The organism is Pseudoselenomonas ruminis (genome assembly GCF_008271295.1).
Lineage (GTDB): Bacteria > Bacillota > Negativicutes > Selenomonadales > Selenomonadaceae > Selenomonas_A > Selenomonas_A ruminis.
Window position 1 is genome coordinate 691,386 of sequence record NZ_VTOY01000001.1, and the last position, 57,106, is coordinate 748,491.

At 50.6% G+C, this 57,106-nt stretch carries 63 protein-coding genes and 1 riboswitch (2 of these 64 only partly in view); of the genes, 11 read left to right on the forward strand and 52 right to left on the reverse strand.

The genetic code is table 11. The annotated features are described in order from the left end of the window. The 18 genes from FZ040_RS03100 to FZ040_RS03185 all read right to left on the reverse strand — a co-directional run. Positions 1–947, reverse strand: the 5' portion of a protein-coding gene (locus tag FZ040_RS03100; protein ID WP_149170645.1) for an RluA family pseudouridine synthase. 7 nt of this gene lie to the left of the window's left edge; 947 of the gene's 954 nt are visible here — the first part of the coding sequence; the start codon lies at positions 945–947; the stop codon falls past the left edge of the window. A 1-nt stretch (position 948) separates the two neighbouring features. Further along, entirely contained in the window at positions 949–1,392 is a 444-nt protein-coding gene (gene lspA / locus FZ040_RS03105) for a signal peptidase II (protein ID WP_149170646.1), read from the reverse strand. 6 nt (positions 1,393–1,398) lie between these two features. Further along, the gene (locus tag FZ040_RS03110; RefSeq protein ID WP_149170647.1) at positions 1,399–1,995 is read right to left on the reverse strand and encodes a DivIVA domain-containing protein; all 597 of its coding nucleotides are present in this window, start codon (positions 1,993–1,995) and stop codon (positions 1,399–1,401) included. A gap of 34 nt (positions 1,996–2,029) precedes the next feature. After that, on the reverse strand, positions 2,030–2,824 hold the full coding sequence (locus FZ040_RS03115; RefSeq protein ID WP_149170648.1) for a YlmH family RNA-binding protein: 795 nt from the start codon (positions 2,822–2,824) through the stop codon (positions 2,030–2,032). A gap of 15 nt (positions 2,825–2,839) precedes the next feature. After that, entirely contained in the window at positions 2,840–3,334 is a 495-nt protein-coding gene (locus tag FZ040_RS03120) for a cell division protein SepF (RefSeq protein WP_149170649.1), read from the reverse strand. A gap of 12 nt (positions 3,335–3,346) precedes the next feature. Then, a complete protein-coding gene (locus FZ040_RS03125; RefSeq protein ID WP_149170650.1) occupies positions 3,347–4,039 on the reverse strand; it encodes a YggS family pyridoxal phosphate-dependent enzyme in 693 nt (230 codons plus the stop codon). 13 nt (positions 4,040–4,052) lie between these two features. After that, positions 4,053–4,874, reverse strand: a complete 822-nt coding sequence (gene pgeF, locus FZ040_RS03130; protein ID WP_149170651.1) for a peptidoglycan editing factor PgeF — start codon at positions 4,872–4,874, stop codon at positions 4,053–4,055. 31 nt (positions 4,875–4,905) lie between these two features. Beyond that, a complete protein-coding gene (locus tag FZ040_RS03135; RefSeq protein ID WP_149170652.1) occupies positions 4,906–6,633 on the reverse strand; it encodes a TIGR03960 family B12-binding radical SAM protein in 1,728 nt (575 codons plus the stop codon). A 20-nt stretch (positions 6,634–6,653) separates the two neighbouring features. Further along, positions 6,654–7,124 carry a transcriptional regulator NrdR gene (gene nrdR / locus FZ040_RS03140; RefSeq protein WP_149170653.1) on the reverse strand — a complete coding sequence of 157 codons (471 nt, stop codon included), beginning with the start codon at positions 7,122–7,124 and terminating at the stop codon, positions 6,654–6,656. Then, entirely contained in the window at positions 7,121–9,031 is a 1,911-nt protein-coding gene (locus tag FZ040_RS03145) for a YgiQ family radical SAM protein (RefSeq protein ID WP_149170654.1), read from the reverse strand. Before FZ040_RS03145 ends, nrdR begins: the two co-directional genes overlap by 4 nt. Next, positions 9,031–9,864 (reverse strand): helix-turn-helix domain-containing protein, encoded by an 834-nt coding sequence (locus FZ040_RS03150; protein ID WP_149170655.1) that lies wholly within the window; start codon positions 9,862–9,864, stop codon positions 9,031–9,033. The genes FZ040_RS03145 and FZ040_RS03150 overlap by 1 nt, the downstream gene beginning before the upstream one ends. A gap of 183 nt (positions 9,865–10,047) precedes the next feature. After that, positions 10,048–11,202: a cysteine desulfurase family protein gene (locus FZ040_RS03155; protein WP_149170656.1), complete on the reverse strand. Its 1,155-nt coding sequence runs from the start codon at positions 11,200–11,202 to the stop codon at positions 10,048–10,050. Then, positions 11,199–11,648: an RrF2 family transcriptional regulator gene (locus FZ040_RS03160; protein WP_149170657.1), complete on the reverse strand. Its 450-nt coding sequence runs from the start codon at positions 11,646–11,648 to the stop codon at positions 11,199–11,201. Before FZ040_RS03160 ends, FZ040_RS03155 begins: the two co-directional genes overlap by 4 nt. A gap of 93 nt (positions 11,649–11,741) precedes the next feature. Beyond that, entirely contained in the window at positions 11,742–13,070 is a 1,329-nt protein-coding gene (locus tag FZ040_RS03165; RefSeq protein ID WP_149170777.1) for a replication-associated recombination protein A, read from the reverse strand. 62 nt (positions 13,071–13,132) lie between these two features. Beyond that, positions 13,133–13,588 carry a dUTP diphosphatase gene (gene dut / locus FZ040_RS03170; RefSeq protein WP_149170658.1) on the reverse strand — a complete coding sequence of 152 codons (456 nt, stop codon included), beginning with the start codon at positions 13,586–13,588 and terminating at the stop codon, positions 13,133–13,135. 76 nt (positions 13,589–13,664) lie between these two features. Continuing rightward, a complete protein-coding gene (hfq, locus tag FZ040_RS03175) occupies positions 13,665–13,919 on the reverse strand; it encodes an RNA chaperone Hfq (protein ID WP_033169131.1) in 255 nt (84 codons plus the stop codon). Between the two features lie 37 nt (positions 13,920–13,956). After that, positions 13,957–14,898 carry a tRNA (adenosine(37)-N6)-dimethylallyltransferase MiaA gene (gene miaA, locus FZ040_RS03180; RefSeq protein WP_149170659.1) on the reverse strand — a complete coding sequence of 314 codons (942 nt, stop codon included), beginning with the start codon at positions 14,896–14,898 and terminating at the stop codon, positions 13,957–13,959. Further along, on the reverse strand, positions 14,898–15,572 hold the full coding sequence (locus FZ040_RS03185) for a metal-dependent hydrolase (RefSeq protein WP_149170660.1): 675 nt from the start codon (positions 15,570–15,572) through the stop codon (positions 14,898–14,900). The genes miaA and FZ040_RS03185 overlap by 1 nt, the downstream gene beginning before the upstream one ends. A 110-nt stretch (positions 15,573–15,682) precedes the next feature. Between FZ040_RS03185 and FZ040_RS14325 the strand changes: the two genes are divergently transcribed. Continuing rightward, a complete protein-coding gene (locus FZ040_RS14325; protein ID WP_149170661.1) occupies positions 15,683–16,378 on the forward strand; it encodes a thiamine diphosphokinase in 696 nt (231 codons plus the stop codon). Here the strand turns inward: FZ040_RS14325 and FZ040_RS03195 are convergent. From FZ040_RS03195 to FZ040_RS03320, 27 genes are all read right to left on the reverse strand, one after another. Further along, on the reverse strand, positions 16,375–17,178 hold the full coding sequence (locus FZ040_RS03195) for a TrmH family RNA methyltransferase (RefSeq protein ID WP_149170662.1): 804 nt from the start codon (positions 17,176–17,178) through the stop codon (positions 16,375–16,377). The genes FZ040_RS14325 and FZ040_RS03195 overlap by 4 nt on opposite strands. A gap of 79 nt (positions 17,179–17,257) precedes the next feature. Next, entirely contained in the window at positions 17,258–17,611 is a 354-nt protein-coding gene (gene rplT / locus FZ040_RS03200; RefSeq protein ID WP_149170663.1) for a 50S ribosomal protein L20, read from the reverse strand. Between the two features lie 49 nt (positions 17,612–17,660). Beyond that, positions 17,661–17,858: a 50S ribosomal protein L35 gene (rpmI, locus tag FZ040_RS03205; protein WP_033169125.1), complete on the reverse strand. Its 198-nt coding sequence runs from the start codon at positions 17,856–17,858 to the stop codon at positions 17,661–17,663. Continuing rightward, entirely contained in the window at positions 17,845–18,444 is a 600-nt protein-coding gene (gene infC / locus FZ040_RS03210; protein ID WP_051635109.1) for a translation initiation factor IF-3, read from the reverse strand. Before infC ends, rpmI begins: the two co-directional genes overlap by 14 nt. A 174-nt stretch (positions 18,445–18,618) precedes the next feature. Next, entirely contained in the window at positions 18,619–19,128 is a 510-nt protein-coding gene (locus FZ040_RS03215; protein ID WP_149170664.1) for a folate family ECF transporter S component, read from the reverse strand. A 65-nt stretch (positions 19,129–19,193) separates the two neighbouring features. Then, a riboswitch (THF riboswitch) is annotated at positions 19,194–19,292 on the reverse strand. Between the two features lie 73 nt (positions 19,293–19,365). After that, positions 19,366–20,823: a DASS family sodium-coupled anion symporter gene (locus FZ040_RS03220; RefSeq protein ID WP_149170665.1), complete on the reverse strand. Its 1,458-nt coding sequence runs from the start codon at positions 20,821–20,823 to the stop codon at positions 19,366–19,368. Positions 20,824–21,057: 234 nt separating this feature from the next. Further along, a complete protein-coding gene (gene nagB / locus FZ040_RS03225; RefSeq protein ID WP_149170666.1) occupies positions 21,058–21,819 on the reverse strand; it encodes a glucosamine-6-phosphate deaminase in 762 nt (253 codons plus the stop codon). A 117-nt stretch (positions 21,820–21,936) separates the two neighbouring features. Next, the gene (locus FZ040_RS03230; RefSeq protein WP_149170667.1) at positions 21,937–22,545 is read right to left on the reverse strand and encodes a histidine phosphatase family protein; all 609 of its coding nucleotides are present in this window, start codon (positions 22,543–22,545) and stop codon (positions 21,937–21,939) included. Continuing rightward, positions 22,532–23,290 carry an adenosylcobinamide-GDP ribazoletransferase gene (gene cobS / locus FZ040_RS03235; RefSeq protein WP_149170668.1) on the reverse strand — a complete coding sequence of 253 codons (759 nt, stop codon included), beginning with the start codon at positions 23,288–23,290 and terminating at the stop codon, positions 22,532–22,534. Before cobS ends, FZ040_RS03230 begins: the two co-directional genes overlap by 14 nt. After that, a complete protein-coding gene (locus tag FZ040_RS03240) occupies positions 23,287–24,300 on the reverse strand; it encodes a nicotinate-nucleotide--dimethylbenzimidazole phosphoribosyltransferase (protein ID WP_255448711.1) in 1,014 nt (337 codons plus the stop codon). The genes cobS and FZ040_RS03240 overlap by 4 nt, the downstream gene beginning before the upstream one ends. Then, positions 24,297–25,073, reverse strand: coding sequence for an ethanolamine ammonia-lyase subunit EutC (gene eutC / locus FZ040_RS03245; RefSeq protein ID WP_149170669.1), 777 nt, complete (start codon positions 25,071–25,073; stop codon positions 24,297–24,299). The genes FZ040_RS03240 and eutC overlap by 4 nt, the downstream gene beginning before the upstream one ends. Beyond that, a complete protein-coding gene (locus FZ040_RS03250; protein ID WP_149170670.1) occupies positions 25,070–26,467 on the reverse strand; it encodes an ethanolamine ammonia-lyase subunit EutB in 1,398 nt (465 codons plus the stop codon). The genes eutC and FZ040_RS03250 overlap by 4 nt, the downstream gene beginning before the upstream one ends. Positions 26,468–26,482: 15 nt before the next feature. Next, positions 26,483–27,883 (reverse strand): ethanolamine ammonia-lyase reactivating factor EutA, encoded by a 1,401-nt coding sequence (locus tag FZ040_RS03255; protein ID WP_149170671.1) that lies wholly within the window; start codon positions 27,881–27,883, stop codon positions 26,483–26,485. Positions 27,884–27,885: 2 nt separating this feature from the next. Then, positions 27,886–29,277, reverse strand: a complete 1,392-nt coding sequence (eat, locus tag FZ040_RS03260) for an ethanolamine permease (protein ID WP_222930932.1) — start codon at positions 29,275–29,277, stop codon at positions 27,886–27,888. Between the two features lie 257 nt (positions 29,278–29,534). Continuing rightward, positions 29,535–31,664 (reverse strand): PTS sugar transporter subunit IIABC, encoded by a 2,130-nt coding sequence (locus FZ040_RS03265; protein ID WP_149170672.1) that lies wholly within the window; start codon positions 31,662–31,664, stop codon positions 29,535–29,537. Positions 31,665–31,971: 307 nt separating this feature from the next. After that, positions 31,972–35,004, reverse strand: coding sequence for a type I restriction endonuclease subunit R (locus tag FZ040_RS03270; RefSeq protein WP_149170673.1), 3,033 nt, complete (start codon positions 35,002–35,004; stop codon positions 31,972–31,974). Between the two features lie 514 nt (positions 35,005–35,518). Then, positions 35,519–35,821 (reverse strand): hypothetical protein, encoded by a 303-nt coding sequence (locus FZ040_RS03275; RefSeq protein ID WP_149170674.1) that lies wholly within the window; start codon positions 35,819–35,821, stop codon positions 35,519–35,521. Continuing rightward, complete coding sequence (locus tag FZ040_RS03280) at positions 35,802–37,844, reverse strand: hypothetical protein (protein WP_187620217.1); 2,043 nt, start codon at positions 37,842–37,844, stop codon at positions 35,802–35,804. The genes FZ040_RS03275 and FZ040_RS03280 overlap by 20 nt, the downstream gene beginning before the upstream one ends. A 179-nt stretch (positions 37,845–38,023) precedes the next feature. Continuing rightward, complete coding sequence (locus FZ040_RS03285; protein WP_149170676.1) at positions 38,024–39,280, reverse strand: restriction endonuclease subunit S; 1,257 nt, start codon at positions 39,278–39,280, stop codon at positions 38,024–38,026. 2 nt (positions 39,281–39,282) lie between these two features. Further along, a complete protein-coding gene (locus FZ040_RS03290; protein ID WP_149170677.1) occupies positions 39,283–39,672 on the reverse strand; it encodes a hypothetical protein in 390 nt (129 codons plus the stop codon). A 6-nt stretch (positions 39,673–39,678) separates the two neighbouring features. Beyond that, complete coding sequence (locus FZ040_RS03295) at positions 39,679–41,292, reverse strand: type I restriction-modification system subunit M (RefSeq protein WP_149170678.1); 1,614 nt, start codon at positions 41,290–41,292, stop codon at positions 39,679–39,681. Positions 41,293–41,512: 220 nt separating this feature from the next. After that, positions 41,513–41,830: a TIGR04076 family protein gene (locus FZ040_RS03300; protein ID WP_149170679.1), complete on the reverse strand. Its 318-nt coding sequence runs from the start codon at positions 41,828–41,830 to the stop codon at positions 41,513–41,515. A gap of 103 nt (positions 41,831–41,933) precedes the next feature. Further along, positions 41,934–42,389: a nucleotidyl transferase AbiEii/AbiGii toxin family protein gene (locus tag FZ040_RS14330; protein WP_369407132.1), complete on the reverse strand. Its 456-nt coding sequence runs from the start codon at positions 42,387–42,389 to the stop codon at positions 41,934–41,936. Next, the gene (locus FZ040_RS14200; RefSeq protein WP_255448712.1) at positions 42,367–42,492 is read right to left on the reverse strand and encodes a hypothetical protein; all 126 of its coding nucleotides are present in this window, start codon (positions 42,490–42,492) and stop codon (positions 42,367–42,369) included. The genes FZ040_RS14330 and FZ040_RS14200 overlap by 23 nt, the downstream gene beginning before the upstream one ends. 104 nt (positions 42,493–42,596) lie before the next feature. After that, positions 42,597–43,178: a type IV toxin-antitoxin system AbiEi family antitoxin domain-containing protein gene (locus FZ040_RS03310; protein WP_149170680.1), complete on the reverse strand. Its 582-nt coding sequence runs from the start codon at positions 43,176–43,178 to the stop codon at positions 42,597–42,599. 171 nt (positions 43,179–43,349) lie between these two features. Then, complete coding sequence (gene thrS / locus FZ040_RS03315; protein ID WP_149170681.1) at positions 43,350–45,269, reverse strand: threonine--tRNA ligase; 1,920 nt, start codon at positions 45,267–45,269, stop codon at positions 43,350–43,352. A gap of 316 nt (positions 45,270–45,585) precedes the next feature. Further along, complete coding sequence (locus tag FZ040_RS03320) at positions 45,586–45,888, reverse strand: LysM peptidoglycan-binding domain-containing protein (protein WP_187620218.1); 303 nt, start codon at positions 45,886–45,888, stop codon at positions 45,586–45,588. A 241-nt stretch (positions 45,889–46,129) separates the two neighbouring features. Between FZ040_RS03320 and FZ040_RS03325 the strand changes: the two genes are divergently transcribed. The 7 genes from FZ040_RS03325 to FZ040_RS03355 all read left to right on the forward strand — a co-directional run bounded on the left by FZ040_RS03325 (position 46,130) and on the right by FZ040_RS03355 (position 50,943). Next, positions 46,130–46,390: a hypothetical protein gene (locus FZ040_RS03325; protein WP_033171075.1), complete on the forward strand. Its 261-nt coding sequence runs from the start codon at positions 46,130–46,132 to the stop codon at positions 46,388–46,390. 16 nt (positions 46,391–46,406) lie between these two features. Further along, complete coding sequence (locus FZ040_RS03330; protein WP_149170683.1) at positions 46,407–46,604, forward strand: hypothetical protein; 198 nt, start codon at positions 46,407–46,409, stop codon at positions 46,602–46,604. 159 nt (positions 46,605–46,763) lie between these two features. Continuing rightward, a complete protein-coding gene (locus FZ040_RS03335; RefSeq protein ID WP_149170684.1) occupies positions 46,764–47,063 on the forward strand; it encodes a PTS sugar transporter subunit IIB in 300 nt (99 codons plus the stop codon). Positions 47,064–47,073: 10 nt separating this feature from the next. Next, entirely contained in the window at positions 47,074–47,412 is a 339-nt protein-coding gene (locus FZ040_RS03340; protein ID WP_149170685.1) for a PTS lactose/cellobiose transporter subunit IIA, read from the forward strand. 13 nt (positions 47,413–47,425) lie between these two features. Continuing rightward, positions 47,426–48,862 carry a 6-phospho-beta-glucosidase gene (locus FZ040_RS03345; RefSeq protein WP_149170686.1) on the forward strand — a complete coding sequence of 479 codons (1,437 nt, stop codon included), beginning with the start codon at positions 47,426–47,428 and terminating at the stop codon, positions 48,860–48,862. Between the two features lie 189 nt (positions 48,863–49,051). Beyond that, positions 49,052–50,410 (forward strand): PTS sugar transporter subunit IIC, encoded by a 1,359-nt coding sequence (locus FZ040_RS03350; RefSeq protein ID WP_149170687.1) that lies wholly within the window; start codon positions 49,052–49,054, stop codon positions 50,408–50,410. 68 nt (positions 50,411–50,478) lie between these two features. Next, complete coding sequence (locus FZ040_RS03355; protein ID WP_149170688.1) at positions 50,479–50,943, forward strand: hypothetical protein; 465 nt, start codon at positions 50,479–50,481, stop codon at positions 50,941–50,943. A 63-nt stretch (positions 50,944–51,006) separates the two neighbouring features. On the opposite strand, the gene FZ040_RS03360 is transcribed toward FZ040_RS03355, so the two are convergent. The 7 genes from FZ040_RS03360 to FZ040_RS14210 all read right to left on the reverse strand — a co-directional run bounded on the left by FZ040_RS03360 (position 51,007) and on the right by FZ040_RS14210 (position 55,022). Continuing rightward, the gene (locus FZ040_RS03360) at positions 51,007–51,438 is read right to left on the reverse strand and encodes a flavodoxin (RefSeq protein WP_149170689.1); all 432 of its coding nucleotides are present in this window, start codon (positions 51,436–51,438) and stop codon (positions 51,007–51,009) included. A 29-nt stretch (positions 51,439–51,467) separates the two neighbouring features. Continuing rightward, entirely contained in the window at positions 51,468–52,034 is a 567-nt protein-coding gene (locus FZ040_RS03365; protein ID WP_149170690.1) for a DUF3793 family protein, read from the reverse strand. 144 nt (positions 52,035–52,178) lie between these two features. Next, positions 52,179–52,580 (reverse strand): pyridoxamine 5'-phosphate oxidase family protein, encoded by a 402-nt coding sequence (locus tag FZ040_RS03370; RefSeq protein WP_149170691.1) that lies wholly within the window; start codon positions 52,578–52,580, stop codon positions 52,179–52,181. 84 nt (positions 52,581–52,664) lie between these two features. Beyond that, entirely contained in the window at positions 52,665–53,453 is a 789-nt protein-coding gene (locus tag FZ040_RS03375; RefSeq protein WP_149170692.1) for an EFR1 family ferrodoxin, read from the reverse strand. A 58-nt stretch (positions 53,454–53,511) separates the two neighbouring features. Then, a complete protein-coding gene (locus FZ040_RS03380) occupies positions 53,512–53,634 on the reverse strand; it encodes an NAD(P)H-dependent oxidoreductase (RefSeq protein WP_222930934.1) in 123 nt (40 codons plus the stop codon). A gap of 25 nt (positions 53,635–53,659) precedes the next feature. After that, positions 53,660–54,265, reverse strand: coding sequence for a glycoside hydrolase family 127 protein (locus FZ040_RS14205; protein ID WP_187620219.1), 606 nt, complete (start codon positions 54,263–54,265; stop codon positions 53,660–53,662). Between the two features lie 34 nt (positions 54,266–54,299). Continuing rightward, positions 54,300–55,022, reverse strand: coding sequence for an MFS transporter (locus FZ040_RS14210; protein WP_187620220.1), 723 nt, complete (start codon positions 55,020–55,022; stop codon positions 54,300–54,302). A 283-nt stretch (positions 55,023–55,305) separates the two neighbouring features. Between FZ040_RS14210 and FZ040_RS03395 the strand changes: the two genes are divergently transcribed. The 3 genes from FZ040_RS03395 to FZ040_RS03405 all read left to right on the forward strand — a co-directional run. Beyond that, a complete protein-coding gene (locus FZ040_RS03395; RefSeq protein ID WP_369407133.1) occupies positions 55,306–56,040 on the forward strand; it encodes a helix-turn-helix transcriptional regulator in 735 nt (244 codons plus the stop codon). Positions 56,041–56,132: 92 nt separating this feature from the next. After that, positions 56,133–56,873: a DUF134 domain-containing protein gene (locus FZ040_RS03400; protein WP_149170696.1), complete on the forward strand. Its 741-nt coding sequence runs from the start codon at positions 56,133–56,135 to the stop codon at positions 56,871–56,873. A gap of 83 nt (positions 56,874–56,956) precedes the next feature. Then, positions 56,957–57,106: the 5' portion of a DUF1847 domain-containing protein gene (locus tag FZ040_RS03405; RefSeq protein WP_149170697.1), read on the forward strand. 456 nt of this gene lie beyond the right edge of the window; only the first 150 of its 606 coding nucleotides appear in the window; the start codon lies at positions 56,957–56,959; the stop codon falls past the right edge of the window.

A 57,106-nucleotide genomic window follows, 5' to 3' on the forward strand; every position in this document is an offset into this window, starting at 1 on the left:
TTCATTGCCGCGGCCTTTTTGCGGTCTTTGGCTAGTTTATCCCGAAGCCCCGTCAAAATGCGGTTCATGTCCTCCGGTACCGGGGCCGTAAAGGTCATTTCCTCACCGGTACTCGGATGGCGAAGCACCAAGCTCAGCGAATGAAGCGCCTGTCCCTCAATGGCAAACGGCGACTGCTTCTTCGGGCCGTACTTCGGGTCGTTGACGAGCGGATGGCCGATGCTCGTCATGTGCACGCGAATCTGATGCGTGCGGCCAGTCTCAAGGCGGCATTCAATCAGCGTGTAGTCGCCAAACCGCTCAAGCACTTTAAAATGCGTGACGGCTGGCTTGCCATTTTCGCGCACGATGGCCATCTTCTTGCGGTCCGTCGGATGACGGCCGATATCGCCCTTGATGATACCGGCCTCTTCCTTGATATTGCCATGGACAATAGCCCAGTAGACGCGGTGCGCCGACTTCGTGCGAATCTGCTCAGCCAAATCAATATGCGCTTTGTCATTTTTGGCACAGACCATAACGCCGGACGTATCCTTATCGAGGCGATGGACAATGCCCGGACGAATCTCACCATTGATGCCCGAAAGGTCGTGACAATGGAACAGCAGAGCATTGACGAGCGTTCCGCTGTTTACCCCCGAAGCCGGATGAACGACCATGCCACGCGCCTTATTGACGACGATAATGTCCTCATCTTCGTAGAGCACGTCGAGCGGGATGTCCTCGGCCTTTATTTCCACTGCTTCCGGTTCCGGTACGACGAGGCTTACCTCGTCGCCTTCACGCAGCTTGAAGTTTGCCTTGCGCACGGTACCATTTACGAGTGCCTTGCCGTCAGCAACGAGCTTTTGCACATGCGACCGCGAAAGCTCCGGCTGCTTTTTGGTCAAAAACACATCGAGCCGTTCGCCGGCAGCTTCTGCCTTATATACTATTGGTTCTGCCATATCAATCATCCATATCTTTCATTTTATACATCAGTGCATAAATCATGCTGGCAACACCGAGCACAATTGCAATATCCGCAATATTAAAGACCGGCCAGATACGGAAATCGAGATAGTCCACCACGAGCCCATCTTTAATGCGGTCTATGAGATTGCCTACTGCACCGGCCAGCAGTGCCACGCAGCCATAATGGAACCAAGCTACCTGTCGGCGGAGCCGCGGATAATAATACAGGAATGCGGCAATAATTGCCATCCCCGCCAAGATAAAAAACCAGCGCTGGTTTTCAAGCATTCCAAAAGCCGCTCCGGGATTCAGGATATACGTGAAATGGAAAACTCCCGGAATCACCGGGATGCTCTCCCCCAATACCATGGTTGCACTGACATAGCTTTTGACTGCCTGGTCCAGCACCAGCAGGACAACAAACAAACAAAATGCCATAGTTTCTTACTCTTTCGTTTCTTCAGCCTGCTTACCGTCTTTTTCCGCAGCCTTATCTTCCTGAACCTTCACAATTTCTTCCTGCTTTGCCTTGGCAGCCTGTTCCTCAGCCTCCGGATTTGGCAGCTGGCCAAGCGTCTCGTTGATGACAGCGAGCTCAGACTCCATCGTCACTTTGACTTTGCGCAGGAACTGGTTTTTCTCGCGGACCAGGCGGTCGTATTCCGCTACGATGCTGCGAACCTTGGCCGTCGCGTCTTCCATCTGCTTCTTGACAGCCATTTCCGTCTCATGACGCATGTTCTCGCACTCTTTGACCGTATTCTCGCGCATCTCTTCGGCGTTCTTGCGCGAGCTTGAGGTAACTTCCTCTGCCGTCTTCTGCGCTACCAGAAGCGTATCCTTGAGGTTCTTTTCCAGCTGCTTGTACTGCTCGTTGTCCTTATGTGCCCGCTCAAGTTCCTCCTTGAGGCGGTCATTTTCGCGGAACAGCTTTTCATAGTCATTGACGACCTGGTCGAGGAAATCGTCAATCTCATCCTCGTTGTAGCCGCGGAAGCTACGCTTGAAATCCTTATTGTGAATGTCCATTGGTGTAAGCAAAACAATTATCTCCCATCTGATAATAAATACGAAATTACAGGTAACGTTTTAAGACCACAACCGTGCGGCCTTTTTTCGTGGTGCCACGAACTTCTGCCACTTCGAGCCGTCCGCGCCCGCGCATCGAAAGGATATCTCCTTCTTTTACCGTCTGCGAGGCGCTCTTGACTGGCTGCCAATTGAGTTTCAGCTTGTCGGCAGCAATATCAGCTGCGGCACGGCTGCGCGACGAGCCAAAGCCCGAGGCGGCAATCGAATCGACGCGCAGCGATGCTACCGTTGCACGGATTTCCTTGCAGCGCTCTTCCTTTGGAGCGATCGAGGAAAGCTCAGCGCGCTCACAGGAAACACCGACTGCCCCGATTTGCGTGAGGTTTGCGAGCAAATACTCGGCCATCTTCTTGTCGCAAAGAATCTTGACGCTGTCATTGGTCACCAAAAGGTCACCGATGCGGTCGCGCTCGATGCCAAGCCCCATGAGGGCGCCGAGCACATCACGGTGCGAGAGCCGTGCGAACTGGCCATTCCAGCGCGCCTCAATACAATCGATGTCAAAGCCGCCCGGCGTGCCCATGAAATCCTCATGGATATACATGGCGCGGTTGCGCTCGGCGCCCTGATAACCGCCATTAAAATCAACGTGCAAACTGCCGTAGTTTGCCGCTACGGTCTCGGCGATTTCCTGCCCAAACGGATCGAGGAATTCACTCATGCGGAATTTCTGGCTGCGCGAAACGGCCTCCGCCAAATCGACGAGCTTAATAACCGTTTCTTCGCCCTCAGTGCCTTTGTAGAAACGGATTAGTTTTTCTTTCTGTTCACTTGCCATTCTTCTATCAGCCTCTTATTTCTTGAGCCACGGCATCTCGGTGGAGACGCGGCGCTCTTCTTCGGTATAGCTGACGTTGACATTGCTCGGTGCACAGAGGAACACGTTATGCCCCACCTTCTTGATTTCACCGTTCAGGGCATAGGTCGTGCCGCTGATAAAGTCGATGATGCGCTTGGCATCTTCGGCCTCGGTCTTTTCAAAATTGATGACCACCGGTTTTTTCTCGCGCAAATTGTTGGCAACCTGCTGAGCGTCATCAAAGGTCTGCGGCTCGATGACAATGACCTTCATCTTGATATTAGCTGTATTCTCGCGAGCCGATGCTGCCGACTGGAAGTCAACGACATTGCGGGACGACTCGCCTTTCTCGCGGCCAAGCTCCCGCTCTTCCTCAAAGGCATCGTGTTTCGGTTCTGCCTTGCGCGAGAGTTCTTCTTCTTCAAAATCCAAATTATCTTCAGGATCCATCAGACCCATTTTTCCACATACTTTGTCAATAATACTCATAGTGCCACCTCTTTAGTATTGTCGCGGTCCAAATATGGCTGTACCCACACGAACCATATTCGCGCCTTCTTCCACCGCGATTGGATAATCGTGGGTCATACCCATGGATAGATATTTAATATTCGCCGTCTTATAGGGAATTTCCTTTACCTTTTGGTAAATTCCATACATTTCCCGGAAAAGTGGACGGCAATCTTCTACATTTTCATAGTTTGGCGCAATGCACATCAGCCCGCAAAGACGGATATTCGGGAGCGTATCGACCAAATCGAGCATCTCCTGCAAATCTTCTTTGTAGACGCCAGACTTGCTTTCCTCTTTAGCCAGGTTGACCTGCACGAGAATGTCCTGCACCTTGCCGATTTTGCCCGCCTCTTTGTCAATCGCCTTGGCCAAATGCACCGTATCGACGGAATGAATGAGGTCAAAGAGCTTTACTGCTACCTTGGCCTTATTGGTCTGTAAATGACCGATAAGATGCCAGGTGACCGGACGGTCTAACGTCTCGTATTTTTCCTTGGCCTCTTGGATGCGGTTTTCGCCCACTTCCACTGCGCCGGCATCAATGGCCTCGCGCATCGCCGCCACATCGTGATTCTTCGTCACGGCTATCAGTGTAACGGGCGCATCCTTTGGTACACGGGTACGCCGCTGCATGCTTTCCTTGATTTTGGCTTCAACTTCATGAAACTTATCTGCTATCATGCAATTACCCCCGTCAGTATTTATTCAGTGCAATAACCGCGGCCATGCGGCCGGTCGTGCCGCCATCGGCGCGGTAGGAATAGAACCATTGGTGCTTGCAGGCGGTGCAGGTATCGGCCATATCGATATTTTCGCTCTTGACGCCGATATCCATGAGCTGCAAGCGGTTTGCCTGCCATAGATTGAGATGAACCTTATCGCCCATCTGGCTGATGATGTCCTCGACATGGTAGGGAAACGCCTCGCGGAATTGTCCGGCAACCTCATCGCCCACCTCATAGCAACAGGGGCCAATGGCCGGACCAATGGCCGCCAGCACATCACTTGGCTTCGTGCCAAATTCCTTCGTCATCGCCATGACCGTCTTCTGGGCAATTTTCTTCACCGTGCCCTTCCAGCCGCCATGCGCAATACCTACGGCCAGATGCTCCGGATCCAAAAACAGCACTGGCGTGCAGTCGGCAAAACAGAGCACGAGCGGCAGTCCCAGTTCATCGGTTATCAGCGCATCGGTTTCGGGAATGGAATCTTCGTATTCTTTAGCTCCACGCCCGGCCTCAGCACGGCCCACGCGGACAATGTGCTGTCCATGAACCTGCTCAGGCGTAACCATATCTTCAGCTTTAAGCCCCAGTGCATGCAGGAAGCGGCGGCGGTTTTCCCAAACGTCAGCGGGATTGTCCCCCACATGAAGGGCCATGTTGAGCGAATCATACGGCTTTTGGCTCACACCGCCAAGCCTTCCCGTAAGCCCATGAACACAAAGGTCCTCGGGAAAGGACGAAAATTTTCCGCGCCAGAGGTTGTTTCGCATATGCTCAAGAACAAAACTCATCGTATTGCACCTTCTTATCGTTTTTTGCTAATTAGCCGCAGACACCGCAGCGATGGCAACCGTCAAAACACGGTATCGTCGGCTTCTGCGCATCGGCTTTTTCCAATTCTTCATAGAGATATTCCCGCGTAAAGCCCATGTCAAGCTGCTCCCACGGAAAGAGCTCCGCTTCGTCCCGTTCCCGGTACAGGTACTCGTCCATGGACAGGCCGCATTCCTTTAACGCGCGCTTAAACGCCTTGCTCCCGCCGAGCTCATGCGCGAGCAGCAACGCATCGGCAACACGACGGTCGCCGCGGGCCAGTACGCCCTGCACATAGGCCTCTTTGGGCGACTCGACGTTGACGATGATATTTTTACGCTTGCGCAGGCTCTGCATCATGTGTTTAAACGCCTGCTCGACGTATTTGCGGTCAGCCATCGGCTTCCACTGGAACGGCGTAAAGGGCTTGGGAATAAACGGATTGACCGAAAGCGTCAGCGTTCCCTTGGCCCCCTTTTCCTCCATGTAATCCTTGAGCCGGTTGGCCAAATCGATAATCGCCTCAATATCCTCTTCCTGCTCAAACGGCAGACCGATCATGATGTAGAGGCGGAAATTGCGGATGCCGGCATCAATTCCCATCTCCATCGCGTTGAAGAGATGTTCTTCCTCGATGCCCTTGTTGATAACTGCCCGCATGCGGCGGCTTCCGGCTTCCGGCGCCATCGTGAGCGTTTTGAGCCCGCTTTGCGCCAGCGAATCCACGAGGTCCTGCGTAACCGAATCGGCACGGAACGACGCCACCGACATCGAAAGGCCTTCGCCGAGGATTTCCTTGCAGAGATCATTGATTTCCGGATAATCGGAAATTGCCGCGCCCATGAGACCAATGCGCTTATTGTATTGCAAGGCTTCCTTTACCTCACGCGTGATGACGCCCAACGAGCGGTTGCGCGGCCGGCGGAAACAATACCCCGCCATGCAAAACCGGCAGTGACGCCCGCAGCCGCGCGCCGTCTCGATGAGGTAGAAGTTAAACTCCGTATTATCCGTGATGACTACCGTATGAGCTGGATGTGCATCCAAATCCTGCACCCATTGGCGCGTGACTTTCGCAGGCGCCCCATCCAGCGGCTCAATGGCGGCAAGCCTCCCCTTGTCATCGTAGCGGTGCTCGTAGAGCGCTGGGACATAAACGCCTGGGACATTAGCAATAAAGCGCAGCATATCCGCCCGGGACATGCCCTGCCGCTTTGCCTCATTCCAGGCATCCATCAGCGCCGGCATGACGACTTCACCCTCGCCGATGATAAAGGCATCGATAACGCCAGCTAGCGGCTCGGGATTAAACGTCGCACAGGGGCCGCCCGCTATGACGAGCGGGTCCCGCTCCCCGCGGTCTGCCGCCTTGACTTTGACTTTGCCCAGTTCAAGCATTTGCAGGACGTTAAAATAATCCATCTCAAACGACAGGACAAAGCCAATCACGGAAAACTCGTAGAGCGGCGTCTGATTTTCAATGCTCATCAGCGGGGTCCGCGTGTTCTCGTAACGCTTGATTTCCTTGCGCTCGGGCAAAAACACGCGCTCGCAGGCCACATCATCGCGCATATTTAACAGCTCATAAATGATGTGTAAGCCAAGATTGGACATCCCCACAAAATACGAATTGGGATACACCAGCGCGAACGGAGTCCGCGTTCCCATCGGATACCGATAATAACCGCGTTCTCCTGCCAACAGTTCCTTTAATTCCCGCTTGAGTTCAAAATCCAACTACGCCTATCCTCCCAGTCTTATTTCTGTTCTTCCGTCTTGTGGGCCTGGAGCTTGTTTAACTCCTCGACAAAGCTCGTGATATCGGCAAACTTGCGGTATACCGAGGCAAAGCGGATATAGGCGACTTCATCAAAATCTTTTAGCCGTTCCATAACCAGTTCGCCAATCTTGGCGGATTCTACCTCCTGCTCCATGGTATTGCGCACATCGCGCTCAACATCGTTGACCAATGCCACAATGCGCTCCATGGATATATCCCGCTTATCACACGAGCGGATTACGCCGTTCAGGATTTTATCGCGTTTAAATACTTCCCGGCGGCCGTCATTCTTGACGACCATCAATGGCAGTTTCTCAACGACCTCATAGGTCGTGAAGCGCTTGCCACAGCCATTGCACTCGCGGCGGCGGCGGATGGTTGCTCCATCCTCAGCCGCCCGCGAATCAATAACCCGGCTGTCTGCCTGTTTGCAATATGGACATTTCATCGCCGCACCCTCTTTTCTCTCGGTTTCTGTTTATTCGTACCGGCCGGTTTCCGGCCGCCATTTCGTTTCTGCTTGTGCGGGAAGCCCTTAGCCTCTCCCGCTTTTTTCTTGTTCTCTGCGCCCTCCGGCCGCACCAGGCATTTCCGGTCAAAGCCGATGAGATCTTCGCGATGCGCCAGGCGCAGTGCCTTGCGCACGATTGCCTGATTCTTCGGCAGCCAATACTGCATGAGCGAGCGCTGCATGAGCTTTTCTTCATACGACTTAGCCGTATAAACCTTCTCGCCAGTAAGCGGGTCAATGCCCGTATACCACATCGCCGTGGAAAGCGTTCCGGGCGTGGGGATGAAGTCCTGCACCTGCTGCGGATGATACCCCATATCGCGGATAAATTCCGCAAGCTCTATGGCATCCGAAAGCTCGGAACCCGGATGGCTCGACATGAAATACGGCACGAGATACTGCTTGAGACCCAATCGTTCGTTCATCTTGCGGAAGTGCTCGGCAAAGGCCTGATAAACCTTGCGGTTGGATTTTCCCATCATGCGCGTCACGCGGTCGGAGACATGTTCCGGCGCAATCTTTAACTGCCCGCTGATGTGATACTTGCAGAGTTCTTCCAAGAAATCGTCCTTGGCCAGCATCAGGTAGTCAAAGCGCACGCCCGAACGAATAAAGACCTTCTTGACGCCCGGCAGCTGGCGAAGCTCCCGCAAGAGCTTGATGTAGTCGCTGTGGTCAACGACGAGGTTTTTGCACGGAATTGGCGACAGGCAAGGCTTGCCGCGGCAGGTGCCGCGCGCTAACTGGCCGTCGCAGCTCGTGCGGCGGAAGTTGGCCGTCGGGCCGCCGACATCGTGAATATAGCCTTTGAATCCCTTTTGCTGCGTGAGGATTTTTGCCTCACGGATTAGCGATTCGTGACTGCGCCGCTGGATTATGCGTCCCTCATGGGAGATAATCGCGCAGAAGTTGCAGCCGCCAAAGCAGCCGCGCTGGCTCACGAGGCTGAACTGAACCTCCTGGATCGCTGGAACGCCGCCATCCTTATCGTAGATAGGATGCCAGGTCCGCATGTACGGCAGGTCGTAAATCTCATCCATCTGCGCTTCGGTAAGGGGCCTGGCAGGAGGATTCTGCACGACGCACCATTCATCGTTCTGCTGGGCGAGTTTGCGCCCGCGAATCGGGTCCTGCTCAAGATATTCGAGTTTAAAGGCCTCGGCAAACTTCTTCTTGGAATGCGCGACCTCATCAAAGGACGGCAACGGCAGATGATCCCATACATAGTCCATATTCGGCACACGATAGCAGGTGCCCTGGACGTCCTGGATGTTCTCGACCGCCACACCCTGCTGAAGGTCCGCGGCAATTTCCAGCAAAGCCCGCTCGCCCATGCCAAAGATGAGCAAATCCGCCTGACTGTCGACGAGAATCGAGCGCCGCACCGAATTGCTCCAGTAATCGTAATGCGCGAGACGGCGAAGACTTGCCTCTATGCCTCCGATGATAATCGGCACATCATGATAGAGCTCGCGCAGGCGGTTGCAGTAAACGATTGTCGCCCGCTCAGGCCGAAAGCCAGCCTTGCCGCCGGGGGAATACGCATCCTGATGGCGTACCTTGCGCGACGCAGTGAACTTGTTGAGCAGCGAATCCATATTGCCCGCTGAGACAAGAAAACCCAGCCGGGGTTTTCCCAGGCGGTTAAAATCCCTGGTAGAATGCCAGTCCGGCTGGGGTATGATTCCTACTTTATAGCCGTGCTTTTCCAAAAGCCGGCAAAGAATGGCCGGTCCGAAGCTTGGATGGTCCACATACGCATCACCCGATACGAATATGAAATCCAGCTGCTCCCAGCCACGCGCTTCCATATCTTTTTTGCTGATTGGCAAAAATCCATTCATTATTTCTTGCTATCCTTCTTGCTCTGTTTTGCCGCAGAAGTCTCGCCATCCGGCGTGTAGATTTTTTCTGCCACCTGGCCCTTTTCGCCCATCTTGCCACTGTCTTTGCCGTTGATTTTGAGTTCTACCGCACCGGCGTTGCCAGCTGTGACAACGAGTTTCTCCTTGGCTTTCCAGGTTTCGGTCTTGCCCTTCTGCAGCGTTCCTTCATAGATGGTCTTGCCATCTGCTTTTACCTGCGTCCAGCAGGCATCGTTAAACTTGGCAACCACTTCGACGCCTCCGGTCTTTTTCGGTGCCTCCGCTTTCTTTTCCGGCTGCTCTGCCGCCGGTGCCTTGGCCTGCTGCGACGATGTCTGTGCCGGTGCCGGGCTCTTAGCCGCCGGTTTGCTATCCGAACCTAACAGGAAGAAGCCGGCAACTGCCACAATCAGAACAACCGCAACAATCAGCAGCATATTCTGGTTCTTATGCGATTTTTCAACGCGCTCGCGGAAATCATCGCCCGTCGAAAACGACTGTGCTTTCGCGGCTGTCTTGACTGGCTCCTGCGCAGCTTTTTGTGCAGCAGCAGCTTCTGCTTCTTCTTGAGCGGCCACCTTTTCCGGATGATTCTCTTCCATATAGCGCTTTACCATGGCATCGGCATCCATCTTGAGGAAGTTGGCATAGTTGCGGATGAAGCCCTTCGTATAAACTTCCCCCGGAAGCTGTGAATAATCCCCCGCCTCAATCGACTCTATATATAACGCACGGATACTCGTGCCCTTCTCGATATCATTAATCGAAAGACCCTGTCTCTCACGTTCTGAACGAAGCAAATCTCCTAACATATTAAATCGTAAACCTCCCATATGGTCTTGATTTTCCGAATAATGCTTAAAACAAACACTACCTTTCTACATTATACATAATTCAATCATGCAATACAAATTTTTTTAAAATTCGCCTGTTATTTTGTCACAATGTAAAAACTCCCCCATTTCCGGGGGAGTCAACCGTGCTTCGTATTTTGTTTATTCCGCAGCCTGTTTCCGTATTGCCGCTACTGCCGTCTTTAACGCTTCGACAAAGCGCTGCAGCATGTCTTCGGTAGTAAAGCGGCCAAGCGTCACGCGAATAGCCGAGCCAGCCTTATCCGCATCCTGCCCCATGGCCGTGAGCACATGTGAAGGCGAAAGTGACCCTGCACTGCAGGCACTGCCAGCCGAGACGGCAAAGCCCGCCATGTCAAGGCGGATCAAAAGCGTATCCTGCGCGATTCCCGTCACACCAAAATTGACATTGCCGGGCAGGCGGTACTCTTCATCGCCATTGATCCAGCAGCCCGGAATCGTTTTGATTTCTGTCATCAGCCAGTCACGCAGTTCAGACAGGCGCTCCCATTCGGCGGTAAGTTCCGCCTGGGCAATTGCCGCCGCTTCCCCGAGACCGACGATCCCGGCCGTATTTTCCGTACCAGCCCGCATCTCGCGCTCCTGTCCGCCGCCATGAATCAGCGCATCGGGCAAAAAGCCGCGGCGAAGGTACAACGCGCCAATCCCCTTCGGGCCATATAGCTTATGTCCCGACAGCGACAGCGCATCGACGTGAAGCTCCTCGACTGAAAGGGGAATATGCCCCGCAGCCTGCACCGCATCGGTATGAAAAAAAATCTGCCGCGCCCGAAGCATCGAGCCGATTTCCGCAATCGGTTCGATGGTGCCGACCTCATTATTGGCCGTCATGATGCTGACGAGAATCGTATCGTCGCGCAAAGCCGCCTCAACCGTTTCCGGCTTGACGCGGCCGAGTTCATCAACGGGCAGATAGGTAACGGCAAAGCCCTGCTGCTCGAGCCAGGAACAGGTATTGAGCACCGCATGGTGTTCCACCTGGCTCGTGATGATGTGACTGCCCTTGCCAGCGCGGCGAAGCGCCAGCGCCATGCCCTTGATCACCCAGTTATCGCTTTCACTGCCGCCACTCGTGAAAAATATTTCCGCTGGCTCCGCATGCAAAAGCGACGCGACCTGGCTTCTTGCTTTGGCCACCGCCGCTCTGGCAAGGCGGCCAAAGGAATACACACTCGACGGATTGCCAAACTGTGCGGAAAAATACGGCAGCATGACTTTAAGGACGCGTTCGTCAACGGGCGTAGTCGCAGCATAATCCAAATAGACCGGTCTCATCGTGCACACCCCACATGCTCGCTGCCCTTGTCGTTATCCATAAGCGTCTGGAGCGTGATGCCGCCGAGTACCTCGCTGATGCTGTCGCAGACCTTCTCCCAGATACCGCGCGTCACACAGGCGCAGGCGCGTTCACAAGGCTGGTCCTTGGCGCCAGCTTCGGCGAGCAGGCAGTCGACAACGGCAATCGGCCCTTCAACTGTCGTGATGATTTCGCCAATCGTTATTTCCTTTGGCTCACGCGCAAGCATATAGCCGCCCTGCGCCCCACGAATGCTCTTGACAAGGCCAGCCCGCCGAAGCGGCAGCATCAGCTGCTCGAGATAATTCTCCGATAAGCCCTGCCCCTGCGCAATATTTTTTAGCGGCAGCGGTCCCGTGCCATAATGAAGTGCCAGCTCATAAAGAGCCGTCACACTATATCGTCCCTTAGTTGAAATCTTCATGGTTCACCTCATCTGCTCCCAAGGGATTCTTGGAATCCCGAGCAGTTTTGTCAGATTTATATGAAACCAATATAACAGAAAGCCCTGCGTCTGTCAAAAACGTTCGGGCCAGCAGCGATGCAGATATTCGCCGAGGCGTTTTTCCGCCCCATTGGCCGTCGGTTCATAGTAATGCGCCCCGGCCAATTCCTTGGGCAAATACTGCTGCTTGGTGAAATGGTCCGGATAGCTGTGCGGATAAACATACTCCGTGCCGTGTCCGAGTTTGGCCGCGCCTTTGTAATGGGCATCGCGCAAATGCATCGGCACCGCGCCACAGTTTTTGCTGCGCACATCCTGCAGGGCCGCATCGATACCCATATACGCCGCGTTGCTTTTCGGTGCCGACGCGATATAGGTAACCGCCTGACCGAGGACAATCCGCGCCTCCGGCATGCCGATAAACTGCACAGCCTGCGCCGCGTTCATCGCGACGACGAGCGCCATCGGGTCGGCGTTGCCGACGTCCTCAGCGGCACAGATGACGACGCGCCGGGCGATGAACTTGACATCTTCACCTGCGGCCAACATGCGCGCGAGATAGTGAAGCGCCGCATCGGGGTCACTGCCGCGCATGCTCTTGATAAACGCCGACACCGTATCGTAATGGTTGTCGCCTTTTTTGTCGTAACGCTGCACGCGCTGGCCGAGAATTTCCTGTACCATCTCGATGGTAATCGTGCCACCGTTTGGCGGCAGCATCGATGCTGCGCCTTCGAGAATGTTGAGCGCCATGCGCGCATCGCCGCCGGCGAGCTGGGCAATGCCGAGCAGAACATCATCAGCCACCGCAAGCGACTGTCCGCCAAGGCCGCGCTCAACATCGGACAGCGCCTGCCGCAAAATCTTCACGAGCTGACCATCGCTTAACTGATAGAGCCGCACGATGCGCACACGCGAGAGCAGGGCATGATTGACTTCAAAAAACGGATTTTCCGTCGTCGCACCGATTAAAATCAAACGGCCATCTTCGACATAAGGCAGCAAGACATCCTGCTGGCTTTTGTTGAAGCGATGAATCTCGTCGATGAATACGATGGTTCGCTTTTGATAATACTTCCGCTGCTCATCGGCTTCCTTGACGATGGCACGGATATCCTGAATGCCCGAGGCAACGGCATTTAACTTGCGAAACACACTGCCCGTCATACCCGCAATCATCTGCGCGAGCGTCGTCTTGCCCGTGCCCGGCGGCCCGTAGAAAATCATCGACGAAATCTGGTCGCGTTCAATCATCTGCCGCAGAAACCTTCCTGAACCGACTGCTTCCTGCTGGCCGATGAACTCCTGGAAGTTGCGCGGCCGCATGCGCTGCGCTAGCGGTTCAAAAGCCCGTGCCGCTCCGCCTGCTGACAAGTCAATATTTGACCGGTCATTTGACATGTCATTTTTTGACTGGTCAACCGGCATCGCAAACAAATCCATGCCTTCGTCTGCCATCATCCTCACGCCTTTCCTGTCGAACCAAAACCACCCTGACGGCGGGCACCTTCCCCCGCCACATCGTCATCGGCCGTCAAATACTTCTGGAAGATTCCCTGCGCAATGCGCTCGCCCTTTTGGATAGCCACGGGCTTCGTGCCGCGATTCCAAAAGGCGATAAAGATATGACCTTCGTTGTCTTCGTTGTTGTAGTAGTCCGAATCCACGACACCCACACTATTCATAAGCACCAGCTGCTGTTTGATGGCCATGCTCGAACGAATGTGAATCATCAGCACTTCATCGGACTGCATATACGCCTTGACGCCGGTCGGCACCATCGTGAGCTCCCCTGGCTTTACGATGGCATCTTCGCCCGCCTCGATATCATAGCCAGCACTCGACGCGGTCTTGCGCTCTGGCAGATGGATGCCTTTATCCTGCCAATCCGATACACATTCAAACCCTCTTACCTTCATTTTTTATCCTTTCTTCTGTATGCTTTTCAGACACGAAAAAGGACCTCCCGCAAGGAAGGCCCTCCTATTATCTTCCTTATTCTTCGCCTTCGCGTTTTTCAACGCCAAACACGCCACTTACCGGGCGCGCCGGCGTAATGGTGGAAATCGCATGTTTATAAACCATCTGCTGTTTCCCCGATACGTCAAGCACCACCGTGAAATTATCAAACCCCTTGACATTTCCCTTGATCTGAAAGCCATTGACGAGGTGAATCGTTACCGCAACGTTTTCCTTGCGTACCTGATTCAAAAAACTATCTTGCAGATTGATTGTTGGTTTTGCTGGCATATTAATCCCTCCATTATGGTTCTCTCTAAATAAAGTTCTACGCCTTTGCCAAAAATCCTGCTATATCCTGCAAAACATCGTTAAGCAGTTCTGCCTCCGTCCGCTTATCCGCCTCATACCAATGGATATAGGGCATCTTCCGGTACCAGGTCAGCTGGCGCTTAGCGAAATGACGCGTGGATTTTTGAATGAGTTCCACGGCCTCCTCCCGGGACATCTCACCCGCCAGATACGCGGCGGTCTCCTTGTAGCCGATGCCCTTCATCGCCTGCTCCTCGCGGGTTATGCCCGCCGCCAGAAGCCCCTTGACTTCCGCCTCGAGGCCAGCTTCAAACATCAGCTCCACGCGACGGTTGATGCGGTCATAGAGCGCCTGCCGGTCACGCGTAAGACCGATTACCTGCACATCATAACAAAGCTGTCCATCCGCGGCGTCCTTGCGCTGCGAAATCATTTCGTTGCCAAAATGCGCCACTTCGAGCGCACGGACGATGCGGCGGAAGTCATTGGGATGAAGCCGTGCCGCCGCCTCGGGGTTCACGGCTTCGAGCATCTTATGAACGTATTCATGCCCCTTCTCTTCGCCAAGCTTTTGCAGTTCCTGCCGATAGTCGTCATGCCCGGTCGTTTCGTTAAACGCATAGCCTTCGAGCAGGGCCTTGACATAGAGTCCTGTACCACCGGCAAGGATGGGAATTTTCCCGCGTACATTCAGTTCATGAATAATCGGCCGCGCCTGTTCGACAAAATCCGTGACATTAAATTTCTCATCAGGCGGCAGAATATCCACCAGATGATGCACAATGCCCTGACGTTCCGCCAGGCTCGGCTTGGCCGCCCCGATATCGAAGCCGCGGTAGACGAGCATCGAGTCCCCCGAGATGATTTCCGTATCCAGTTGTTTGGCTAGCTCAATCGAAAGCGCCGTCTTGCCCACAGCCGTGGGCCCTAGAATAACCAGTAACTTTTCTTTTGCCATTAAAGCTCAATCTCACTGCCGGGGTCGACCACATGAACCTGTGCCCGTGACATCGCCTCGGTAATCTCTGCATAATGTTTGACATCCTGGTTGATAATCGGCCAGGTGTTGTAATGAACCGGAATCACATGGCGGGCATTGAGCCACTGCGCCGCCAGCGCCGCATCTTCAAGCCCCATCGTGTAGTTGTCGCCAATCGGCAGGATTGCATAATCGAGCTCATCTTTGCGGCCGATAATCTGCATATCGCCAAAGAGTGCCGTATCGCCGGCAAAATAAATCTGCAAACCGCCCATATAGATGACAAAGCCGCAGGCAATGCCGCCCGGCACGCCCGAACTATGCTTGGCCATCGTCATGCGGACCTTGCCAAAGGGCAGATGAATCGAACCGCCCAAATTCATCGGATGCTGTTTAAGTCCCGGCACCCGCGCCTCGCATACGCCCAGCACCTCCGGCGTGCTGACAAGTTCTGCCCCGGTGCGGCCGGCAATCTCCGGCGCATCGCCCAAATGGTCGCCATGGGCGTGAGAAATCAAAATAAAATCGCACTCCACCTCTTCCATTTTGATGGTGGCCTTCGGATTTCCCGTCAAGAACGGATCAACCAGCACTTTGTACTGTCCATCATCTAACAAGAAACAGGAATGTCCATAATACTTGAACTTTACCATAATGTATCAGTCCCCTTTTGGTTGCTCCTTAAAATTTTACGTGCTATGCTATACACGATAAACCTATTATAACATACTTATCCAATCCAAACTATTATCGAGGTATTCTCATGGAATTTCCACAACTATCGCTATCCTACTCTTCGTATACAGAAAAAGCGAACCCGTGGCTGCTTATCACCGGCGGCCGTCCGCCAAAGACGTCATGGCTAAATGCGCTTCAAGGCTATGACGCCTGCTGGGCCGCCGACCACGGCATCGACGCCTGCCAGCAGGCAGGCATCCGCCCGGATGTACTGCTCGGCGACGGTGACAGCGCCAGCACCAAGGCCTGGAGCTGGGCCGAACAAAATGGCATAACCATCCAAAAATATCCCGTCGCCAAAGACTACACCGACACGCAGCTGGCCCTGCAACTGATGGAGGAAGCCGGCGCTCCGGCCATCATCCTCACGGGTGCCTTTGGCGGCCGCTTCGACCACGCCTACAGCACCATGTTCAGCTGCGCCAGCCTCAGCGTCCCCTGCGCGCTGATTGATGAAACCGAGGCGCTCTTTTACGCCCAGGCGGACCAGTCCATAAATTTGACTTGTCAATCCGTCCCCAAGGCCATCTCCCTGCTGCCATTCACCGAAAACTGCTCGGGCGTAACCATCAACAACGTCCGCTGGCCTTTGACCGGCGCCACCTTAACGCAAAAATCTCCCAACGCAGTGAGCAACGAGTTGTTGACTGGTCAAACTGACTTGTCAATCTGCGTAAAATCCGGCATACTCGGCGTATACTGCTATTGGGAGACACCTTAAAACTTCCGCTGTCTTACGGCTTCATACAAAACGACCGCCGCGGAAACGCCTACATTGAGGGATTCCGCTTCCCCATACATCGGAATATAGGTTTTTACCGCCGCTTGGAGAAGTTCTGCGGATACGCCATTGCCCTCGTTGCCAAAGACAATCGCACAACCCTGCCGGAAATCCTGTTCAAAATGCGGCTTGGCCGACGCGTCAAGCGCTGTGGCATAAATGGTCAAATTTTGACTTGTCAAAAACGCCTGCAGGTCCTCGGCCGAAACATCGGGGCAAACCGGCAAATGAAACAGGCTCCCCATCGTCGAGCGCACGGTCTTGTCGCTAAATACATCCACCGAGCCCTTGAGCAGGATTACGCCATTGGCACCAACAGCATCGGCCGTGCGGATAATCGTGCCCGCATTGCCCGGGTCCTGCACACCATCGAGAACTACATAGATTGGATTTTCTGCCGCCGCAAGCTCTGCAAAGCGGCTTTTCTTTTGCTCTGCAACGACCAGAATCCCCTGGGGCGTATCCGTTGCACTGGCCTTCTGATAAACCGGAGCCGGCACCTCATATAGCGTTACGCCTTGCTCGGCAAGCTTTGCACAGAGTTCTTTTCCGCGGGCCTGTGCCAAGAGTTCCGGCGTGTAAAAGCCATAGCGGACAGCCCAGCCGGATGCAGCCACCATTTCCACCAGCCGGATGCCCTCGGCGATAAACAAGCCTTCTTTGTCGCGGTGTTTGCGGCTGTGCAGGCTGGCGGCAAGTTTTACCTTCTTATTGGCAGAACTGTCGATTCTCTCTACCATACTATCCTCCGAATACAAGAAAAGGGCTGACAGAACCAACGGTTCCATCAACCCTGCATCTTTCATGCAAACCTATTAATTACAGGTTCTCTTTAGCAACAGCAACGAGCTGAGCGAATGCCTGTGCATCGGATACAGCCAGGTCAGCCAGCATCTTGCGGTTAACCTCAACGCCAGCTTTCGTCAGGCCGCAGATCAGACGGCTGTAGGAAAGGCCGTTAACGCGTGCAGCAGCGTTGATACGAGCAATCCAGAGACGACGGAAATCGCCCTTCTTCGCACGACGGTCAGCGCGTGCGTAGTAGAGAGCCTTCATTACGGTCTCGTTAGCTTTTTTGAACTGTTTGCTCTTCGTACCTTTGTAACCCTTAGCGAGCTTCAGGATTTTCTTATGACGTCTATGTGCAGTCACGCCTACTTTTACTCTTGGCATGTTTTCATCCTCCTAATAATCGGTTTCGTATTCCAGTCAAATATCGCGATTAAGCGTACGGCATCATTCTCTTAACGCGGCCATAATCAGCAGCCGTGATAAGGGAAGCTTTACGCAGGTTGCGTTTACGTTTCGGAGATTTTTTCTCCAGGATATGGCTCTTGAAAGCCTTGTTACGTTTGAATTCACCACTACCCGTTACGGTAAAGCGTTTTGCAGCAGCTCTGCGAGTTTTAATCTTTGGCATTACTGTTTTCCTCCTTAGACTGAGTCTCTTTCGACTTCTTTGGTTTCGATGCCTTCTGCACTTTCGGTGCAACGATCATCGTCATATTTTTTCCTTCAAGTTTGGCATTGCGCTCAATCGAGACGCTGTCGCCCAGCCTTTCAGCTACGCGGCCCAATACCTCTTTGCCGAGTTCCGGATGAGAAAGCTCTCGTCCGCGGAACATGATAGTCACCTTGACTTTATTTCCTTCTTCGACAAAGCGAAGAGCATTCTTCAACTTGACGTCAAAATCGTGTTGTTCAATGTTCGGGCGAAGTTTAACTTCCTTGATGCTAATGACTTTCTGTTTCTTCTTAGCCTCTTTCTCCCGTTTCTGCTGTTCGTATCTATACTTTCCAAAATCCATGATACGGCAGACCGGCGGTTTTGCCTTCGGAGCTACCTCGACGAGGTCAAGATGCTGCTCCTCCGCCATGCGAAGCGCCTCACGCGTCGGCATGATGCCGAGCTGCTCACCAGTTGCACTGGTCACGCGTACTTCGCGGATATGAATTTCTTCATTGATGCGTAACGAATCTCTGCTAATAGTAGAACACCTCCTGATGTTTCATTTATAAACAAGAAAGAGGCGGCACAAAGCCACCTCTAAAAAACTCATGCTATAAACCCGTCTGACCTATGCCAGCAGGTGAGAAGCGGTGGCTCCTTCTTGTTCACGACTCTGTTAGTTTACCATACCTGCGCATGGCTGTCAAATCTTTTTTCGCCGCCCGGTCTTTTAGGATTTCTGCAAGCGCCAGGCGGCGGCCGGACGATAAACCATCAAAAACAGGCTGACCTCCAGCGGGTAGCAAAAGATATTCTTGACGAGCCGCCCCATAAAGATAGCCGACGCGGCCTTATCGTAAAACAGCGTAAGCCAGAGAGTGTTCATGCCCAGATGAACGATGACCATGACCAGCAAAAACGGCAGCCAGGCATTCTTCCAGCCAACTGACTCTTTATTATGGAAGAAAAAGCCATAAATCCAGCCCGTCAGAAAATCCGACAGCATAAAGCCTGGAAAAAAAACGCCCAGCCCCAGCACTGCCGTGCCTAAAAAATTTGCCAAGGCACCAACCGCCCCCGCCCGCCAGGGACCGAACCAGGCACCGTACATCGCCAGCGGCAAGAAGCCAAAGGTGATATGGATAAACACCGTCTGGATGGAAAACACATAGGTGAGCAAAATGATAAAACTGATGCAAAGCGCACCGTAAATCATTGCCCGCACTCTGTCATGGGACATAAAAAGACCTCCTTCATGCAAAAACAAACGTTGTTGCACGATTGAGAGGTCTTAATCTCAGATGCAACAGCGGGATGCAGCCAATGTACCGCAAGTAAAAACTTTTCGTCCGGATGGCAACTCCCCGTCCATCTGGCACTTAACGCACATTCGCTTACTCTGTTACAGATATTTATCTGTATGCCCTCAATATAGCACAGGCACACTCTCCCGTCAAGGAATGATGGCGCGGCAATCTTAAAGGATAATTCCCAACCATTTCCAATACGTCGACGCCATGAGCAGGATGAGACTATACGCAATGAGCGTCAGCGGTATTCCCGTCTTGATAAACGTCTTGGCCTCAAAGGTTTCTGTGCCAAAGGCTACCATATTCTGTGGCGCATTGACGGGCAGAATAAAGCCAAAGCAGATCACATACTGCAGGATAAGCGTCATGCCTACCACATTGAGCTGGCTATGCTCCGCCGCTCCCTGCAGCACCGATATGACAATCGGAATCATGGCCGCCGCCAGTGCCGTAGCACTGGCAAAGCCAAGATGAATGACAATCAAAAACATCGCCAGTATCGCTACAATCATAAAGGCTGACGTATGGTAGAGGCCAAACACATCGACAATCACATGCGCAATCCAGGCCGCCGCCTTCGTTGAAAGCACCGCCGACCCGAGGCTTATGCCAACACCAAACAAGATAAGTGTCCCCCAGCCGATTTTTGCCTGCGCCTCTTTCCACGTCATGATTCCAATCCCCGGAAGCATCATGATGGTAATGGCCGCCATCGTCGTCGACGACGTATCAAAGTTATGCAATATCTTTTCGGTAGACCATAACAGGAGCAGGACCAGCGATACGCCTAACAGCTTCTTCTCACTTAACGACATTGGGCCAAGTTCTTTTAATTCGCGGACAACCGTTGCCTGACCGCCTTCGATTTCATCCATCTCTGGCGGCACCAATTTCAACAGCAGGAAGTAAAGCACCACGCTCATGATTGCCGCAAAAGGGGCCGCGGTAATAAACCAATCCATCCAGCTCACCGTTGTCCCAAGCTGCTTTTCGATAAAATCCAGCGCAATCATATTCTGCGCCGCAGCCGTCTTGATGCCGACATTCCAAATGCTGTCGGCCTGTGCAATCGCAATCATCATCACGGCTGAGAACCGGCTTTTGAGTGGCACACCGAAGGCCGAAATGATACCCATGACAATCGGCACCATGCACGAAACGCGCGCAGTGGTACTCGGCACAAAGAAGCTCAGAATAAAACCAACGAGGATAACGCCCGCCAAAACATTTTTCGTCTTGGCACCAATCTTCGACAGGATAAACAGCGCCAGCCGTTTATCAAGCCCCGTCTTCATCATGGCCGCCGAAATAAATAACGCCGCACCTACCAGCGCCAGTGCGGGGCTCGAAAAGCCCGACATCGCCATCTTCAGCGCCCCCGATGTGCCGAGCACTTTATCGGGATTCATCATATTCGGTGCCGTACCGAGCAAAAAGGCCATAAGCGAAATAATAATAGCTGCGGATACCGGATACGAAACCGTCTCAAACATCCAAATGACAACCGAAAACACCAGCACTGCGAGCATCCGATGCCCTGCCGTCGACAAATCCGGCGGTGTTGGCAACAGTAAAATAAACAACAACGTCAACAGTCCCAAAGGCAATCCTATCTTTTTCCGCAAATTACATCCTTCCTTTCAAAAAAGGGCACACCATGCCCGGGAAATTTCTTTCCCTGCATGACGTACCCCTTTGTACCTTTGCTATACTCTTTTCTTTATAGCTTCTATGTCGTTTTGTATATAATATAACAACCATTATATATTTGTCAATATTTTATTTGTAACATTGTAAACTAAAAATCCGATTCCGCCTCTATCAGAGAAACGAAATCGGATTGTATCTTCCGCATTATATTATTTTCTGGTTACGCTTACCCCGCGGATAGACGCCGGCAGCAAAGATGCCGCCGCCTCATCCACAATAACTGCCACATCACGGTGCAGCTGCAGGATGGATGCCGGTGCTTCCGGCGTCACATCACCGCAAACTGCTTTATAAACAGCCTTGGCTTTATTTTTGCCATTAGCCAGCAGGATAACATGCTCCGCCATCATGATTGTTTTAATTCCCATACTGATAGCATAGCGTGGCACCTCACTGGCGCTGGCAAAGAAACGGGAATTTGCCTGAATGGTTTCCTCATCGAGTTCTACCTTATGCGTGGTCGCAGCAAATTTCACATCTGGCTCGTTGAAGCCAATATGAGCATTTTGCCCAATTCCGAGCACCTGCAAATCAATACCGCCTTTGGCCGCGATAAGTTTTTCATAGCGTTCCCCTTCGGCTATCATATCTTCCGCCATCCCATTCGGCAAATATACATTTTCCGGACGAATGTTGATATGCTTGAAAAAATTCTCCTGCATAAAATAATGATAGCTTTGTGGATTATCGGGGCTCATGCCGATATATTCATCCAGGTTGAATGTCGTAACTTCGGAAAAATCCAGCCCCACCGTCTTATGGACTGCCGCCAGACGCTGGTACATAGAAACCGGCGTACTACCCGTAGCCAATCCCAAAACACTATCCGGTTTTAAATAAACCTGCCCAGCAACAATGTTTGCCGCTTCCAGCCCCATCTTTTCATAAGAATCCGTAATAATTATCCGCATATTACCACTCCGCTCCGTATAAGCCAGACCCATTTTCCTGCCTGACACCTTTTCTTCTATATCATATTTTACGCCCCCAAAACAGTATGTGCAAATAAAAGGCCTTACGATTTCTCATCATGACAATACCAATTCCTGCACTTCCCCTAACTCAATCCTGATGCGCCAAAAATCCTCCAAGGAACGCCCCTCGGCAAATATCCGGATGACTTTTAAAACGCCACCGTGACTTACTATCAGCATATCTTTTTGCTGCTCGATTGCCAGCTGCTGCCACTTTTGCCAGGCGGCTATGACACGCTCCGAAAACATGCGGAAACTTTCGCCCTGCGGATAGCAAAAGTTCTGCCAATCGTCGCAAAGGCGCTGGCAGGCTGCGGGGTCCTCATGCGCCAGCTCCTCATACCGGCACTTTTCCCAACGGCCAAAGTCAATTTCCTGAAAGTCCGGTTCAACCATAAATTCTCCGTCAAGCCCGGCCGTTTCACAAACGGCTGCTGCCGTATCAACGGCCCGCTGCAAGGGGCTTGTAAGCATTAGCAATTCCCGTTCCGGTTCTGCCGCCCGCAGTTCCTGGAGCCGCCTGCCCGCGCTCGCCGCCTGCCAGTGCCCCATTTCTGTCAAAGGACAATCGGTGCGCCCATAGTAACCGCCACACACATTGCCAGTGGCTTCGCCATGGCGCAATAAATACACCGTGCATTTTCGCTTCTCAAAGCCAGCCATGATATGCCCCCAGACAACAGAGCCCCAAAAAGATTATCTCGCTTAATTCATCCCCAGCACCAAGCGTATCGCCCGTCATGCCGCCCAATATGCCGGTAATGTAGTGGGTAAACAGCCGCTGCCAAACGGCCAAAAGCAAATAGGCCGCCAGCAGCCAAAGATTGGCCGTAAGTGCAAAGACCAGTAAGGCGCCAATTCCTACCGATACCAGCGCGCGCCCCCAGGTAATCTTGCCAATAAAGAGATTGCCAAGACCTTCCTTGCGCGCATACGAAGCGAGCATCAATAGCGGATTGCAGGCGCGCGCCGAAAGTGGCATCAATACGATGACTAACGGCAATAAATTCTCCGGCAGCAGCAACAGTCCATGATACCGTGCCAGGAACACCAATAGCAGGGCACAGGCCCCATTAGTTCCCAGGCGACTGTCCTTCATGATTTCCAGCATGCGTTCCCGCTTACGGCTTGAATAAATGCCATCACAAGTATCGGCTAATCCATCGAGATGAAACGCCCCGGTCAAAAAAAGATTAGCCCCCATGGCAAAAAACACGCCTGCCACCGGCCCGGCCATAACACTGCCGAGCATATACGCCAAGGCATTGATACCGCCAATAACCAGCCCCACCAGTGGCAGCCAAATAATGGCCCTGGACAGCATCCCCTCTTGAAAGGGGATCTGCCAGGGCAAAGGCAAGCGCGTAAAAAATTGTAACAGTAAGACGAACGAACGCAGACTACTCATTTTGCGGCACCACAACTTTCTGATAGTAATTCTTCCATTGTTTTCATGTTATAAACAGTATACAACATCGTCCGCAACATAGATAGTCCAAGGATTGCCCCGGTTCCTTCGCCGAGGCGCAAACCAGCCTGTATCGGCACCTCATCGGGATGGATTCCCGCCGCCTGCAGGGCGTATAGCATGCCAGGCTCCTGCGACATGTGGGAAGGAATCGCCATCGCACTGACCGCCGGTTCAATACGCGCCGCGCAGGCCAACGCTACGGCCGTAATAAAACCATCGAGCATGAACGGAATCTTCCGCTCATGGCAAGCCATCATCGCACCACATAAGGCCGCAATGTCAAAACCGCCCACACAGCGGATTATCCCCTGCGGTGCCTTCATCAGTGGTTCATAGCGCTTAACGGCCGCCGCAATAACCTCCCGCTTGCGCAAAACGACTTCTGGATGACCGGGATTGGCACCATAGCCCGTAATTTCTAAAAGGTTTGCCCCGGTAAGCACGTGCAGCACGGCCGTTGACGTGGTCGTATTGCCGATGCCCATTTCGCCAAAGGACAAGAGATTGCAGCCAGCAAGCTTAGCCCGCTGTACCATTTCAGCCCCCGCATCATACGCCTGCCAAAATTCCCGCTCAGTCATCGCCGGGCTTTCCAAAAAGTTTTTGGTACCAGGCGCCACCTTGCGGTCAAGGCCAACCGCTTCATCACAGTTTATGCCAACATCTACCACGGCATACGGAACGTCCTGTGCCTTACAAAAGCAGCTGATAGCCGCCCGCCCTTCGGTCATATTCCTGGCCTGCAGATAGGTGATGGCCTGTTCCTGACGGACGACACCTGCGGTAACCACACCGTTGTCGGCCGCAAAAATATAATGATACGGTTTTATCGTTTCATAAAGTTCCGGCCAGGCGCGGAACAGCTTTTGCACCTGCTTTTCCAAAAGCCCAAGGCTCCCCGGCGGAATCGCCATTCGCGCCGTCATACGCGCTGCTTTATCCATCATATCTTTAATTCCACCCCGCTTTTCTTTTCCCGCATAAGCACTTCGGTCAAATAAACGACCTGCGCCCCCGCCTCCAGCGGCGGAATGCCCTGCCGATAGATATTCGATACCACGGTCCGCTGGGATTCAGGCTTTTTGCTGCTGGCTTCATAAGCCATATAAACGCTCATGCTTTCACCGGTGGCCAGTCCCGGGCGCTCGCCAATCAACTGTATCGTAACCTTGGCCCCTAAGGCCTCACTTATCTTATCCATTGTTGCCACGCGGCTGTAGCGCACAAAAATCGGAGTCCCCACGCGATAGCCCTTCTCTTTGAATCCATCCATCATAATGACATAAATATCCTTGAGGTTCGCATTAATGGCAAAGCCGCTGAGCCCATCGGCAATCACCAGCTGTACATCGGGATTATGAATGCAGTCCCGCTTGATGGCTTCCATGGTCTCATCCGAAAATATCCGGCCCCGGTCGGGCCGCCGCACGTATTCTTCCTTATTCTGAACCAACGTCTGGACTTTATAAAAGCCCATTTCATCAATCAAGGTCTCATCGATGTCCGTCCAGACGGCATCCTGGGCAATCGCGTGATCCGCCCGGAACTTCAGCAGTGTTTCGGTCTTATACCGGTCCCCTGCGCGGCCGACGCCCAACCGGGCATTGGTCGTCTTCTTCAATCGCTTTATCATCGCGAGACTCTGCGGATGTTCAATGAGAACCCGCTCTTTCACTTCCGGCAACGATATATCCCTTACAAATCCGTCTGTCGCATTCATACTGCCATACCTCCTGAAAGCGTTTCATTCCCGGTGAAAAACAGTGACGGGTCGCCGGCCTTGGCCGTAAGATTCCCCGCTTCATCCAAAATCTCTAATTCCTGCATGCGGCGGGCAAATTCGTCAATCGGCTTTTTGCCCGTCAGGCGCCGCAGCGAGGCAACATCGTGGTAACTCGTCGTCTGATACATCAGCATCACATCGTCGCCGCCCGGAATGCCCATGATGTAGTTGCAGTCCGCCATCGCCAGCATCATCGCCAGATTTTCCAAATCGTTCTGGTCCGCCCGCATGTGATTGGTATAGCAGACATCGCAGCCCATCGGAATGCCCGTGAGTTTGCCCATAAAATGGTCCTCTAACCCTGCCCGTATCATCTGCCGGCCATCGTAGAGATACTCGGGCCCGATAAAGCCAACGACTGTATTGACGAGAAACGGATGATACCGCTTGGCAAACGCATAACAGCGGGCTTCCATGACGAGCTGATCCGCGCCATGATGTCCATCAGAAGAAAGTTCTGAGCCCTGCCCCGTCTCAAAATACATGAAATTCTCGCCCGCAGAATTTTTCTTCTCCCGCATGATGGCATACGCTTCATCCATCAGGGACACATTGATACCAAAGGCGCGGCTGGCCGTTTCTGACCCTGCAAGGCTTTGGAACATCAAATCCATCGGCGCCAGATTCTTTTCGAGCACCTTCATCTGCGTCGTGACGTGTGCCAGCACACAATTCTGCGTGGGAATCTGCCATTTCTGCATGAACGCATCAAACTCCCGCAGGATGCTGGCGACACTGTCGATGGTATCGACGGCTGGATTGAGGCCGATGACCGCATCCCCGACGCCGTAGCTGATGCCTTCCATGACCGAGGCCATAATGCCCGCCGGATTGTCCGTGGCATGATTGGGCTGCAGGCGCGAAGATAGCGTTCCAGGCCGGCCAATCGTCGTGTTGCAGGTCGCCTCAACCGGCAGCTTGCGGGCTGCATATACCAAATCCATATTGGACATGAGCTTCGTCACGCCTGCCACCATCTCAGCTGTAAGTCCCGGGCGGACAGCGCGGAGCTTCTCCGGCGGCTCGCGCAGCAAAAATTCGCGGAACTCTCCTACCGTATAGCCCTTTATCTGCTGGTAAACCGTATCGGACACAGCATCCTGGTCAGCCCGCGTGATATCATCTTCTTCATAGGAAACAACGGGATTTTCCCGCAAATCCTTCAGCGTCATATCGGCCAGAACGACTTTGGCCGCCACCCGTTCCACATTGCCGCTGGCCGCAATGCCAGCCAGCATGTCGCCGGATTTTTCTTCATTTGCCTTGGCCAGCACTTCTTTGACATCGTTAAAAGAATACGTCTGGCCAAAAAGATTCGTCTTTAGTTTCATCGCGATTGCCTACTTTCAGCTTTTAAAAATCAGCGTCTTGACGACCACCGGCACCGTTCCGGCGACCGACTTGCCAATATCGATATAATCACCGGGCTGCGCATGAATGCGGTCCAGGCTTATAACCTGCCGTGCGGCCCCGCGGTGCTTTAGCATAAGCCCCAACGCCTTGGCATAGTCCTGCTCCATGACGACGAGTAAAATCTGCGCTTCCTTCGCCGTTGCTGCCAGCAGTCCATCGGCAAGCTTTGCCAACTCCTCATACGAGCCGCCCGTAGGGCCAGTCAAGGCAATAGCCACCTGCTGTCCCGCGGGATAGACGGCCCGCTTTACGCGATACTCCTCGCGAAGCGCTTCTGGGCACGCCAAATGCTCCAGGCGGATAACGGGAATATTCGTAAGCGGTACCAGTTCATCATTCATCATGACCGTACTGCCACTTAGCCGCACGGCATAACTTCCCGCACCGATGACAGTAGCCCGGATGCGTTCCCGAGGATTTAGCAGCTTCACTTCCGGCTGGGCCGAAAAAACCTGCCAAAAGGCCGCCCCCACTAAGGGGCCGATGTCGCCATAGCGCAGGACATCGTCCCAGCCCGGTTCTGCTTCCTCACGGATGTATTCTGCCACACCACCCGAAAACATCACGGCCGAAAGTCTCCCCTGCCGTTTGCTGTGACCAATGAAAAGCCGCTGTTCTGCGGGACTTAGCGGTTCATCCAGGCAAATCCGCCGGCAAATACCAGCAAACCTGTCCGCCAGCTCTTTTAACTCAGCGAGCCTTGCCACTTCGCCAAGACGGAGCGACAATCCCAGCAATGCCACCAGCGGCTGGATGCGCGGGGAAATATACGTCACGCGGTGGTCCGGTGCCACGCGCACCAAGCGCCCGCCAATATCCAATGCAAAGGCGTCCTGCAGTTCACCGCCCAGAAAAACGGCCACATTAGTCGTCCCGCCGCCAATATCAAAATTGGCTACGGCAATCGGGACTCTTTCCGAATAGTCAGCCGCCCCGGCGCCATAGCCAGCCAGCACTGATTCCAAATCCGGCCCAGCCGCCGCCACGACAAAATCGCCAGCGGCGGCGGATAATTTATCCACCGCCAGTCTGGCATTTTGTTTACGCGAACTCTCGCCCGTAATGATAACAGCCCCCGTGACTATGTCTTCGCGTTTCACCCCGGCCTGCGCGTACTCAGCGAGCAGCAGCCGATCCAAAGCCTTGGCATCGATATTGCCATCGTCACGAAGCGGCGTAAAATGCACGGGGCTTTTATACAGGACTTCCTTTTGGGTGATTTTCACATCGGGAATTGCCGTATAGGAATTGTTTTCCAACCGCAGCCGACTAAAAATCACCTGCGAAGTAGTCGTGCCAATATCGATACCAGCACTTAAGATTTCCTGCGCCATAGTCAAGCTTCCTCATCGAGGGCATCGAGCACGCCAAACTCCTCATCAAACGGACGGATATGCTTGTTGCCATGCAGGAAATAATATGCGATAGCCAGTGCATAAATCCCCACCACATACGGCAGGACTTCGCCCGATGCCATGACCAGGCTCACGAGACAGAACACTGCCATAACAGCACTGACAATTGGAATCAACAGGCTCGGCACCTTGAACGGACGATGAAGCGCCGGTTCCTTATGGCGCAAAATGAAGAACGAAACCAAACTCGTCAGATACATGACAACAGAACCATAGCAGGCAATTGTTATGACCAAATCCGTAAGTCCCGTAAGCGCCGTAAACAAGCAGACAATGCCCGGCAGGATAAGCGCCCAGACCGGCGTATGATGCTTCTCGTCAAGATGCGCGAGGAACTTTGGCAGATACCCCGTACGGGCCATCGCATAAGTCTGGCGCGAATAGCCAACGATAATGCCATGCAGCGATGCCACAAGACCGAAAAGACCAATGCCGCTCATAAGAAGTACCGGCAGCGAACCTTCCCCATAAGCCGCACTAAGCGCCAGTGGCAACGGGAAATCGACAGCAGCCACCGCATCCACATCGGCTACGCCAGCCGTCAAAAAAAGCGTCAAAATCGCCATGACCAAAAGCGTTGCCATACCGCTCAAAAAGCCTTTGGGAATATCGTGCTGCGGGTCTACCATCTCCTCGGCACTCATCGCACCACCTTCGATAGCCAGATAGAACCAAATGGCAAACGGTACGGCTGCCATCAAGCCATCAAAGCCATGCGGCAGCAGCGGCGTGGTGACAACGCGGGCCATATCAAAATGCGGTGCCGCCAGGCCCCAATAAATCACAAGGCCGATCAATGCGATAACCGTCACAGCCAATTCAAACGTCGCCGACGTCTTCATGCCCAGGTAGTTCAAAAAGATAAAGAAGAAAAACGCCGCTACGGTCGCTACCATCGGGTCAATGACTGGCAGCAGTGCGTGGACATAACCACCAACGGCTAACGCAATAGCCGGCGGCGCAAAGACAAACTCGATAAGGCAGCTGATGCCATTGAGGTAGCCGCCAAATTTCCCCATAGCCCGCCGCGCATAAGCTGACGGACCACCTGCATGCGGGATAGCCGTCGCCAGCTCCGAATACGAAAGGATAAACGTCACATAAAAAATCGTTACCGGAATCAGCGCCAGTGCGAGTCCCATGACACCACCAGCCGCAAATCCATAGCTCCAGCCAAAATAATTGCCGGAGATGACAAGACCTACTGCCAACGACCAAAGATGAATCGGCTTTAGCACCCGTGTAAGGTTTTCCTCACGCTTCCCTGCCATCGCCTCAGATACCACCATTGTGCTTCCATGTTCCATGCTCATACATATTCCTCCTATCGCACAAAAGCCAGCCTGCTCTGCCGATGCCTTTGGGCATCAGCAAAACAGACTGGCTCCTCTGCCTGAAGTATTCCATTCTCATCATCAAATAAAAAGACGCCTGACCGGAGGCTGGGCCCAGCCTCCAATCAAGCGTCGTTGCTATCTTGATGATGTAGTAAATATATCATACAACATAGCTGCTGTCAAGAACACGTTTTACACTTTTTCTCAATCAGCACAATATGGTGGTCATTAAATCAATAGGAAGCAACAGCGTCCAATGCTTTAACGCCATAAGATTTTTCTACATGGACAGCCTGACCGCCCGTAAAGATTACGAGGCAGACATCCGACGGAGCGTTAGCCTTGACATAGTCGAGGTCAACCTGCATGAGCTTGTCGCCCTTTTTGACCTGCTGGCCCTGCTCAACGAATACCTCAAAGCCCTGACCGCCGAGTTTAACGGTGTCAACGCCGAAGTGAATGAGGAATTCCGTGCCGTCAGCGGCCTTCATGCCGATGGCATGCTTCGTATCGAATACGAACATGACCTCAGCGTCGCACGGAGCAACGACATTGCCGTCAGCCGGTGCGATGAAGAAACCATCGCCCATCATCTTGCCAGCGAAGGCAGCGTCCGGAGCTTCCGTGATGGCATGAGCCGTACCAGCTACCGGAGCAAAGAACTCATGCTCACCATGAGCAGCTGCCGGAGCCTCAGCCGTCGTTTCTGCCGGCTCCTCAACAGCCGGAGCGTCAGCCTCAGGCTCAACTTCCGGAGCCGTAGCCAGATACTCTTCGAGGTTTGACTTGATGACAGCAACCTTCGGTCCATAAATGACCTGTACGCCCGTGCCTTTGACGATAACGCCCGAAGCACCCGTAGCCTTCAGTAGTTTCTGGTCAACGAGCGCAGAATCTGCTACCGAGCAGCGCAGGCGCGTTGCGCAGCAGTCAACCGACGTGATGTTGCGCTTGCTGCCAAGAGCGCGTGCGATAACCGGGCTGAGCTCATCGCCAGCAGCACCAGTGGCGCCCTCTTTGCGAGCCTTGACGTCAGCTTTCGTGTAAAGCTTCGTCTCTTCATCATCCTCCTCGCGGCCCGGCGTCTTGAAGTTGAACTTCTTGATGAGGAACGAAAATGCAAAGTAGTACAGGAAGAAATAAACGATACCAACCGGGATGATGAGCATCCAGCTCGTCTTGTCATTGCCCTGCAGGATACCGAAGATAAAGAGGTCCAGAAGACCGCCGGAGAACGTAAGACCAACGGCGATATTGAGCATGTGCGCAATCATGTATGCGGCACCAGCCAGAAGAACCTGAACACCGAAGAGCATCGGTGCAACGAACAGGAAGGAGAACTCGATCGGCTCCGTGATACCCGTGAGCATCGAGGTAAGCGCTGCGGAAAGCAGCAGGCCGCCAGCAACCTTTTTCTTCTCCGGACGAGCGCAACGGTACATAGCAAGAGCTGCACCCGGCAGACCGAAGATCATGAAAATGAACTCACCGGAGAAATAACGCGTAGCGTCAGCACTGAAATGTGCGACATTCGGCGAAGCGAGCTGCGCGAAGAAGATGTTCTGACCGCCCTGTACGAGCTGGCCATCGATCATCATGCTGCCGCCAACACCCGTCTGCCAGAACGGCAGATAGAATACATGGTGCAGACCAAACGGAATCAGTGCACGTTTTACGATACCGAAAATCAGCGTACCGATATAGCCCGTGCCCGTAACGACGTTGCCAAGACCAAAGATGAGGTCCTGAACAACCGGCCAGACAAACGTCATGGCAATACCGACGAACAGGAAGACCACCGTCGATACGATAGGAATGAAACGCGAACCACCGAAGAAGGACAGCGCATCCGGCAGTACAATCTGATGATAGCGGTTGTGCAGAATCGAAACGCCGATACCGACGATGATACCGCCGAAAACGCCCATCTGCAGCGACATGATGCCGCAGCTCGAAGCAATCGTACCTTCGAGCACGCCCGGTGCAATAGAACCATCTGCCAGGATTTTGCCCGTCAGCTGGAGCATGGCATTACAGGAAACATGCATGACGAAGAAGGAAATCATTGCAGCCAGTGCCGCAACTTCCTTCTCGGCTTTCGCCATACCAATAGCAACACCAACGGCAAAGATAATCGGCAAGTTGCCAAAAATCGTACCGCCAGCAGCGCTCATAACCGTAAGCAGGGAGTGAAGCACTGTTCCATCCCCCAGCAGCGATTCCAAACCGTAAGTCTTGATCGTCGTCGGATTTGTAAACGACGAACCAAGGCCTAACAGCAGACCGGCAATCGGCAGAACTGCAACGGGCAGCATGAAACTGCGGCCAACGCGCTGCAGCACGCTGAAAATTTCGTCTTTCATTAGACACATCCTCTCTCGTCCAATTAAAAAAGCATTTACCTGCTATTTAACCCGAGTACCATAGCAGATAAATGCTTATTACCGGACACACCTTAAAATATTTACCGCGGTTATTATAACATAGTCGCCTAAAATACTTCAAGACACATACCGCAAAAAAAGACTTTCGAAGCTAAAAATGGAACGTTGTTACAAAGTTATCGATTCGTAAGTAATTTTTTTCTATTTAACTGACCATTTGCACTTTGACTGCCAAATTCACACAAAAATGACCGGTCAAATTGACCGGTCAAATGTCAAACAACCCTTACTTTTCCCGTAGCGGCCGGATTTTCTCTATCAGCTCGATAACGGCATCCTTGGCATTGCGGTTATATTTGAGTTTGCTGACGCCCTCGTGATTTTGCTTATAGGCATCGTAGTCGGTGACGAGAGAAATCTTGTCGCCTTTCTTGAAGGTATTCAAGATGGCCAGTACGTCTTTTTTCTGGGCGCACCATTCCTTCGTGAAATCGTTGATCTGGTTGGCGATGATTTCCTCGATGCGCGTCTCGATCACCGTCCCCGCATCAAGGCCCTTGTATTTTATCGGGTCTTGCTTCATATCCTCCCAGAATCCGCCAATGACATCGGCCAGCGCCGGATTCGTCTCACGAAGTTTAGCGATGTGGTTATCGATGGCTTCATCCTCGATTGGCGCAGCGATGATGACATCCTCCTCAGGCATGTAGTTCTGGATCAGCGAGAGGATATAGCGATAGTCGATGGTCACGCTGGTGATGTTCTCGAGCTCATAGCCGATATCGATATGGATAGGCTCATCCCCATCCTCCTTGGGCTTGCGCAGCTCCTCGATGACGTTGCGATACTTGCCGCTGTAATCGTTGAGCTCCTCCCTATCGACATGATACTCCGAAAGGTCATGGTCTTCCCACTCCTGATAGACCTGCAGCTCACCGCTGAGGCGGTCAACCTTCTGGAAGGCCTTGGCAAATTTCTGCATCGCACTGCGGTCTGTCAGCGCATCGACATTTTCAGGTGCTGGCGCAAGACTCTTAAGCTCATTGAGCGCTTCGCGGAACTCTTTTTCGAGCTCCGCAAAAGCTGGCGCACTGACCTCGTTGGTGCCGCCATGGCTGTAAAGCAACAGCGCACCATCCACCGCTTCCTTGTACTCCGCCGAGCGCTGGAAGATGACAATCATGCCATAACGCTTGCTCTTGTCATAGATGCGGTTCGTGCGGCTGAACGCCTGAATGATATTCTGCGGCGCCATGGGCGGACGGTCAACGAAGAGTATCGCACAAGGCGGGGCATCAAAGCCCGTGAGCAGACGGTCCACCACTATGACGAGGTCAAGCTGCTCCTTGCGCTGTTTATAACGTCCCTTCTTGCGAGCCAAGCGGTCGTTGAGATTCGTATTATAGGCCTGCAAGCTGTCCAGCCCGAAATTCGTGCCAAACATTTCATTATAATCTGCCAGCGATTCCTTCATCGCCTGCTGGTTGGCAATGGAGTCCTGCTCATTTTCCGTAACCGTATAGGTAATGGCAATCTTCGGGAAGTCCACGGACTTCTCACGAATGGATGCGGCGACCTTCCCTTCGGCAATAGACTGCCGAAACAGCCGATAATATTTCTGCGCGATTTCAATCGACGGCACCGTAAGAATAGCCTCATAGGCCTCGCCCTGCGGCGCCTGCAAACGGAACTTGCCCGCGGCTTTGTTGAGGATATAATCTACGACTTCCGCACGGTGCGCCTCACTATCGTAGATATCATCGCCTTCATTTTTATAGTAGGCCTGCATGACCGACCGCTCGCGTACCACAGCATCCTGCGCCGCCAGTTTGTCGTAACTTCCCACCGCAAGCTGTTCGCCCACGGTGAGGATTGCTTCCTCTGACAGCGAATCCTTATAGTCAATCTGGAAGCCCAGCACCGCTTTATTCTGCAAGGCCTCCTTGATGGTGTAGTTATGCAGGCAGGGCCCGTAAAGCGCCTCCGTCGTGCGCGCCAAATCGCCTTTGCGCTGACGTTTGTTCTCGTCAAAAATCGGTGTACCCGTAAAGCCATACCAAAGCGAATGATAGAAGAACTTCTGCAGTTCCCGCTGCGTCTCCGGCGTAACCGTGCGATGGCATTCATCGACGACAAAAGCGATGCAGAGCCCATGCAGCCTTTTGGCTGTCTGCGAATCCTTCTTCGCTTCGGTATTATAGCGCTTCATGATAATCTGCAGCTTCTGGATGGTCGTGACAATAACGATACGGTCTTTATTCTTGAGCTTCTTTAACAGCTCGTGGACATTATCGGTATCGTCGACATCGATGATGTCATTTTCCGCATAGGCCTTGAACGAAAGCGACGTCTGCTGGTCAAGATCCTTGCGGTCAATGAGGAAAATCGTCTTGTCAATGCCAGGGATAAGCGACAGATTCTTCGCCACCGTATAGGAGGTCAGCGTCTTGCCCGAGCCGGTCGTATGCCAGATAAAGCCCGACTCCTGCCTGGATGAGGCCCGCTTTACGGCCTCAATCGCATGTACCTGATACGGCCGCAAAAGAATGAGCTTATGCCGCTCGGCATCGACGACGCTGTAATGGCCAATCATCTCATGCGCCGCCGGAATGCGCAAAACCTCCTCGGCAAAGGCCAGATAATTCTCTATCGGCTCATTTTGCTTATTGACCCAAGAGGTCAAAAACTTCTCATTGAGATTTGAGCCCGTATCCGCCGCGATATAGCGCGTATTACTGCCATTGGACACCACAAACATCTGCATCATACCAAAGAGCCCACGGAACTTGCCCTCGAGACTGTACTTCTTGATTTGACGGAACGCATCCATAAACGGATGATCCTGATTCTTGAGCTCAATATGAATCATCGGCAGGCCGTTAATCAGCAGCGTCACATCAAAACGGCGCTCGCGGTCATCCGCATCCTGCTTATCGGAAACGAACTGGTTGATGACCTCATAGGACGAACGGCCGCCCGCAATCTCGCGGTTGCTGATCGCCATCAGATGAATCGAACCCTTGCCAGCGTCCTCACGCGTGAGTGGGATAACGGCCTCTCCATTCTCCCCCGCCAGCCACAGCGCCGCCTTATAAGGACTCTTGGCGACATCGAGCATATACTCCCGAATCTGATGAAACTCAACATCAGTTATCGGCTCGCCATCAAGCGCCGCCAGATTGTTCTGATTGAGCTTGTCGCGGAAATTCGCCCAAAGCGACGCTTCATCCCGAATATCCTTGCGATACGTCCACTGCGACACATCCTGCGTCAACTGCCGTATCAAATCCCTTTCCATCACAGCCTCGCTCTGCGCCATGTTCATGCACCTCGATTATCACCTCATCATTGACGAGGATTTATTTTATTGCTATAATTTGTATATAGCAAAGGGTGCTTCACACAAGGGTATTAGCCCGTTTTGATAGTCACAAGAAAAATGACCGTCTAGTTTTGCAGGCTAGGGGCGGTCATTTTCTTATATTCAAGCCTTTTCCAATCATATAGCCTAAGCTAAAGATGGCTATTGCAAAGCCGATTACGACCAACAAAGACTCCATTGTCATCAGACATCCCTCCCCATACATATTTCCCGAAAGGGATTTCTATGTAATCGGAGGGTCACAGTCCCTCCGCAGAGGGCTAACCGCTTCCTGTGTGATAGCACCACGGATATTATAACACAAAGAGCGTTTCGATGTCACGATAACTACAACATCGAAACGCTCTTCTATTTTTTATAAGTCTTCTGCATCAAAACGCCCTAGCTTTAGAATCCGCTACGCAGTGCGTAGCGAATTGGAAACCACACTATTACAACGAACTAAATAACATTATGAATCACTTTTATATTTATTTAATGCCTCTCTATATAAATCTTTACATTCATCCCAAAAACAGTTTTTATTACTTTGTAGTTCCAAAAACTTTTCATATATATTAGAATAAATAATTATATGTGCTTGATTTTGTATATTATCCTTATTCATTTCATCCATTTCAAAATCTACATCTGCTGATACCGCAGCCTCTAACAATCGTAATATATCTTCTTTACGAATACTATCTATCAATTTATACTCTCCATCTTCCCCCAGAAAGTATCCTTTACCACTTTCAATTTTTAAGTAATTCATAATCCCTCTTCCTCTCATTATATGCAATTTCCCCAGCCTCAAGGCAATTCAACATAGCCTTAATATTGCATATTTCTTTACCCTTAAATGTCTTAAGGAACTTATTACTTGGACGACCATAATACAATTCATATGAAACTTCATTATTCTTTATATTTCGTTGAGTATAAACTATAAAATCCGGTTTAATAGAAGCGCCAACTGTGTTATTATGAGTTACCAACACCACAGGCATATTTTTCGATATTTCTTTTATTATATGATTTACATTCTCTTTTAAGAAAATATTATCAAACGACGATTCAATCTCATCAATCAAAAGCATATCATAATTATTTGCATCAGCTATTTCTTGCAGTAAATTAAACTCTGCTCTTTCTCCTCCCGAAACATCAAAACCATATTTATTTAATACTCTACATTCTATAGATATAAAATATTTATAATAATCCGAATCTAAGATCGCCCCCATATCTTTCAATCTCTGCAAATAATCAAATGGATTTTCCTTGTAAATTGGCATTATTTCTCGAAAATGGACATTTTGACGTCCACTATAAGCTTTAAGCGCCCCCGCACTTTCAAACGGTTTACGCTCAATTTGCACAGAAAAATCTTCCACATCATAACTATTAATTATTTTTTCCTTTTTCATCAAAGATACAAGTTCATTAAACTTTTCAACCTTCACTCTATTTAGCTGGCATTTATAAAAATCAACATCAGTTATATTTGTCGCAGCGCTACGACATTTAAGTGCCGACTTAATTTTTGCAACGATATTATTAACATATTTCTCCTTCAATGACTTTTCTTTATCTTTATTATGTTTATAAATCAAAGCACTATGTAATTTTACCAGCGAACTTCTATCTATATATGTTTCAATTACGTCTTTTAATTCACGTGTATCAAGTAAAATTTCTACAGAATTTATCAAGTTTATAATATTATCCATTTTTCGCACAGGAAACTCTCTTTCGTTATATAATCCACATCTTGAAAACATATCTGCACGGTCAGTTTCTTTTGCATATTTTACTAGTGAAACAATATAATCATCAATTGCTTGTTCATCACTTTCAAGTGAAATATTCTTTACCATTTCGACAGCATTCTTAAATGGTTCAAGATACTCGTCTGTAAAACTACTTTTCTTACTCGCAATATTATCTGAAAACTTCCTCGCTTCTTTAGAAGGGTCTGTCTCAATAAGTGCGAATTGTTTAATATACTTAATATTATCATTTTGCGAACAAATTTTATTTAATGTATGCGTTTTTCCTGATGACCTAGAACCAATAACAACATTAAGTCCTGTAGAAAGAGGAAGATTAGGTAAGGCATAAAACTCCCCGACCCCCTCATCCTCTGTTAACGATACACTACTTCTGTTCAATAATGATTTTTTTATTGCGTTTACTGAAACATCGTCAATATTAAAATAAGTTTGTCTCGCCGGATACTCTACTAATTCATCTGTAGGGCGCAAATCACTAAAGTACACAGGAATCAATGAATTATCATCCTTATAGCTATATATAAACTTTTTAACGCTCCCTACCTCACCACACAAGATATATTCTTTCATTTTTTGAATGATATTTTTATCAACATGTGGTTTTTTATCACTATGTGGAATCCAGAGATATTTACTCATATCATTAAATATTCCACTTAACTCATCATATGTAATTTTGTCATCCTTATTTTGGATTCTTTTCCTAACCTCCTCACAACGAGTAAAAAAATCCTCAACCTCATCACGCTCTGTAATACATATCATATGGCCAAAACTACTATCACCAAGATTAATCTCTATTCCAGGAAGTACCGTTGCTACCCCTTTAAGAGCATCACTTATCTCTCTAAATTGGCTAATATCAAACATATTATGATTAGTTATAGCTATTCCATCAATGTGACATTTTTCTATATACTTAATTAAAGATGTAATGGAAAAATTAAAATCATGGTCACTTACAGTTTTGACAGTGTGGATATGTAAATCTAATTTCTTCATACCATCATCCCTAACTTTTATAAACATTAATCAAATATCCGCATTAACATTTTTTACTTGTAGCATATACGCAACAATTCATTTGCGAACACAATGTGTTCGCAATCAGCTCTATCTTCACCGTAAATATCTTTTAACACCTTATTGATTTCATTCGTAGCCATTCACCATCAATTAATTTATTTCTTAGGAAACATATTCTGCAACATATATTTCTTAATTTCTTTAAGGTTATCATGCTTATGCTCATGAACGGCGATAAGGTTGTCGAAGCGCATAAAATATGAGCCAATCCGTTGTTGCTCCTCAATGCTTGGGAACATTCCCTCGCAACTTGCTATATCATCCTGTCCTATAGTTGTGAACGCCGTAGTCTTAGATTTCTGTATGAATTGCGATTTTATCATCTGATTGCCAAGGTTAATTTTAACAAACATGGGATCATAAAAGGTCTTATCTACCTTCAATCGTATAAGGTGATCATCATAGACAAACTCCCCACTATCTAGCAACACATTGGCTTCTGCAATGCCTTCGGGCTTCAACGAACTTCTTGTCATGAATATGTCACCATACTCCACGTTACATTTTTTCAATTCGGAATCTCCGTAGTTACTGTACGTTAAGTCCTCAATATGTATTCTGTCTGGTGCATACATATTGATAACATTGATATGTCTTATTTGAGTAGGCTCATCAGACTGATTGTTAATTACACCATTTGATAATTTTTCCTTTGTAATATCCCCCAACTTCCGCTGTTCCCAATCGCTAGTAAATCCTGCAAAGCGAATCTCTGGAACTTTTTCTCCTTTTTTCGGAAACATTTTTTGAAGCATATACTTCTTTACTTTTTGCAGTTCATCACACTTACGCTGATGAAGGGCGATGAGATTGTCAAGGCGAGCAAAGTATGCGCCGATCTGCTTCTGTTCTTCAATACCTGACAAGGCTACAGGCGTAGCTTTGACCTGCTCTATGGTGTAATGAGAGATTGTCCCCGTATGTGAAATGCTGATTAGATAATTCCTGAATAGTGGACTTTCAAAATATGTAAACAGATATTTGCTGTCATGAACTGCTGATTTTTTTACCCATATCAAGTCTGCATCTTTGGTGTATAATGGCTGGTCATCCGGCACCACATAAGGAATACCTATGCTTCCGCCTCCAGTAACCAAAATATCGTCTTTTTCCAACTTGCCTGATGAAACGGCCAATGTTTCATACAACTCTTGGGAAATAAATGCTTTTTCATTTGTTATGCCTTTATAGGCTGACACAACATCACTTGACCTATAAAATGGAACGCCCTCATCTGTCCATTCATCTTTATGGACACGAGAAGCCGACAGGACTGATGTTATATCACCAATCTTCTGCTGTTCCCAATCGTCCGTATATCCTTGAAACCGTATATTCGGTACTTTCTCCATTCTCATCTCTCCTTAACCACAAAGCGATATTTTCCTTTTCCCAAACCATGCACGCTCTCAATCAACTTTGCTTCCAACATCTTTTTAAATAATGTTGTGGCGGGACGTTCTGTGATTGACAAAACTGACAGCACATCGCTACGGCTAAAAATCTTTTCCCTGCCAAAAGCTTCATACAAGGCAACAATATTATTTTTCGTCCTCTCAGTTCCTTTGACTGTTTTCAGCAACACCAATAGGCTGTTATTCGACTCAATGTGCTGTTCAATGTGCTGTTTTTTCAATGAATGTGCTGTTTCTGCCTGCCAATCCACATGCAAATAGCGATTTTTCAGCACATTGGACGCACCCAACAGTAAGTTACACATCGCCACAAGGCCCCGAAACGCCACTAAATTTCAGCCCTCCTGCAATACCTTGAGAAGCTCTGCCAAAGATTCTTCCGTCTCTCTATCTTGACAAGTCAAATTTGTTGACATGTCAAAAAGTTCCTTGGCCGTCTGCTGAATGTCAGCGTCAATCGACTGCATCTCTGCACATACAGCTTTAAGGTCAACTTCCGGCTCCGGCTCGCTGGTATCCACATAACGGGGAATATTGAGGTTGTAGTCATTTTCCTTGATTTCTTCAAAGGTGGCCAGATGGGCAAACTTGTCCACATCCTTGCGCTCATCATAAGCCGCCATAATTTTGTCAATGTGCTCCGCATCCATAAAGTTCTGGGCCTTTTCCTTGCGGAACTCTTTTGACGCATCAATAAAGAGCACATCACGGCTCACATGGTCTTTTTTCAGCACGATAATGCAGGTCGGTATGCCCGTGCTGAAGAAAATCCCCGCAGGCAGGCCGATAACGGCGTAAATATTGCCATCTTCCAGCAGGTGCTTGCGGATTGTGCCCTCCGCCGCCCCGCGGAACAATACGCCATGAGGCAGGATAATGCCCATGGTACCGTTTTCCTTCAGATGATAAAAGCCATGAAGCAAGAAGGCAAAATCCGCCTTGGACTTCGGCGCGAGCTTCTCATACCGCTGGAACCGCGGGTCAGTCAAAAAGCCTGCCGCCGCACTCCAATGCTGGCTATACGGAGGATTCATACACACACCGTCATAGTTCGTCGGCTCCTCCGTCGGCCAGTCAGCCCCCAGGGTATCGCCATTGCGGAAATGCTGATACTGGAAGGGCACATTATGCAGAATCATATTCATGCGGGCCAAGTTGTAGGTGGTATGAGAGATTTCCTGCCCAAAGAACTGGATGCCATTGCGGCAGTCCTCGTTGATATAACTGCGGGCATGCAACAGCAAAGAACCAGACCCCATGCACGGATCATAAATGGAAAAAGCAGGTTCCCCCTCCTTGCCTTTGGTTACAATACGCGTGATAAGCTCCGAAACCGCCTGTGGCGTATAGAACTCCCCCGCCTTCTTGCCCGAGCCAGCGGCAAACTGGCCGATCAGATATTCGTAAGCATCCCCCAAGGCATCCGCGCCATACTGGGTGAAATCGATATGAGCCAGCTCCTTCATCACATCGGAAAGCATGGCATTGCGCTTGGCTGGCGTAGTGCCCAGACTCTTGGAGTCAATATCAAAGTCCTCGAATAAATCCTCATAAAGCTTCTGCCCACGGATGGCCTCGCCGCCCTGCTCAATATCCCGCATGGCCTGACGCAGATGGTCGGTAGTAAAGGTCTTGTTGTTGATTTCATTATATAGCGCCGTAAAAGTATACTGCGGCTCAATGGCAAAGCTGTAATTCTCCTCCAGCTCCGCCTTCAAATCCTCCCAGTCCTCGCTCTGCCGCGCTTCCTCATAAAGACGCTGCGCCTCGTCAAGACTCTCAGGCTTGCGATCCTCCAGCAAATCCACCACCGCATAAAGCTGACGGTCAGACAGATACTTGTAGAAAATCATCCCGAGCAAATAGTTTTTATATTCATCCGCACTCATCGTACTGCGCATAACATTAGCCGCATTCCAAAGTGCCTGGTTAAGTTCCTGTGATGCCATATATAATACCCTCCCGCGTCCATTTTTCTTGAGCGTCATCTTGGACGTCACCTTGAGCGTCATTCTTTAAGTAACCCAAGCATATAAAGAGTCGGCCACATGGGTATGGCCGACTGTAAGTCTTTCGGCTGGTTTCCCAGCATCTATTATTTTATCATATTTTCACACAACTAAACACCGAACTTCTCCGAACTTTCTCCGAACCTCTTGACCGATGATATCATAGCTCAGCCTCTTCATCCATGGTCTCGAGCAGGAAACTCACGGGGCGGAAGCCGTCGTTGCAGGAAATCATAGCTGACCGAGGATTCTTCATCCAACCATCGTAAAAGTCCTTGGCACCATGCGCGAGAGCCATAACAAACGGCGACATGGTTTCCCAGGCGCTTTCACACAATCCTTCTGGCCGCTGCCAGCCGTTGGCGATGAACACGGCACCTTTCTCCATATCGCAGGCGTGCTCGATGGGATTTTCGTACTTTTCCATCAAATCCAGATAACAAGCCTTACGCACAACAGTTATGAGTACCTTCTTCATACCACCACCTCCTGATTTATAAAAATTCTAATGGCATTTAATCCACAGCATCGTAAGCGCCATAGATACGCTAAGAATCTATCATAACATCATTTTTGTCTCATTAGCCATTTATAAGTTTCCACAGCTGTATCAAACTAAGCATAATATCTTCATAGGATATTTTGACGGCATAGGTATATTTTTTCTGATATGATTTCCATAATGCCATCAGAGTATTGTCCTGTTGTATCTTCATAATTACTTGCGGAGCATCTTGACGAAGATTTTTGGGGTTTCGTTTCGCACAGGTGGCTATGAATGCAGCTTTGAGTGTAGCGATGTCTATTTTATTATAGTAAATCCTGGAAAGTTCATACAAGTCGTAAAAGTCTCTCATCCGTGTATTCAGCAGGCCACGGGCTAGAACTGTCTGGATTTTTTCGGATAACAGTGTTTCCAGGTTATACGACCACAGCATAATGGAACGGTCTTCTAGAAGCAACTTATACTGATGGTGTATTTCGCGAGGAGTGATTACATCACCGGTGGAAATGTCAATTTTCAATGGAACAGGCATAGTCCATGGTAGAACGCAAAGCCACGCCAATAAGTGATGTTACGAGTATGCCGCCTTTGATGATGAAGTTGTCCCGATAATCTGAAGCAGCGATTCTTTCCAAGAATCGCTCCATCATGAACAAGCGCATGGGCGTGCGAGCATCGGCGTGATGCTGGCTGGCAAGATTTTTTAGTCGTCCTTTTAACTGGGCTGAAGTGATTTTCGTTACAAAAGCACCTCCATATACTGACGTATCAGTTTTTCCACGCGAAAAAACGAAGCATAAAACATCAGCTTGTTTAAGTCCCGATCAGAACGGCGGGTGTAGTTTTTTATGGCAGTCTGGAAGTCCTGGATTTCAAAACTGCTCCGATTGCGTACAAGGTCGCAGATGGTTCTCTCCAAGTCGTAGACGGGAATCATGTGTCCAAAGGAGTTTTTATATTCTGTCCGACCAATGTTAAGTAATTCCTTTTTTACAGTAAAGACCTTTATTCCAGACGCTTTGAGTTTTTGGGTATTGTAGCCAGAATAGATAGTTATAGTCTGTTCCATAGGTTCACGGTCGATGAGCTCATGGTAGAAAAGTGCCTCATCATGAGAAAAAACGGCTTGTGGACACCGCTGGTGCAAAACAAAGGCACTGTCTCCCCAGGCTTCAGGGGAAAGATATACTCCCTGTGCGACTTTCTCAAAGTGGTTATCCGCAACAAAGCGATAAAAGCGGTCCTTTTTTATACCACCACGAATGGCTTTTTGGGTCAACAGGAGCCCCGATTCATCGATAAATTGTGCAATTGCTTTCATATCACCACCAACTTTCGTGCTTATATTATATATAAAATAAGCACGAAAGTCGATAGTTTTACCACCATTTATCGCTCTGCGCTTGGCTGTCATCGCACAAAAATGACCGGTCAAATTGACATGTCAATGACATGTCAACCTGACCGGTCAGATAGTTAACCGCAGGGTTAATTAAAACTCTTCGCTTTTGCTGGCGATTTTTTCCTGGACGTAGGCGATGAAGTCATCAATCTTCATCGTCGTGCTTTCCTGTACACCGCGTTTGCGGACAGCTGCCGTCTTATCAGCAACTTCCTGGTCGCCGACAACGAGCGTATACGGCGTCTTCTTGACCTGGCTCTCACGGATCTTGTAGCCGACTTTTTCGTTGCGGTCGTCGACTTCTACGCGCAGGCCGAGGTCAAACATTTTCTTCTTGAGCTCATAAGCATAGTCAGCATGTTTCTCCGTAATCGGCAGGATGCGGACCTGTACCGGCGCGAGCCACGTCGGGAAGGCACCGGCATAGTTCTCGATGAGGATGCCGATGAAGCGCTCAATCGAACCGTAAACGACGCGATGCAGCATGACCGGACGATGTTTTTCGCCGTCTTCGCCGACATACGTGAGGTCGAATTTCTCCGGCATCAGCATGTCGAGCTGAATCGTGCCGCACTGCCACGTACGGCCGATGGAATCGCGCAGATGGAAGTCGATTTTCGGGCCGTAGAAAGCGCCGTCGCCTTCGTTGATAACGTATTTGAGGCCGCGGTGCTCGAGCGCGTTGCGCAGAGCTTCCGTTGCGCTCTCCCAGATTTCGTCGGAGCCCATGGAGTCTTCCGGACGCGTGGAGAGCTCAGCCGTATACGTGAGGCCGAACGTGCTGTAAACTTCATCGAACAGGTCAATCGTATGCTGGATTTCCTCTTCAATCTGGTTCGGCGTGATGAAAAGATGCGCATCGTCCTGCGTGAAGTTGCGGACGCGGAACAGGCCGTGCAGTGCACCCGAAAGCTCATGGCGATGGACGATACCGAGCTCGCCGAGACGCAGCGGCAGGTCACGGTAGCTGTGCTGATGGGATTTGTAGACCAGCATACCGCCCGGGCAGTTCATCGGTTTTACTGCATAGTCTTCATCGTCGATTTTCGTGAAGTACATGTTCTCTTTGTAATGATCCCAGTGACCGGAAGTCTCCCAGAGCTTGCGGTTCATGATCATCGGCGTCTTGATTTCCTGGTAGCCATAACGGCGATGAACTTCACGCCAGTAGTTGATGAGCTCATTGCGGACAACCATGCCGTTCGGATGGAAGAACGGGAACCCCGGGCCTTCCTCATGCAGGCTGAAGAGGTCGAGCTCCTTGCCCAGCTTGCGATGGTCGCGTTTGGCTGCTTCTTCGAGCATGTGCAGGTATTCATCGAGGTCAGTCTGTTTCTCGAAAGCCGTACCATAGATGCGCTGGAGCATCTTGTTCTTCTCGCTGCCGCGCCAGTAAGCACCAGCAACGCTCTGGAGCTTCAGAGCCTTGACCTTGCCCGTCGATACGACGTGCGGGCCAGCGCAGAGATCCGTGAACTCGCCCTGCGTGTAGAGCGTAATCAGCGCATCTTCCGGCAGGTCATTGATGAGCTCGACTTTGTAGCTCTCGCCCATCTCCTCGAACATCTTGAGGGCATCAGCACGGCTGACTTCCTTGCGCTCGAGCTTGAGGTTCTCTTTGACGATTTTCTTCATTTCTTTTTCGATATCCTTGAGGTCAGCTTCGCCAAGCTGTTTGTCCATATCGATATCGTAGTAGAAACCATTGTCGATAGCCGGGCCGATAGCCAGCTTGACGTTCTGGTCTTTATAGAGGCGTTTTACGGCCTGCGCGAGGATATGGGATGCCGTGTGGCGAAGTGCCCAGCGGCCGTCAGCGTCTTCAAACGTCAGGAAATCGACCTGGCAGTCCTTCGTCAGGACCGTCGTGAGGTCTTTCGTCTCACCATCTACTTTAGCAGCCAGGACTTTCTTGGCCAGGCTGTTGCTTACTTCTTTGACGAACTCAAGGATGCTCTTGCCTTCCTCGACTTCGCGGACTGCGCCGTCTTTGAGCGTAATCTTTAACATGAAAAACCCTCCTTAAAATAAAAAAGCTCCGTCCCGAAATAGGGACGAAGCTAACGCATCGTGGTTCCACCCAAATTGCTCTCCTGCTAAAGGAAAGCCACTCAGTCTTTGATAACGGAAAAGTCTCCGGCCCGGCTTACACACCCATAGGCTTCTGCGGGGCAGCTCCGAAGTGGTGGCCGCAGCTGCTATCCCGGGATGCTCGCACCAAATGCATCCTTCTCTTAGAGACGCTTGTCTGCCGTCGTGTCTTCGTCTTTGCTTTGATGTTCTTTATTATAGAAGTCCGCTCCGCCACTGTCAAGGGATTTGCCGATTATTTTTCGGCTAATTGTGTTCCCTCGGTATTTCGTATAACGGGAACCTGAAGCTGCTGCCCTACCCGCAGATTGCTGCCATCGGGATTTAACCCATTCACTTCGATAATCGCCTGCTGCAATTCCTCGGCCCGGCTCTCATTTTCCGTGTAGCGGCGGGCCAGGTTCCAAACACTGTCGTTCTGTTTGACCGTCACCGTATCGAAGTCACTGGAACGAAGGTATTCATTCGTCAGCTGAAACGGCGATACAACGGCGAACAGCAAAAAAGCAACGGCAATCCACAAAATTTTTTTCTTCATCACAGAAAACCTCCTAAGCCACAACACATTAAAACATTCTTTCTGCGAACGTGTTTTTGTCAAATTCATGTTCTTATCTTAGCACAGAACATTTATTCCTGCAATAGTTTTGGCGAACATTTTTTCTCTTGAAGCTGTTTTTCCCCTTTGTTAAAATAAAAGTGAGCTTGACAAGTCAACGACAAGTCAAGGTTGACTTGTCAATTTGACTTGTCAATTTTCCCACAGAAAGGAGCGTCCTATGAATATTCATGGTGCTGTCATCATTGAGCAAGGCGTCACGTTTGCCGTCATTGCCGTCAAACAATCGGTGACCATGTACACCACCCGTCTCATTAAGACACGCCAGGAACTTTCACAGTTCTTTCCCAACATGCCCATCATCCTCATGAGTCAGGATAATAACGGCACCCCACATTATTACGGACGAAAAGATATCGTAGACTTTCTAAAGACAATCCGCGTCGACCAGATTCCCTGGAAAGTCTATCATCTCTATTGATTAGGAGTTTTCATTCATGAATATTCTTCGCAACATTGTTCACATCATTTGCTTTATCGTGCTCATGGTCACCGCTGATGTGGTCTGGACCAACATCAAAGGCTACTATGCCGAGCGCAATTTCAAAATCTGTGCGGCTTACTTTGCTGGCGGTATTATGGTCTTTTGCCTGCTGCTTGGCATCAGCACGGCCGCCAACACCTATTTCCGTTAAATTGCCGAAAGTGAAACGCTGTTTCAAGTGTTTCACTTTTTTATTGCAATAATTCAAAACAAACTACCAAGATACCCCAAACGTATTGAAACGATAACAAACGCTATGTTATAGTGGATTTGTCTTGAACAGGAATCAAAATTGGAAAGGAAGATTATTATGAAAAAGATTGTTTTGCTTTGTGCTGCTGGAATGTCTACGAGCATGCTGGTAAAGAAAATGCAGGAAGCGGCTGCAGCCGAATCCTATGAATGCTCAATTGCTGCCTATCCGACTTCCGAGGCAAATGCCAAAGCCTCCGATGCTGATGTCATCCTGCTCGGGCCACAGGTCCGCTTCCAGAAAAACAAGATTGCTGAACTCTGCCCGGGCATTCCCGTCGATGCCATCGACATGCGCATGTACGGCCGTATGGACGGCGCCGGCGTGCTGAAATATGCCAAGAGTCTCATGGCGTGAGGTGACCACCATGGAAGGACTCGAACTTACAGCATTTCAGATTATCTCCTCGGTAGGCTCGGCGCGCAGCTGCTACATCGAGGCAATCCAAGAGGCCAAACAGGGGAATTTTGATAAGGCCGAATCATTGATTGCCGAAGGTGACGACATGTTCGTGGAGGGACATGACGCCCATGCCAACCTGCTGACCAAAGAAGCACAGGATGGTCCTGGCAGCACGCTTTCCCTGCTGATTCTCCACGCTGAGGACCAGCTCATGAGTGCCGAAGGCTTTAAGACCATCGCCTTAGAATTTATGGATGCCTATAAGCGCATCGAAACGCTCGAAGAAAAAATCAACAACAGATAAGTGAGGTACTACTATGGGTTTCCCAAAAGGATTTTTATGGGGTGGTGCCGTTGCGGCCCATCAGCTCGAAGGCGGCTGGCAGGAAGGCGGCAAAGGCGTCAGCGTTGCCGATGTTATGACGGCAGGCCGTCATGGTGTCCCGCGTGAAATCACCGACGGTGTCATTCCGGGCAAAAACTACCCGAACCATGAAGGCATCGACTTCTACCATACCTATAAAGAAGATTTGGCCATGCTCGGCGAGATGGGGTTCAAATGCTTCCGCACCAGCATTGCCTGGACACGCATTTTCCCTAACGGCGACGAATTGGAGCCGAACGAAGAGGGCCTCAAATTCTACGATGACCTCTTTGATGAAATGCATAAAAACGGCATGGAGCCGGTCGTCACCCTCTCCCACTTTGAAATGCCGTATCATCTGGTCAAAGAATACGGCGGCTGGCGCAACCGCAAGCTTGTCGATTTCTTTGTCCGCTTTGCAGTGACCTGCTTCAAACGCTATAAGGACAAAGTCAAATTCTGGATGACCTTCAACGAAATCAACAACCAGCGTGAAGTCAACGTTCCGTTCATGGCGTTTACGAACTCGGGCGTTCTCTATCAGGACGATGAGGATAAATACGCCGTTCTCTATCAGGTTGCGCATCATCAGTTTGTGGCCTCCGCCAAAGCAGTCATCGAAGGCCATATCATCAACCCGGATTTCCAGATTGGCTGCATGCTGGCTATGGGCCCCTGCTATCCGGAGACCTGCAACCCGGCCGACCAGCTGGCCGCTATCAAGGAAATGGACAAGAGCTATTTCTTCGGCGATGTCCAGGCCCGCGGCCATTATCCGTCCTATATCCTCAAGCTCTGGGAAAACAAGGGCTACAACATCGACATTGAAGAGGGCGACCTCGAAACGCTCCAGCAGGGAACGGTCGACTACTTTGCCTTCAGCTATTACATGAGCTCGGCCACCTCCGGCGACCGCAGCCGCTTTAAAGAATTGCAGGGCGGCTTCTCCACGGGTATCGACAACCCCTATCTCAAGAAATCCGACTGGGGCTGGCCGATTGACCCGCTTGGTCTCCGCATTATGCTCAACACGCTGCAGGAGCGCTACGAACTGCCGATGATGATTGTCGAAAACGGCATTGGCCTGCACGAGGAACCGGACGAAAACGGGCAAATCAACGACGATGCCCGCATCGCTTATTTCAAAGCCCATATCGAGGAAATGAAAAAAGCCATCGATGAAGACGGCGTTGACCTCTGGGGCTACTGCCCCTGGGGCCCTATCGACCTCGTCTCCGCCGGAACGGGCGAAATGGAAAAGCGCTATGGCTTCATCTACGTGGATAAAGATAACGAAGGCCGCGGCACACTCAAACGCTTCCGCAAGAAATCGTTCAACTGGTACAAAAAGGTAATCGCTACGAATGGCGAGGACCTCAGCAACGATTAACCCAACCGCTTCATTCCTGGTTGCAGAAAAAAGGCGAAACAACGTTACAATTGTTTCGCCTTTTTTATTATTATTCTTAAAGCATCGTCTCAACCTATCGCCAATCCGTTGAATCAATAGCAATCGCCATGCTATAGTAAGACACATCAAGGAATTATTCATCCCATCAACTGGAAAGAGAGGATTAACATGACAAAACAAGAACTCTTTGACAAGTTCGTCGATTTCATGGGACGCTTCGCCGAAATCCGTGCGGTAGCAGCCCTGCGCGATGGCTTTATCATGACGACTCCGTTTACGGTCTGCGGCTCGGTATTCCTGCTGCTTGCCAATCTGCCGATTCCAGGCTACCCGGAATTTATGGCGAGCCTGTTCGGCCCCGACTGGACGGCACCACTTAACGCCGTAGCCGGTGGCACCTTCAGCGTGCTCGCGCTGATTGTTGTTCTTGCCGTCACCTACAAATATGTAGAATCTGAGGGCTGCGATGCCATCATGGCCTCCATTCTCTCGCTGTCCACTTTCCTGATTTTGCTGCCACCGTCGCTTACCACCAAAGCCGGGGAAACCGTTGGCGACATTATCCCGAAGGCCTGGGCTGGCAGCAACGGCGTCATCACCGCTATTCTCGTAAGCTTTGCCGCCTCCTGGGTGTTCTGCTATTGCGAAAAGCACCACATCGGCATCAAGATGCCGGATGCCGTTCCCGGCGGCGTTGCCAAAGCATTTGAAGCGCTGACACCGGGCATGGTGCTCTTCACGGGTGCCTCCGTCCTCTACGGCATCTGCCATTATCTCGGAGCTACGACACTGCCCGAGCTCATCTTCAAGATTATCCAGACCCCGCTGCAGGGCCTTTCCGATACGCTGGTCGGCGGCTCGATTATCGAGGCGCTCGAGAGCATCCTGTTCTGGGCTGGCATTCACGGCCCGAACGTCGTCGGCGGCGTCGTAAGCCCAATCCTCATTGCCAACTCCCTCGACAACCAGCACCTGCTCGACATGGGCATGCAGCTCGCGGGCAATCCCGATGCGAAAATCATCACCTGCCAGGTCGACTTCATGGTCAAGACCGGCGGCTGCGGCCTGACGTTTGGCCTGCTGATTGCCAGCTGGCTCTCGGCAAAATCCTCGCAACTCAAATCACTGACGAAACTTGCCACGGTCCCGGGATTCTTCAACATCAACGAGCCGATTATCTTCGGCCTGCCGATTGTCTTTAACCCGTACCTGTTGATTCCATTTGTACTTGTGCCGCTGATTGCGCTCGTCATGACTTATGCCTCGATTGTCATTGGCTTCATGGCACCATTCAGTGCCGTACAGGTTCCCTGGACGGCCCCGCCGATTATCGCCGGCTTCCTCCTGAACGGCTGGCAGGGTGCTGTCGTACAGCTGGCGACGATTGTCATGTCAACGATTGTCTATTACCCGTTTGTCCGCATGCAGGACAACGCCATGCTCAAAGAAGAACAGGGCCAGTCCGAAAACAGTGCTGACGACGGCCATTCCGAAGAGATGCAGCACGAACCGCAAACACAGCTTTAACAGATTTTTCCTTGGCAAACTTTGTGCTATCGCGTTATAATAAAGGCAGTACATAAAGGAGTGTTGCTATGTTTCGTTCCGTTTATATCTTATGGCCGGGCGACCCTTGCCATATGCCAAAACTGCTCTTTTTGCGCGTTGCGCTTCGCCATATCTGGCTTTTGCATCTCTTTATCCTGTCCGTGACTTTTATCGACCTGCTTCAGGTGGGCTTGACGGCCGGAACCTGGATAAATCTCGTGCTCGTTGCGATAAATGCCTTTGAGCTTCGCAGTTCCTACCGCCGGGAAAAACACCGCTTTATCGGCCTGTTCCGTCTGGTCGAGCAAAACGATATCCAGCAGTGGCAAACCAAGGATACGCCGCGCAAAACCGTTAACGAACTGTCCGTTATAACGATGAACTGCTACTTAAAAGCCGTCGACGATTTTGAAAAGCATTACGAACAGGACCGCAGCCGCCAGTCCATTGAGATGTTCACCTCTATCCTGATCATTTTCTTCACGATTTCGTGGCTGTTAAAATACTTATAAAAGCAAAATAGGCTTAGCGCCAGTGATTAATATACTGGTGCTAAGCCTATTTTTTCTTTTCTGTTAAAGCGAAGCGGCAAAATCCTTGCCAAGCTTCTGGCAGGCAGCTACGCCATCGCTGTCCGGCGCATTTTCAATCGCCAGACCATCGCCAAAGAGTTTGGCGCCATCGTTTTTGACACGGTCTTCCCATTCCCGCATCCAGGCACCGCCGCCCCAGCCATACGAGCCAAACAGCGCCACGGGTTTATCTTTGAGACTTCCCTCCACCTCTGCAAAGAACGGCTCATAGGTCCCTTCTTCCAATACCTCATCGCCCATCGCGGGGCAGCCAAAGAGCAATCCATCGTACTGCGCCAGCGTTCCGTTATCAAACTGCTCCACCTCAAACAGTTCCACCGAATCGCCGCCGGATTTTGCCCCTTCGGCGATTGCCTCAGCCATTGCCTGTGTATTGCCCGTTCCCGACCAATAGATAATTGCCATTTTTTTCATTGTTATCCTTCTTTCTATCTCTTTGCTGCTCATACTGCGCGAACAAGTTCTTCAAACCGGCGGCCCTTTTCAAGTTCCAAACAGAAATTCTGGGAACAATCCGTGTAGAGGTCAAACAGCGCTTTTGTCCGCTGCGCATTTGCATAAACTTTCCAATAGCCGCTAAAGGCGTAGTTCTGGCCCTTGTTTTCAATAAACCCGGCCACATCATCCGGCGGATACCCAAGAAAAAGGCCGACCTCATGAGGAAAGGTCTTCCGTACCTGCATCCGGATTTTCAAACGTTCGAGCAATTCATCGAGCGTATCCTCACGCCGATACCCGAAACGCTCCAACAGCTTCATAGCCTTTGGCTGATGAAGCGTACGCCACATTGCCTCCTCACGGTAGAACAGCAGCAGTACGTATTCTTCTCCTTCCGATACCCGGAATACCGAAATTCCCTTGCAGCGGAAACAGGGCGCATACGACTCGAGCAGCGCATCAAAGTCATCAAAACTGCTCTTGCGGAACGAAACCATATTCGCCGCCTTAACGCCCCAAAGCATCGGCGCCGCATGCATCCCCATCACCTGTTCAAAATCTTCTTTGGCCAAACACTACCACCTCTTTTATTTTGTTGATACACATTCTCAACTACAGTTTTATTATAACGCGAACTATTCTCAATTGCAATAAAAAAAAGAAACCGCCATGACCCACACGTTTTGTGCTGTGTCATAGCGGTTTCTTTTACAAAATCAAACAGGAAATTCCTCTATCAGGTCTAACATCCCGCGAATCTCGGCATGGCCGTTTTCCAGGTAAAAGAGCCCCATCTCCCAACCATTCTTATCATATATATCCATGATCTGCGGCATAATCTCCCGCACCTTGGCCAGCAGGGCATCATCCTTAACCACCTTGGCCTGGCCATCGTAACGCAGGAACTCATCGCCAGCCAGCGCCAATACCTCTACCTTCGGATTGGCAACCAACTGCTTATAGACATTCTTGAAAGTGCCACAACCAAAGTATAGCTTGTCATCCACCAGCATATGGAAGCCAAACGGCCGGCCCTTCGGCTGCGTTCCATCCGTAGTCAGAAAATAGAAGGTCTTAGCCTTATCCAAAAATTCCTTTACCTTTTCTACATTTGACATAATAGAAAACCTCCTTATCTCGAACTACTTTAATTATAAAGCGGATATGGATTTGATACAACTGTAATCCTGCCATCTCCCCTATCATCGTTGAAGCAAATCCGCCGGTTTCACCAGCTGATGCCTGTACCGCTTGCGGCCCTTTGTCTGCTCACCATAATTGATAGCCTCAGTAGGACAGATATGCAAACAGCCCAAGCACTCCACACAATCCTGCTGCCAAATAGGCTGTCCCTGAGGGCGCAGGATATTTCCCTTGGGGCAAATCCGCTCGCAAAGCCCGCAGGACGTACACACTTCCTTATCGCACTGAAAATTTTCTGCAATTTCCTGCTGTCTTGCCTTCCACTTATCATGATAACCTGCACAGAATTTCCTGAGCAGCTGCCAGGTCTCATGCTGTTCCCGGGTTCCGATGGCACTGGCGATTTTCTTCAGCTTCCGCTCTGCCAGCCACGCTCTCACCGCTATCTGCCAATCGGCTGCAATATCACGCCAGGGAATATAGTTGGACACCAACCGCACATACCAGGCAGCCTGCAGCTGCTGATTCTTTTCCTGCAATATCTTTGCCGCATCCACAAAAGGCCTGCCCCAATAAGGCACACCACAGGTAGCGATGGCAAAAATATACGGAGATTCTAGAATCGTAAGCTTATGCAAAAACTCCTCCACCTGCAATGGCAGACCGAAGTAATGCATCGGAAATACAAAACCTACACAATCTGCCTTGGCCTCCGGCTTATCCTCCTGTATGGCTTGGACGATGGAACGTATCTCAACACCATTAATAGCCTGCTGTAATTCCCGGGCTACATACAAGGAGTTGCCGGTTGCCGAATAATAGTAAATTACCGTACGAATTTCTCTCACCTCATTTTACCGATTCATTTATACCTACGGATATTATACCTCTGCCCGTTATTTCTTTCTACCTTGCCTGAAATCCCCGACATTCATGACGGTCACTGGCACCATCGGCAAATGCCTTTGCTAGTAAATCCGTATTGCCTCCCTTTCGGTTGCTGCCCACCAAAATCACTATCCTGCTCATTCTAAGCCCTCCCATCATCCGCAAGCTATACCAAATAGCAAACCTGATATTTAAATAAGGATTTTACACCTTCCCCCCCTGCGTCAACAATTGAAGTTTTCCGGTAAAATTTGCCATAAAGGCTATAAAGCTGGTTGCCCTTTGCTTCCCTCACCGCATCCGTACGAAGTATACCTGCCCCCTTGAAGAGCTTGTCGCTGTATTCATAGATAAACTCCATGCCATCCATAAGCCGGATGCGTTCCAGCCCTTCTCCATTGTCAATGGATTCGGCGCAGTATACCAGCGGCCCTCTTTGTACAGCCAGCCGTCCAATGTCTTCCCGCACTTCCGGTGCTGCCTGATAAAGGGTGGCCTCCATGGGAACTTCCAAAGTAATCTTGTCATCCTTATGCCAGTTCCTGCGCACTGTTACATAGCCATTTTGCTTTTCTTCCTTTATTGCACTGCCATTTACGGCAATCTTATAAGTCTTTGCCCAGGAGGGAATCCTCAGGGCTATCCCGTATCGGCCATCCGCTTTGGTGGCCAGCTCCACGTTGCCTTCCCAGGGAAACTGGCTTCTCATGGATAGTTCCACCGTTTTATCGCCCAGGGAAATCTCTGCTTCAGAACCAACATACAAATCCACATAGACGGTATCATCACCGACTGTATAGATATACTCATTGAGCGAACTGATCAGGCGGGCCAGGTTTTCCCTTAATCGCCCGGATGCTATCCTTGATGGGAATCCGTTTGATCTTCTCCACATTCACTTCTCGCAGATTTCGGAAAGCTACAAATAAGAGCACCGCGGCAATCACGCCGAAAAATGCCAGTGTCATGGAAAAGCCCAGCTGGTCATTGCCACCACCAAAGTAAGCCACCAAAGGCAGGGTGAAGGTCATGCAGATAAACGCCCCAACATTGCCCCCCACCATGCGAAAGGTGTTGAGAACCACTCGTTCCTCCGAGTTATGGGACAGATTCGGCAATATGGAGGTAATCGCCGTCTGTATCCCTGTGTAGATAACACCCGCCGCAATATAAGTAACCGCTGCATAAGCCACCTTTGCCGTACCGCTTAAATCTGGCGTGGTAAAGGTCAGCCACATAAACACGGCAAAGGGCACGCACAGCCATAGAAAGTATGGTCTGCTCTGGCCGTACTTGGTTTTCGTATGATCTACGATAAAGCCCCATAACGGCGCATCAATGGCATCCAGCAATCGGGTTGCCAACAGCAGCGTACCGGTAACAGCTACGGACAAGCCAAATACATCCGTATAGAAATAGAGCAAAAAAGACCCGATTATACAATATAGCAGGTTCCCACATCCATCCGTAAGCGCATAACTTAAACGGCCCCGCAGTTCTGTTTTCCCCGTGACCTTATCCTCAGACATTAAAACTCCTCCTTCCGATTCTCCAAAATAAAAATTTTGACGCGTCTTCTTCATGCTTTTATTATAAGTTCCCATCCCCTTCCGAGATAGTCAGTCCGTTTGCGACTTATAGGAGAAAATTGACCACAGGAGGTAGTCCGAAAGGTATCTAATCTTCTCGTGTCCGCCCCTTCCCTACCTGATTGTCGGCGGCATGTCCACTTTTCGCAGTGGCGACCGCCATCTCCGCCGAACGCTTCCCCATACCTTTGACCTCATTTACGTTCACCAGGGAGAACTCTTCATGGAAGAAGACGGCCAGCAGTTTACGGTTACCACAGGACAGTTCCTCATTTTGCCGCCCAACAGGCTTCATCGGGGCACTAAAGCCTGCCGTACCGAAACCATCTTCCACTGGCTGCACTTTTATACTACCGGAAGTTTTTCCTGCTCTGAGACCCCAGTCCGCGATTCCAATGTCATCCAGAAAAGCTCCCAGCAGTTTGAAAAGAAGCCCTTCCACATCTCACTGCCCCAGTACGGAGCCATCCTGAAAGAACTTCAGCCCAACATGCTGGACATCATGGAGCAAATCACCCAGGTTCGCATCGACCGCAAGGAAAACAGCAAACGCTTTTCGGATAACACCATTCCCCAATTAAAACTCCAGCAGCTTTTCTTCACCCTTCTTGCCTACATTGGCGAATCAAGTGCGGAAATACAATCCCACGATGCAGCAGCCGAAATCTTTGCCTTTCTGAACGATCACTACAAAGAAAACCTTTGCCTTACCGATATAGCCGAACACTTCTCTTTCCATCCATCATATGTGATCCGCCTCCTGAAAAAACGCTATCAGAAAACACCGGGGCAGATTATCCAGCAGCTGCGACTGGAAAAAGCCGCTCAGCTTCTCATAACCAGCAATTCATCCATCCAAACAATCGCCTACGAGACCGGCTTTAACGATGGCGGCTATTTCACCCGGCTTTTCAAGCGGCATTATGGCGTAACACCTCACCAATGGCGCAATCGATAGTTTTTTCATCACTGCGTCCCAATAAATTGACATATGTCAAAAAGTCATGCTATAATTTCATTAAGACATATGTCAAAAAACGGAGGCTAACGATGAGCAGACCATTAAAAAAACGCCGTATCGGCGGGCTCCCCCCCTGCACACATTTTGTTCCGCAGGAAGCAACGGAAGCACCCGAAGTTACCATCTCACTAGAAGAATATGAGTGCATCCGTCTACTTGATTACCTGGGCATGACCCAGGAAGAATGCGCCAAACAAATGGGAGTAGCCCGCACAACGGTACAGGCTCTTTATCTAGCAGCCCGCAGACGCATCGCCGGCTGTCTGGTGGAAGGCCGCCCATTGGTCATTCGCGGCGGAAATTTTGAACTCTGCCCGGCTTGTCAGCACAGCCCCCATCCAGTCCGAGCAGCTATGCAGAAAGGAAGTAACCAACCTATGAAACTTGCAGTTACCTATGACAACGGCCAGATTTTCCAGCATTTTGGCCACACGGAGACCTTCAAAGTTTATACCATTGAAAACAATGCGATTCAGGAATCCCATGTAATTTCCAGCAACGGTGCCGGCCACGGTGCTTTGGCTACCCTGCTGCAGGAAGAAAACATCAACACCCTGATTTGCGGTGGTATTGGCGGCGGTGCTCAGAACGCACTGGCTCAGGCAGGCATTACCCTGTATGGCGGTGTTCAGGGTGACGCTGATGCAGCGGTACAGGATTTCTTAGCGGGAAAACTGGCTTACGACCCGGCCGTTCACTGCGACCATCACAGCCACGGCGAAAGCCATAGCTGTGGCAGTCATGGCTGCGGCAGCCACAGTTGCCACTAATACCAACGATAAGACCCAAAGGTGCCCGACGATTTTGTTTGGGCACCTTTTTTGCCAAGCGAATAGTTTTAGGAGGTTTTACTATGAAAGCGGATTGTGCCAATTGTCACTCCCATGCCTGCTACACAAAAGGAACAAACTGCACCGGCATCGACCGGGAAACGATTCTTGCCGCCTACGATGAGGAAGAGCGCCGCATTATGAAAGCTGCTGCCTATGTCGAGGGAACCTTC

Bases quoted from the DNA above. Each gene is read 5' to 3' on its own strand.
- FZ040_RS03145 (WP_149170654.1), bottom strand. From the start codon at position 9,031: ATGAATGGATTTTTGCCAATCAGCAAAAAAGATATGGAAGCGCGTGGC.
- FZ040_RS03195 (WP_149170662.1), bottom strand. From the start codon at position 17,178: ATGGTAGAGAGAATCGACAGTTCTGCCAATAAGAAGGTAAAACTTGCC.
- pgeF (WP_149170651.1), bottom strand. From the start codon at position 4,874: ATGAGTTTTGTTCTTGAGCATATGCGAAACAACCTCTGGCGCGGAAAA.
- FZ040_RS03215 (WP_149170664.1), bottom strand. From the start codon at position 19,128: ATGTCCCATGACAGAGTGCGGGCAATGATTTACGGTGCGCTTTGCATC.
- FZ040_RS03165 (WP_149170777.1), bottom strand. From the start codon at position 13,070: ATGTCAAATGACCGGTCAAATATTGACTTGTCAGCAGGCGGAGCGGCA.
- FZ040_RS03345 (WP_149170686.1), top strand. From the start codon at position 47,426: ATGGGTTTCCCAAAAGGATTTTTATGGGGTGGTGCCGTTGCGGCCCAT.
- FZ040_RS03120 (WP_149170649.1), bottom strand. From the start codon at position 3,334: ATGAGTATTATTGACAAAGTATGTGGAAAAATGGGTCTGATGGATCCT.
- FZ040_RS03185 (WP_149170660.1), bottom strand. From the start codon at position 15,572: ATGGTAAAGTTCAAGTATTATGGACATTCCTGTTTCTTGTTAGATGAT.
- FZ040_RS03275 (WP_149170674.1), bottom strand. From the start codon at position 35,821: ATGAATTACTTAAAAATTGAAAGTGGTAAAGGATACTTTCTGGGGGAA.
- lspA (WP_149170646.1), bottom strand. From the start codon at position 1,392: ATGGCATTTTGTTTGTTTGTTGTCCTGCTGGTGCTGGACCAGGCAGTC.
- FZ040_RS14330 (WP_369407132.1), bottom strand. From the start codon at position 42,389: ATGCCTGTTCCATTGAAAATTGACATTTCCACCGGTGATGTAATCACT.
- FZ040_RS03395 (WP_369407133.1), top strand. From the start codon at position 55,306: ATGGAAGAAGACGGCCAGCAGTTTACGGTTACCACAGGACAGTTCCTC.
- thrS (WP_149170681.1), bottom strand. From the start codon at position 45,269: ATGTTAAAGATTACGCTCAAAGACGGCGCAGTCCGCGAAGTCGAGGAA.
- FZ040_RS03370 (WP_149170691.1), bottom strand. From the start codon at position 52,580: ATGTCAAATGTAGAAAAGGTAAAGGAATTTTTGGATAAGGCTAAGACC.
- FZ040_RS03340 (WP_149170685.1), top strand. From the start codon at position 47,074: ATGGAAGGACTCGAACTTACAGCATTTCAGATTATCTCCTCGGTAGGC.
- FZ040_RS03400 (WP_149170696.1), top strand. From the start codon at position 56,133: ATGAGCAGACCATTAAAAAAACGCCGTATCGGCGGGCTCCCCCCCTGC.
- FZ040_RS03360 (WP_149170689.1), bottom strand. From the start codon at position 51,438: ATGAAAAAAATGGCAATTATCTATTGGTCGGGAACGGGCAATACACAG.
- dut (WP_149170658.1), bottom strand. From the start codon at position 13,588: ATGAAGGTAAGAGGGTTTGAATGTGTATCGGATTGGCAGGATAAAGGC.
- FZ040_RS03320 (WP_187620218.1), bottom strand. From the start codon at position 45,888: ATGAAGAAAAAAATTTTGTGGATTGCCGTTGCTTTTTTGCTGTTCGCC.
- eat (WP_222930932.1), bottom strand. From the start codon at position 29,277: ATGAGCATGGAACATGGAAGCACAATGGTGGTATCTGAGGCGATGGCA.
- FZ040_RS03325 (WP_033171075.1), top strand. From the start codon at position 46,130: ATGAATATTCATGGTGCTGTCATCATTGAGCAAGGCGTCACGTTTGCC.
- FZ040_RS03255 (WP_149170671.1), bottom strand. From the start codon at position 27,883: ATGGCGCAGGAAATCTTAAGTGCTGGTATCGATATTGGCACGACTACT.
- cobS (WP_149170668.1), bottom strand. From the start codon at position 23,290: ATGAGTAGTCTGCGTTCGTTCGTCTTACTGTTACAATTTTTTACGCGC.
- FZ040_RS03280 (WP_187620217.1), bottom strand. From the start codon at position 37,844: ATGAAGAAATTAGATTTACATATCCACACTGTCAAAACTGTAAGTGAC.
- FZ040_RS03240 (WP_255448711.1), bottom strand. From the start codon at position 24,300: ATGATGGATAAAGCAGCGCGTATGACGGCGCGAATGGCGATTCCGCCG.
- nrdR (WP_149170653.1), bottom strand. From the start codon at position 7,124: ATGAAATGTCCATATTGCAAACAGGCAGACAGCCGGGTTATTGATTCG.
- FZ040_RS03250 (WP_149170670.1), bottom strand. From the start codon at position 26,467: ATGAAACTAAAGACGAATCTTTTTGGCCAGACGTATTCTTTTAACGAT.
- FZ040_RS03150 (WP_149170655.1), bottom strand. From the start codon at position 9,864: ATGTTAGGAGATTTGCTTCGTTCAGAACGTGAGAGACAGGGTCTTTCG.
- FZ040_RS03380 (WP_222930934.1), bottom strand. From the start codon at position 53,634: ATGAGCAGGATAGTGATTTTGGTGGGCAGCAACCGAAAGGGAGGCAAT.
- FZ040_RS03155 (WP_149170656.1), bottom strand. From the start codon at position 11,202: ATGAGACCGGTCTATTTGGATTATGCTGCGACTACGCCCGTTGACGAA.
- hfq (WP_033169131.1), bottom strand. From the start codon at position 13,919: ATGCCAGCAAAACCAACAATCAATCTGCAAGATAGTTTTTTGAATCAG.
- FZ040_RS03335 (WP_149170684.1), top strand. From the start codon at position 46,764: ATGAAAAAGATTGTTTTGCTTTGTGCTGCTGGAATGTCTACGAGCATG.
- FZ040_RS03355 (WP_149170688.1), top strand. From the start codon at position 50,479: ATGTTTCGTTCCGTTTATATCTTATGGCCGGGCGACCCTTGCCATATG.
- FZ040_RS03285 (WP_149170676.1), bottom strand. From the start codon at position 39,280: ATGGAGAAAGTACCGAATATACGGTTTCAAGGATATACGGACGATTGG.
- FZ040_RS03310 (WP_149170680.1), bottom strand. From the start codon at position 43,178: ATGAAAGCAATTGCACAATTTATCGATGAATCGGGGCTCCTGTTGACC.
- FZ040_RS03300 (WP_149170679.1), bottom strand. From the start codon at position 41,830: ATGAAGAAGGTACTCATAACTGTTGTGCGTAAGGCTTGTTATCTGGAT.
- nagB (WP_149170666.1), bottom strand. From the start codon at position 21,819: ATGCGGATAATTATTACGGATTCTTATGAAAAGATGGGGCTGGAAGCG.
- FZ040_RS14325 (WP_149170661.1), top strand. From the start codon at position 15,683: ATGGAATTTCCACAACTATCGCTATCCTACTCTTCGTATACAGAAAAA.
- FZ040_RS03270 (WP_149170673.1), bottom strand. From the start codon at position 35,004: ATGGCGCAGAGCGAGGCTGTGATGGAAAGGGATTTGATACGGCAGTTG.
- FZ040_RS03125 (WP_149170650.1), bottom strand. From the start codon at position 4,039: ATGATAGCAGATAAGTTTCATGAAGTTGAAGCCAAAATCAAGGAAAGC.
- FZ040_RS03160 (WP_149170657.1), bottom strand. From the start codon at position 11,648: ATGAAGATTTCAACTAAGGGACGATATAGTGTGACGGCTCTTTATGAG.
- FZ040_RS03350 (WP_149170687.1), top strand. From the start codon at position 49,052: ATGACAAAACAAGAACTCTTTGACAAGTTCGTCGATTTCATGGGACGC.
- FZ040_RS03115 (WP_149170648.1), bottom strand. From the start codon at position 2,824: ATGGCAAGTGAACAGAAAGAAAAACTAATCCGTTTCTACAAAGGCACT.
- FZ040_RS03330 (WP_149170683.1), top strand. From the start codon at position 46,407: ATGAATATTCTTCGCAACATTGTTCACATCATTTGCTTTATCGTGCTC.
- FZ040_RS03230 (WP_149170667.1), bottom strand. From the start codon at position 22,545: ATGGCTGGCTTTGAGAAGCGAAAATGCACGGTGTATTTATTGCGCCAT.
- rplT (WP_149170663.1), bottom strand. From the start codon at position 17,611: ATGCCAAGAGTAAAAGTAGGCGTGACTGCACATAGACGTCATAAGAAA.
- rpmI (WP_033169125.1), bottom strand. From the start codon at position 17,858: ATGCCAAAGATTAAAACTCGCAGAGCTGCTGCAAAACGCTTTACCGTA.
- FZ040_RS14210 (WP_187620220.1), bottom strand. From the start codon at position 55,022: ATGTCTGAGGATAAGGTCACGGGGAAAACAGAACTGCGGGGCCGTTTA.
- FZ040_RS03295 (WP_149170678.1), bottom strand. From the start codon at position 41,292: ATGGCATCACAGGAACTTAACCAGGCACTTTGGAATGCGGCTAATGTT.
- eutC (WP_149170669.1), bottom strand. From the start codon at position 25,073: ATGAATGCGACAGACGGATTTGTAAGGGATATATCGTTGCCGGAAGTG.
- miaA (WP_149170659.1), bottom strand. From the start codon at position 14,898: ATGGCAAAAGAAAAGTTACTGGTTATTCTAGGGCCCACGGCTGTGGGC.
- FZ040_RS03265 (WP_149170672.1), bottom strand. From the start codon at position 31,664: ATGAAAGACGAAATTTTCAGCGTGCTGCAGCGCGTTGGCCGCAGTTTC.